The organism is Flavobacterium cauense R2A-7 (assembly GCF_000498475.1).
GTDB lineage: Bacteria > Bacteroidota > Bacteroidia > Flavobacteriales > Flavobacteriaceae > Flavobacterium > Flavobacterium cauense.
Genome location: NZ_AVBI01000016.1, coordinates 115343 through 173013, shown reverse-complemented (window position 1 = coordinate 173013; position 57671 = coordinate 115343). Strand labels below are relative to the sequence as shown.

Sequence of the window (57671 nt, the reverse complement as noted above, 5' to 3'; positions counted from 1 at the left end):
CAACCAGAATGCCTGTAATTGATCCTTCAAGTCCGTTTGCTGCTGCCTACAGTTTTATTGCCATCGGAAGGGATATTATTATCAATTCCGGAGCTTCTGTAACGATGATGCCAAATTCAAACTTACACGTTAAAAGAGATTGGAGAAACAGCGGAAGCTTTATTCCTGGAACCGGAACGGTCACTTTTAACGGGGCAACAAACAATCAGGTACAACTGATTAATTCCGGAATCAAACTGGACGAGACTTTTTACAATGTAACGCTAAACAGCACAAACGGTGCAAAAGGTGTTAGTGTAGCCGATGGTTTTGAACTTACCATTGCCAACAGCCTATTGCTTACCAGCGGTGATTTACGATTAACCGGAGAAGCACAATTGGTCCAAAATGGAAATGTAGCCAATCCTTCCGCAGGAACAGGAAAACTGTTACGGGATCAGCAGGGAACAAAAAGCAGTTACCATTACAATTATTGGTCTTCCCCGGTTAGTGCAGACAATTTGAATTATACGGTAGGCGGAGTTTTAAGAGATGGAACCAACACAGCGGCCAATCCTTTCAACCCGGGCATAATAACTTTTGGTTGGGGGTATGATTTTTCAGACGGCCCGCTTACAAGTCCGATAAAAATAAGCAATCGCTGGCTGTATAAATATACGGCAGTAAGCGCCAGCTACTTTTCATGGCAACTCATCGAAAGCACCGGAAGTGTAAAAGTTGGCGAAGGCTTTACCATGAAAGGAGTTACCGGCTCAGAACCCAGCACAAATTATCAGAACTATGTATTTACCGGAAAACCCAACAATGGCGACATCAATTTAACCATGGCGATGAACCAATTGTATTTAATCGGAAATCCGTATCCTTCTGCGTTGGATGCCAATGCTTTTATTATGGACAATGTACTGGATAACGGCGCTCCATTATCAAATGCATTCAATGGAGCATTATATTTCTGGGATCACTTTGGCGGTCAGACCCATTATCTGAGTGAATATATTGGAGGTTATGCTACCTATACTTTAATTGGCGGTACTGTGGCCATATCAAATGATCCGTTAATAAACAATAACAATGCTACGGGAACAAAAGTACCTCAGCGTTATATTCCTGTCGCACAAGGATTTTTCGTCCGAACAGATGTAGCAGGAGTAACCGGTATTTCAAATCCAATTACCGGCGGAACCATAAAATTCAGAAACAGTCAGCGTGCTTTTAAAACAGAATCTCCGGCGAACTCGGTATTCTTCAAATCAGCCAACAGTACCGCGTCCGAAGACATTGATAATCGACAAAAAATCAGATTGAGCTATGAAACCGCTTCCGGATTACGCCGACAACTTTTAGTGGGTGCCGACACCAATACCTCAAACCAATTTGATATCGGTTATGATGCTCCGATGATTGATGTGAATAAAGACGACATGTATTGGACTATCAGCAACGGCAAATTCGTGATTCAGGGTGTTCCCGATTTCAGTACAATGCAAATCCTTCCACTCGGAATTAAAGTCACCACTCCGGGAATTGGAAAAATTAAAATTGATGCCTTGGAAAACCTTCCGGCTTCGACCGAAATTTATCTGTTTGACAGTACAACCGGAATTTACCACAACATCAAAAATCAGGAGTTCTCGACCGATTTACCGATTGGCGAATATAACGACAGATTCTCGTTACGCTTTACTACAGAAACATTGAGTTCGGAAGAAGTGGCTTTGAATAACGGAATTATGGTTTTCACCGACAGCAATCATATCCTGAACATTAAAAACAATATTACTGATGTTCGCGTAACAGTCGCTCAATTGTACAATATTTTAGGGCAATCCGTTGCGAAATGGAACATAACCGAGGAAGACCAGCGAAACATTAAAATTCCGGTAGAACACATTCGTTCCGGAACGTACATCATAAAACTAAAAACATCCGATGGTTCACTGAGCAAACAAATAATTATCCGATAATACAAAAGTCCTGAGCAATCGGGACTTTTTCATTTAACATCCTTTTCAAAAAGCATTTAAAACAAAAAAAGTACCTTTGCAGCACAACAAATTCAAAGCCATGAAATTTCGTTTTTTAATTCTTCTGACATTATTCACACTCAGTTCTGCTTTTGCGCAATTAAAAACCATCATCGGAGATACCGATTATCCGTTTTGGATTCACATTCCCGAAACCGAAAAAACCGAAAAACAACCCGTGCTGATTTTCCTTCACGGAAAAAGTCTTTCCGGAACCAATATCAATCGTGTAAAGCGTTACGGTGTTTTGCGCGCCATGGAAAAAGGACGAAAAATTCCGGCTATTGTTGTAGCACCGCAACTGGCCTCAGGTTCCTGGAATCCCGATAAGGTTTTACAGCTTTTAGAATACGTCCAAAAAAACTACAATACCGATTTATCAAGAGTTTACGTTTGCGGCATGAGTTTAGGCTCTTACGGAACCTTGCATTTTGCCGGAAAATATGCCGATAAGATTACGGCTGCCGTAGCCATTTGTGGTGGTGGAAATGTAAACGATGCTTCGCGATTGGCAACCCTTCCGCTTTGGATTCAGCATGGGAATAAAGATTATATTGTTCGGATGTCGGAATCAAAAAAAGTCGTGGATGCCATCAAAAAACACAAACCCGATGCGGATGTGACTTTTACGGTAATTCCCGGAGGCAATCACAGCAATGTAGAACGACTGTTTCATGAAAACGCTTTGTACGACTGGTTGTTCAAGCAAGTCAAAACCATAACCAAAACGAATCTTTAATCTTTTGAAACGATGAGCGCTACTTTATTATCTTCCCCGTTACAAGGATTTACCGATTTTCGTTTTCGAAATGCCTTTCATAAATATTTCGGAGGTATTGATACGTTCTACTCACCTTACATCAAACTGAACGGAAAATTATCGATTAAAGGTTCTTACGAACGCGACATTCTTCCGGAAAACAACGACACGTTACAGGTCATCCCGCAAATCATTACCAATGACGCTGAAGAATTTTTGTTTGTTGCCAAATATGTTAAGGAATTAGGCTATAACGAGCTGAACTGGAATTTGGGCTGTCCCTATCCTATGGTTGCCAAATGCGGTATGGGTTCCGGTTTAATCAGTAATACCGAACGAATTCATGATATTTTGGAGCGCGTTCACAATGAAACCGACATTATTGTTTCGATGAAAATGCGCATGGGCTATGAAAATCCAACCGAAATTTTAGATGTGTTTCCGATTTTAGAAAAATATCCGATTAAAAACATCGCCATTCATGCCAGAATAGGGAAACAGTTGTACAAAGGTGGTGTGGATTTGGATTCGTTTCAGAGATGTTTAGAAGTTTCCAAACACAAATTGTATTATAATGGCGATATTACTTCGGTAGCGAAATTCAAAATGCTGCAGGAACGTTTCCCTTCGATTGATCATTTTATGATTGGCCGCGGTTTGATTGCCGATCCGTTTTTACCGAGTATGATTAAAAACGACACGACGGAATATCCTAAAAACCGATTTGAAATTTTCGAGGAATTTCACGATACGATTTACCGTGAGTATGATGCTTATTTACAAGGCCCGACTCCCATCCGAATGAAAATGCTTGGTTTTTGGGAATACTTTTCGGAATCGTTTTCCAACCCGCAAAAGACCTTTAAAAAGATTAAAAAAGCCGGTAATCAAAAACATTACGAAGAGGCGGTGAAAGAAATTTTCAAGTCGGAGCAATAAACATTTACCGACTGTTTTTTCCTCAATCCGTATTCGGTTAGACCAATTTCAGTTTCATCATGATGTCGGTTTGTTCGTCGTCACCTAATCTGAAAATGTGTTTATCAAACGCAACAAAACCGTTTTTTGTGTAAAAACTTATGGCTCTTGGATTTTCTTCCCAGACACCCAACCAAACGTATTCGGCATTTTTTTGTTTTGCAATTTCGATGGCTTTATCATACAGTACTTGTCCGACGTTTTTTCCGTGAAATTCTTTAGACACATAAATGCGTTCAATTTCAAGTGCTTTGCTGTCCTTTAATTCGGTTTGCGATTCCCCAAAATTAATTTTCAGGTAACCGATAACTTGGTTTTCAAGAGTTGCAAAATAAAATTCGGAGTTTTCGTCGTTTAGTTCTGTAGTGAGTTTTGCTGTTGAAAACCCTTCCTCCAGATAATTTTTCATATTCTCTTCGGAATTTGATTCGGAGAATGTTTCCTGAAATGTTTGCCTTCCGATGTTTTGCAACTGGCTAATATCGCTCAGAGTAACTCTTTTAATTTGAATACATTCCATATTTTTTTTACGATGGTATTGAATAATTCTGATTAAATATACAAACTTTACATACACAAACAGCTTTAAATCCAGCGTTTCACAATGTCCTGTTTAATTACAAAACATGATGTGTTAATTGTATTTCCGTTTAAAGTTCCACAAAAAAGGCCATCGTTTCCGACAGCCTTTTTCTATTATTTAAGAAGTTCTTTCAATTCGTCCAAACTTACTTTCTTTTGTTCGCCTGAAGCGAGATCTTTTAGTGCATATTGTTGGTTTGCGATTTCTTCTTCCCCTACGATAACGGTAAAAGGAATTCCGCGTTTGTCGGCATGTTGGAATTGTTTTCCGATTTTGGCATTGTCCGGATACATTTCCACTTTGATGCCGGCTTTACGCAATTGCATGATCGCTTTCATTGCATACAAAGCTTCTTTTTCGCCAAAATTTAAAAACAACGCTTTTGAGGTGGAGGTTACCGTTTCCGGGAACAGGTTCAGTTCTTCCAAAACCAGATAGATTCGATCCAATCCGAAAGAAATTCCAACGCCGCTCATATTTTTCAATCCGAAGATGCCGGTTAAATCGTCGTAACGGCCACCGCCTCCAATGGAACCCATTGCTACGGTTTTTGGTGCAGCAACTTCAAAAATGGCACCGGTGTAATAATTTAATCCTCTTGCTAAAGTCACGTCCAAATCCAATGCTGATTTGTCCAACCCAAGAGCTATAACGTTCTCACATATAAATTGCAATTCCGACACGCCTTTCATTCCTTCCGGTGATGTAACTAATAATGCCGACAGCTTTTCTAACTTTTCCGTAATCGTACCTGTAAAAGCAAACAGCGGTTGCACTTTTGCCAACGCGGCTTCTGAAATCCCCTTCTCTAACATTTCTTTCTTCACCCCGTCTTCACCGATTTTATCCAGCTTGTCTAAAGCCACCGTAAAGTCAATTAGTTTGTCCGATGCGCCGATTACTTCAGCAATTCCGGAAAGTATTTTTCGGTTGTTGATTTTTATCGTAACACCTTCTAATCCTAAAGCCGAAAACACGCTGTCGTACAATTGCACCAATTCGACCTCCTGCCACAATGAGGTTGAACCCACCACATCGGCATCGCACTGATAGAATTCTCTGAAACGCCCTTTTTGAGGTCGGTCCGCACGCCAAACCGGTTGAATCTGGTAACGCTTGAACGGGAACTCAATCTCGTTTTGATGTTGCACCACGTAGCGAGCAAAGGGCACGGTTAAATCGTAACGCAAGGCTTTTTCGGAGATTTTAGCCGTAAACTTATTAAGTTCCACCAATTCTTTAACCGAGATGGTTTCTGCAGAATTGGATTGCAGTACTTCTATCGATTCCGGTAATTCGATTTTATTTTTATTGAAAAAGTAATTTCCGGAATTCAGAATTTTGAAAATCAAACGGTCACCTTCTTCCCCGTATTTGCCCATTAGGGTTTCGGAATTTTCGAAGGTTGGCGTTTCGATGGGCTGATAGCCGAACTTTTCGAAATTCGCTTTGATGATGGAAAAAATATAGTTACGCTTTGCTACTTCGGCAGGCGAAAAATCACGGGTTCCTTTAGGTATGCTTGGTTTAGCCATTTTTTTAGACTTCTTAGATTGTTAGACTTTCTTAGAATTCTTAGATTGTTGGATTTTCTTAGACTTCTTAGATTGTTTCGAATATTAGATTGTTAGACCTTCTTAGACTGTTTAGATTGTTAGATTACAAACAGACCAATGGTTTTTCTTTTAGCCCCGATGGGAGCAACTACCTTGTAGTGCGGACAGCGGGAACTTCGTATCCGGATAAGAAACCGACGTTTCGCTCCTAATACTTTGCAAATATCTTACTTTTTAAAGAATTTCGTAAATCTGTTTGGGGAAACTTGTAACAAATAACCTATTTTAGTGACAAATTACTACTATGGTTGGAATTGGTCTGTTTAAGGAAAATACGAAGATTGCGCTTGGAGCGATTAGAAGTCAGCTCTTGCGTACGATTTTAACGGTGATGATTATTGCCATTGGAATAACCGCTTTGGTGGGAATTCTGACGGTGGTATCGGCGTTGGAAAATACGATTATGAAGGATTTTGCATCGATGGGCGCCAACACGTTTTCCATCAGTCAGTATGATTTTTCGGAGCGTGTGAACCGCAACAATGCCGAGCAGAAAATCAATCCGATTATCAGTTATCCTCAGGCTAAGGCTTTTCAGGAGAAATATACTTTCCCGTTTACTACTACTTCCCTATCGTTCACGGCAACCACAACAGCCGAAGTGAAATACGAAGCCAAAAAAACCGATCCGGAAATTACGGTGGTGGGTGTGGATGAAAATTTCCTTCCCAACAAAGGTTTAGAAGCTACCAAAGGGCGAAACTTTACCGGTTTTGACGTTTCCAATAATAATTATGTTTGTGTTTTAGGTTCCGATTTTGAAAAAGGCCTTTTTAAAGATGTGAATCCGATTGACAAAACGATTTCGATTCGCGGAGCTAAGTTTAAAGTCATTGGCGTATTGAAAGAAAAAGGCTCAACCTTTGGCAACAATCAGGATTTGCGCGTTTTGATTCCGATTCAGATTGCCCGTTCGATATTTTCGGCACCGAATATTAATTATGATATTAATGTGATGATCAGTCGTAAGGAAACTTTAGGACAAGCCTCTGACAATGCAACTATTACCATGCGTAAAATACGAAAATTGAGTCCGGTTCAGGAAAACAATTTTGGTGTGGAACGCAGTGACGATTTGATTCAGCGCTTGCTTTCCAATACGGAAGTGTTGCGCATCAGTGCTTGGGTTATCGGGATTATTACTGTTTTTGGTTCGTCGATTGCGTTGATGAACATCATGTTGGTTTCCGTTACCGAGCGTACGCGCGAAATTGGTGTTCGTAAATCTTTAGGCGCGAAACGTTCCACCATCGCCTGGCAGTTTTTTACCGAAACTTTGGTAATTGGTCAGATGGGTGGTATTGTTGGAATTATTTTGGGGATATTAATAGGTTTCGGAATTGCCAAAGCGATTGAATTCACCTTTGTGATTCCGTGGATGGCTATTATGGCGGCGTTTATTACGACTTTTATTGTTGCGATTGTTTCCGGGTTGTATCCTGCGATTAAGGCTTCTAAGTTGGATCCGATTGAGGCATTACGACACGAGTAAAAGTAGTTGGTAGTTAATAGTGATCAGTTAGCAGATATGATAACTAGATTACTAAGCACTGATTACTGAACACTAAACCTTCCCTTTCATCATCCTGTCATTCCCGTAAATATCTTTGCGTAATTCAACATCCTTAAAATTGTGTTGTTGCAGTAATTGCACCATTTCATTGCCTAAATACTGATTGATTTCGAAATACAACTGCCCGTTTTCCGAAAGGTTTTTGATTGCCAATTCGGTAATTTTTCGGTAAAACAATAAGGCGTCGTTATCTTCCACGAACAAGGCCAAATGCGGTTCGTAGTCCAAAACATTCTTTTTGATTTCTTCTTTTTCCAGATTGCGGACATACGGCGGATTGGATACGATAATATCGAATGTTTCACCTAAATCATTGGTTTCTAAAATACTTTGGTGGATAAAATTGATTGTCACTTCATTTCTTTCGGCATTTCGTTTGGCTACAGCAAGTGCCTTATCGGATACATCCATCGCAAATACTTTAGCATTAGGAAGATTTTTGGCTAATGAAATCGCAATGCAGCCGGTTCCCGTTCCAATGTCCAGAATCTTTAAATCCTTCAATCTTTCGATCTTTAAATTTCCCTTAACAATCCAATCGACCAATTCTTCCGTTTCCTGACGCGGAATCAAAGTGTGTTCGTTCACATAAAACGGTAATCCGTAAAACTCGGTTTCCCCTAAAATGTATTGAATCGGACGTTGTTCCTTTAATTGCGCTACCACGTTTTCCCATTGGTGCATTAATTCAGGACTCAGTTCGAACGTAGGATTCAAAGCCAAATCCACCCGCTTCATATGATGAAAATCTTCTAATATAATATAGAAGAAACTTTCTGTCTCATACTCGTCATATAAAGAAGCCAATTCCTGTGTAAAAATAGTCCGGTAGTCTTTTAGAAGCATAATATCGATTGTCCTTTTTCTTCCGAAATAATTAGTATGGGTATCGGAAATATAATTTCATTCAAAGATAACTCAAAAATTACAGGTTTTAAATCGTATCGGGGAATTCGGGAAATATCCGAAACACAATCCTTGCGCTTGCATACCGTCACTTCATTAAACTAAAACCAAAATTTTCACAGAAATTAATTTTTATGATCCCCGATTTATTTTTTTCAAACATGACAAATATCATGATAAAAGACTTTTTTGTCCTTTAATTTTACACTATAAAATAAGTTAAACAAAAACCCATAATCATGAAAACTAAATTAAAAATTGCTGCTGGAGTATTAGCGGTAACTGCAATTACAGTTGGTTTGTTCGCTTTCGGAAACAAAGATGCAAACGATCCGACCAAAATTAAGGTAGAAGGTGAAATGGTAGCGGAATTAACACCTCCTCCATTTGTACCGAAACCTGTTGGTAACCGTGCAGCAACGAAACTGATTGTAAACATGGAAATCAAGGAACAAGAAGGCGAAATGGCTGACGGTGTAAAATACACGTATTGGACATTTGGCGGATCAGTTCCGGGAAGTTTCATCAGAACACGCATTGGTGATGAAGTACAATTTCACTTGAAAAACCATCCAGACAACAAATTACCACACAACATTGACTTACATGCTGTTACAGGCCCAGGTGGTGGAGCGACATCTTCGTTAGTAGCACCCGGACATGAAAAAGTATTCAATTTCAAATGTTTAAACCCTGGTTTGTATGTTTACCATTGTGCTACAGCTCCTGTAGGGATGCACATTGCGAACGGAATGTATGGTTTGATTCTAGTAGAACCGGAAGGTGGTTTGCCTCCAGTGGATAAAGAGTACTACATCATGCAAGGAGATTTCTACACAAAAGGCGCTTATGGCGAACAAGGATCTCAACCGTTTGACATGGAAAAAGCAGTTAAAGAACAACCGGATTACGTGGTATTCAACGGAAAAGTAGGTTCTCTAACCGGTGATAAAGCGATTACCGCTAAAAAAGGAGAAACAGTACGTATCTATATGGGTAATGGTGGTCCGAACATTGTATCGTCTTTCCACGTAATTGGTGAGATTTTCGACAAAGTTCACATTGAAGGCGGAAGTTTAATCAATAAAGATGTTCAGACAACATTAGTACCTGCCGGTGGTTCTGCTATCGTAGAATTCAAAGTAGATGTTCCGGGTACTTTTATCTTGGTAGACCACTCTATCTTCAGAGCGTTTAACAAAGGAGCATTAGGAATGCTTAAAGTGGAAGGCGAACAAGACAAAACGATTTACTCCGGTACTGTACAAGAAGGTATTTATTTACCGGAAGGTGGAACCATTCAAAAAATGCCTAAAGAAAATGGCGATGGCAAAGCGGCTGCAGCGAAATCATTACCTGAAAAAATTAAAGCAGGTAAAGAGATTTACGGAAGAACTTGTTTCGCTTGTCACCAATCTGAAGGACAAGGAATCCCGAATGCTTTCCCTCCATTAGCGAAATCTGATTTCCTTAATGCCGATCCGAAAAGAGCAATCAATGCAGTACTACACGGTTTAACAGGTGAAATTACGGTTAACGGCAAAAAATACAACAGTGTAATGACCAGCCAAAACCTTACAGACGAAGAAATTTCAAATGTTCTAACCTATGTGTACAACAGCTGGGGTAACAATAAAACAGAAGTTACCGCTGCTATGGTAAAAGCAGGACGAAGCACACCTGCAAAAAAAACCAAAGACATTCACGAATAACCATTAATTATTAAATACTTTTTATCATGAAAAAGATAATTTTAGGAGTTGCCGCACTTGCATTAACTATTGGTCTATATAGTTTTACAACTCCAGTGAAAACGGAAAAAGTAACAAAAGTTGCCATCCAAAACCCAGACAAAGGAAAAGAAGTTTTTGCAAAAACCTGTATCGCATGCCACCAGGCTAACGGACAAGGAGTTCCAAATGCATTTCCTCCTTTGGCAAAATCTGATTACTTAAACAAAGATGCCAACCGCGCTATCAAAACTGTTCTTAACGGATTAAGTGGTCCTATCACTGTTAACGGTAAAAAATTCAACGCCATGATGACGCCACAAGCGTTATCCGACCAACAGGTTGCAGACGTTTTAACTTATGTTTACAGCAGCTGGGGCAATAACGGAACTAAAGTTACACCAGCAATGGTAAAAGCACAAAGAGGTAAAAAATAATTCATTTAAAGTAAGTTGACCATGGTACTCAAGTATAAAATACAACTCATTTTCTACGCTGTTTTATTTATGGCAACGTCTCTTACTGCTCAGGATAAAGGTATGGTTACCATAAAAAGGGGAACATATGTTCCCCTTTATGGAACCACCGATAAAAAACCGGTAACGGTTGCTCCTTTCAAAATGGATGTATATCCTGTAACAAATGACGAGTATTTGGCATTTTTGAAAAAAAATCCACAATACAGCCGTTCAAAAATCAAAGGTCTTTTTGCCGACAAAAGTTATTTATCCCACTGGAAAAACGATTTCGATTTCGGGGCCAACAAAAACAATTCACCCGTAACCAACATTTCCTGGTTTGCTGCCAAAAAATACTGCGAATGTCAGGGAAAACGTTTACCAACCATGGATGAATGGGAATATGTAGCCATGGCCGATGAAAAAAGAATCGATGCCCGAACCAAAGAAGAGTACAACAAATTCATTCTTTCCTGGTACGAAAAATCAAAAACATACAACAATCCGATAGGAAAAACATTTAAAAATTATTGGGGTGTTTATGACATGCACGGCTTGGTATGGGAATGGACTGCTGATTTTAACAGCATCATGCTCTCCGGTGAATCCCGAAAAGATAAGGATTCCGACAAAAACCTGTTCTGCGGAAGCGGATCTGTAAATGCCTCCGATTTAATGAACTATGCTGCTTTTATGCGCTATGCTTTCAGAGGCAGTTTAAAAGCAAGTTATACTACTCGAAATCTTGGTTTCCGATGTGCCAAAGATTTGAAATAACAAACACATCGTACATAAAAAATCACTTTTTCTGTGAAATTCAAATTTAAAACAATGAAAAAGATAGTACTGGGATTGTTAATAATCCTGTTGGGATTGCAAAGCTGTAACTCTCAAAAGAAAAACGAAACTAAAAATCCAACCAATAAAACCATTTCTGATTTATCCATCTACAACCTTCCCTCTCAGTGGACTACGCAAGACAATAAAAACATTGAGATGAAAGATTTAAAAGGTAAAGTTTTGGTAATGGTCATGATTTATACTTCTTGTAAGTCTGCTTGTCCCCGATTAGTTGCCGATATGCGCAATATTGAAGAACGTATCCCTGCTAACTTAAAAGATAAAGTACAACTTGTGCTGGTTAGTATTGATCCTACAGTAGACACTCCAAAACGTTTAAAAGAATTCTCCATAGAAAACAAAATGGATGGCAATCAATGGCTGTTCCTTCGCTCTACAGAAGAAAACACCCGTGAATTCGCTGCCGTATTAGCCGTAAACTACAAAAAAATATCGCCAATGGATTTCTCTCATTCCAACATTATCAGTGTTTTCAATGCTGAAGGAGAATTAGCTTTCCAACAGGAAGGTTTGGGAGTAAGCTATGACGAAACCGTAAACAAAATTACCGAAGAAGCTGAAAAGCTAAACTAATCCAAACTATGAAATCGCCACTAACAACGAGTTTACAGCAAGCAAACATCTAAAAAATAAAGGCGATACCATATAGACCTCTTACAAATAAATTTTACCTATATGAAATCATTACAAAAAGTTGGCTTATCATTATGTTTATTGATAGGCACAGGAGCCTTCGCTCAGGAATTGGATGCAAATTTGCAACTGAGACCCCGTTATGAATACCGAAACGGTTTTAAAGAACTAATGAAAGACGGCTCGTTACCTACTTCATTTGTATCACAACGTTCCCGTTTAAACTTCAACTTTAAACAAGAAAAATTAAAAGCAAAACTGACTTTTCAAAACATTCGCGTTTGGGGAGATGTAGCCACAACAGCCACTTCTGACAAAAACGGAGTAGCGCTTTTCGAAGCTTGGGCTCAATACGACTTCAATGCCAAATGGAGCGCCAGAGTGGGAAGACAAGTACTTTCTTATGACAACCAGAGAATCATGGGGGAAATCGATTGGGCCCAACAAGGTCAAAGTCACGACGCGGCTTTAATTTCCTTTAAACCAACCAACCATCAATTGGATTTAGGATTTGCCGTAAATTCGGATTCTGAAAAATTATACCGCGATGTATACACCAACAGCTACAAGCACATGCAATATGCCTGGTACCACACCAGCTTCAGTAATTTGAACATGAGTTTGCTTTTCTTAAATGTTGGTTTCCAATATAAGGATGTTCCGGCAAATGAATTAAAAGTTGACAACATGCAGACTTTCGGAACGTTTTTATCCTATAAGAAAAACAAATTCGACGGTAATTTAAGTGTGTACGGTCAAACCGGAGATGGTAAATTGGTTACTGAAAACACCAGCATCAGCGCCTTATACGGAGGATTAAACCTGAGCTATGCCATCACCGATAAATTCAAAGCCGGTTTGGGTTACGAATACCTTTCCGGAAAAGACCAGGATGATACCGACAGTAAAATAAAATCATTCAACCCGATTTTCGGAACCAACCACGGTTTCAACGGTTTTATGGATTACTTCTACGTAGGGAATTACAAAAACACGGTGGGTTTACAGGATGCTTTTCTGAAAATGACATATGCGTCTAACAAATGGCAATTCAACTTGATTCCGCATGCTTTCTTAACTGCTGCCGATGTAATTGATCCGACAGATGCAACTAAAAAAATGGACAGCTATTTGGGTACTGAAATCGATTTCACAGCCTCTTATGCACTTCAGAAAGATGTAAACATTACAGGTGGGTATTCCCAAATGTTCGGAAGCGATACTATGGAAGTCTTAAAAGTAGGAAACAAAGGCTACGACAACAACTGGGCTTGGGTAATGATTACCATCAATCCCAGAATATTTACTACCGCAAAATAAATTCAGAGTTAGGTTAATTAGAGAAAAAAGCCTGTGTTACATTGTGTAGCACAGGCTTTTTTTATTTGAAATACTTTGGATATTCTTTCAGATAGTTCTCTATATCTTTCAAAACTTCGGCATCGTTAGTACCGTCGAGTTTGTTTAATTTCATTTTTAACGGCAACAGATAATTGTGCAACTGTTCGTGTGCTTCGCCTTCCATGGTACACTTCTCGAAAATCATTTGGAATTCGTTTTCCAGGGCTTCTTTCAAAACCGCTCCGGTGGCTTCCTGTTTGCGCTCTGAAATAATTTTTTGCAGGTTATGAATTCCTTCCGTTGTTTCCGGATTGGCAATCCATAATTTGCCGTTGTCGAGGGTTACATTTGATGTTTCGGTTGTAGCTTCTGTTGCAGCTACTTCTTCTTTTTCAGTAGTTTTCTTTTCTTTCAGACAGGCGGTTAAACTCAGCAATACCAATCCTGTAAGAACAATTCTTTTTTTCATGATTACACTATTTAGGTTGCATTTCTTATTTCCAAAAAATATCTTTTTCATTTTCAACAAACTCATCTCTTCCGTGAATCTGTACAATTCTTTCTAATTGCTCCGGGGTTGCCACTTTTTGCACTTCCGGAAACAGAACACGTTCTTCAAAACGGATGTGTGCTTCGAGTTCCTCTTCGATTAACCCCAAATTTTTATCAATATTTATCCGCTGATTGAAAAGCCGTCTTAGTCGTCGGTGTTCGGCAAGCGCTTTTTTCACCAACTCATGATTCTCTTTCAAAATAGTAAAAACGTATTCCTCTTCCAATTCAAAATGGGGAAGTAAATATTTGGTATAGAACCAATCGGTATATCTTTTAATGCGCTCCGGACTGACATTACGCGAATATCCGGCTCTGATTTTCCAACACAGTAATAAACCATGATGATGCTCCCGACTTAATTCCTGCAGTTCTTTAGCTCTTTTTAATGGTTTTGTTTCTAGTATCATTATTTCGTTTTTAAATTCCTCCAAACCGTACAAAAGATCCCAGAATGAGCATAATCACTCCGATGGTAGTCACTGAAACGATATGAAAACTCATTTCGGGTAATGCGCCGGCATTATTTTTCAACTTCGGAATCACCCTAAATTGAGCACTTAACGCAAAAAGCACCGTAACAAACAACAAGGCTAATTTTACGGAAACTACTTTTTCTATCGGAGCAGCAAAATGAAACCAACTTTCAATACCCACTCCATATTTATAGGCCATCAGGATTCCGGTAATTACCAATAATACTAAAGCCGGCATTCCCACCGGTTCGTATTTTTTTTCATAGTCCAAAATGATGTGTTGATTTTTTTCCTTTAGTGCTTTCGGCAGATAAGCAAACACCAATAAAAGATGCCCTCCTACCCATATTGCAGCGCAGATTAAATGCACGATTAACAAGAAATGATGGTTCATTTTAAACTGTTTTTCAGATTGGTTGTACTAAAAATAATCATAATAATGCCAACAACCAGCCAAACACTGGATAGAAATAAATTCTGATGGTACATCGGGATTATATTCCAGTTAAAAAACAAATTCCCTCCCTGCGCAAACAACAGGAATTCGGTAAGTATAAAACCCATCAGAAAAATTTTAATGCCGTATTCTGAAAATCGGTTCTTATAGTTTATCACTTTAGTATTCAGTAAAAAACCTAATAAAAAACCAGTGATAACACCCAGCATAATCATATGGATGAATCCGATGACAAAATTTCTGACTTGATGTGATATCAATGCCATATCCGGAAAAATAACCACCAACTGCACCAGTACTTTCAGCCCTAAAGACAACAAAGCAAAGCTGTACACGATTTTTTCGATTTCTTTCAGTTTAGCATAAAACATTCCGAATTGCGGTCGGAGCATCAGCACCAATTTCACAAAAGCGACTAGTTGCACCACTACGCCTACGCCGTTGATCCAAGTAAGAATCGGACTGGAAACGAACCAACTCACCGGCAAAGCGAACGTTAAAACGGTGCTCACAATAAGCCATTTGTAAAAGGAAAAGAAAACCGTATTCTCCACTTTGACTTGCATCTGATGAAATAACAAGGCCAAAACCGCAATAATAAACCAGCCGTTAAACTGAAAATGCAGGAAAAACTGAATGGCAATCTGATAAAAAGCACTCGTTTTCCCCAATAAACCAACCGCAGGACCCAAACACCAAATGCCGCAAGTGGATAAAATCATAAAAAACAATGCGGTTTTAATCAGATAGCGTTCCGGTACTAAATTGGTTTCAAGATTTTTCCATACCAACCGAACAAAATAATAACTGGAAAAAATATGTATCGTTGAAAAAACAATCGAAAAAACCGCATAGCCCTGAAGCGGAAAAGCAATCATCATTCCGATAACAGTGCCTTCCGTAACCCAGAAAAGACGGTTGAATTTCTTTTCGTTTTCTTTATTTTTCGGAATAAAAAAATGATAAATCAACGCAAAAAGCGCCAGATACACCCAGCCCAACATGGCAATATGCGAATGTCCGTGCAAGAGAAACTGGTAATTCACATTTGCGACGGGTGCCACAAACTGCAGGCGCAAGAGTAAACCCATCAGCGCAGCTATTAAAAAATTACCAAAACAAATTACTATCCATTTTTTTAACATAATCAACCTCTAAAATTTACTTGTATTGTTCTTGTGGTGAAATAACTTTTTTCAATTTCACGCGATGATCGGGGCAAATTCCCAATAGTTTCCACATTGTTCACAAAATGCTGAATGTAATAATTGCCGCTGTATTGTTTGTTTTCCAGATAGCGAATCATGGAGCGAAGTTCCGGTTCATCGATTAAATCCGAATGAAACGTCGTACGCACTTCAAACGGAATCGGGTTTTGCAGTAATAAATGTAAGGATTTTTCGAATGCCGAAAACAAATTCGACTGGGTAACACGAGTGTATTTTGATTCGGAAGCTTTAAAATCAAGTGCTACGAAATCAATGAGTTTTTTTGCCATCAGTTGCTCCAAAACATCCGGATTGGAACCGTTAGTGTCGACTTTAACCTCAAAGCCCAATGCTTTAATCTGTTCGACGAAAGGAATCAGGTTTTTGTGCATCGTACATTCGCCTCCGCTGAGGACTACGGCGTCCAATAATTTTTTTCTTTTCGTTAAAAAGAAAAGTACCTCATCAAACGAAATTTTGCCTTTTCCCAATACAATTTCCGGATTATAACAATACAAACACCGCATGTTACAGCCTGTAAACCAAAGAATACAGGCCGATTTATGCGGATAATCCAGCAAGGTGAAAGGCGTTATGCTAAAGATGGCTTTAGCTGCATTTTCTTTCTGTAAAATGGGTACGTTGTTTGTGTTCACCTTTTTTACCGATATTAAAACTTTCTACGGGTCTGTGATAGCCCATTACGCGGGTATAAACCAGACATTTTGTTCTTAAATGCTGATTTTGCTCTAAAATTTCATTACTGTTCTTCATATAGTTCACTTTTGTGGTTTTGTAGTAAGGCGTCGTCACACTTCGGGCAATATTCGTGTTCGCCTGTTAAATATCCGTGAACCGGACAAACACTGAACACTGGCGTGACGGTGATATAAGGCAATTTGAAATTACTCAGTACTTTTTTTACGAACTGTTTACAGGCTTCCGAAGAGCTGATTTTTTCGCTCATGTACAAATGCAAAACGGTTCCTCCGGTATATTGGCATTGTAAATTGTCCTGCATCAGTAAGGCTTCAAATGGATCTTCGGTGTAATTTACCGGGATTTGCGAACTGTTCGTATAATAAATATTGTCGCCTTCGCCTGCCTGTAAAATATCGGAAAAACGTTTTTTGTCTTCTTTCGCAAAACGATAAGTCGTTCCTTCTGCCGGAGTGGCTTCCAGATTGTATAAATTTCCGGTTGCTTCCTGAAATTCTTTCATTCGGTTGCGGATGTGTTCTAAGATTTCCATGCAGAATTCCGCTCCGAAATCGGACGTGATGTCTTCTTTATCGAACGTGAAATTCCGAACCATTTCGTTCATTCCGTTCACACCGATGGTAGAAAAATGATTTCTGAAATGTGGCAGATAGCGTTTCGTATACGGATACAAACCACGTTCGTACATTTCCTGAATGAAGGTTCTTTTTTTCTCTAAAGTCGATTTGGACAGTTCCATCAGCTTGTCCAATTGCTGGTACAACCCTTCTTTATTCCCTTTGAACAGATAGCCCAAACGCGCCATATTGAGGGTTACCACACCGATACTTCCGGTCATTTCCGCACTTCCGAAAAGGCCGTTGCCGCGTTTTAACAATTCCCGTAAATCGAGTTGCAAACGACAGCACATGCTTCGTACCGCATTGGGTTTGTAGGCATTCGGATTTTCAACACGGTTACCGTTTTCATCTAGCAAATACTGACTTCCGATAAAATTCTGAAAATACGAAGAACCGATTTTGGCGGTATTTTCGAAAAGTAAATCGGTGTTTTCACCGTTCCAATCGAAATCTTCCGTAATGTTTACCGTTGGAATCGGGAAGGTAAACGGTTGTCCGTTCGCATCGCCTTCGGTCATTACAGTATAATACGCTTTATTGATGAGATTCATTTCCTTCTGAAAATGTTCGTAACGCATTTCGGTTAAGGATGAAACGCCTCTTTCCTTAGCGCGATTCAAAACACTTTCATCGGTAATATTATCGAATAAATGCTGATCGTTTTTCGTTGGAATCTGTTCTTTCAAATCGGACGGCACTACCCAATCCAATGTGATATTTGTAAAAGGCGATTGTCCCCAACGCGCCGGAACATTTAAATTATAAACAAAACTGCGTACCGCTTTCAGCACATCCTCAAAAGACAAATTATCCTTGAAAACATACGGTGCCAAATAGGTGTCAAACGAACTGAAAGCCTGTGCTCCCGCCCATTCGCTTTGCAGAATTCCGAGGAAATTGGCCATTTGCCCAAGAGCTTCCCGGAAATGCGAAGGCGCTTTGCTTTCCACCCGGCCGCGAACGCCGTTAAAACCGTCGTTCAGCAACACTCTCAAACTCCATCCGGCGCAATATCCGGTAAGGCAATCCAAATCGTGAATGTGAACATCGCCGTTTCGGTGGGCATAGCCTTCTTCTTTGGAATAGACTTTATCCAGCCAGTAATTCGCAATGATTTTTCCGGCGACATTATTCACCAATCCTGCATTGGAATAGGAAGTGTTGGCATTGGCATTAATACGCCAATCGGTCTGACTGATGTATTCTTCAATGGTTTGGGTACTGTCAACATAAGTAGTATCATCGTTTAGTCCTTCGATATGTTCGCGTTGTAATTTGCGCGTGTGTCGGAACAACATAAAAGAGCGCATCACCGAAAAATACTCTTTCTGAAAGAATGTTTTTTCGATCATGTCCTGAATTTCTTCCACGGCCCAAATGTCTTTGATTTCAATAGCCGTCATCACACTTTCGAAAACACTAACATCGAACGGAATGGCGACACTATTAAAACTTTTTGCGATGGCGTCTTTTATTTTAAAATTCTCGAATGGTTTATATTCTCCATTCCTTTTGATAACGAATTTTTCCATAGGTTCGATGTTATTGTGTTTTACTTGTGGTATTAAGTATAATTAAATTGAAAGTGTTTTTTCCAATTGCTGTGCTTTTGGAAAAAGAATATTGTTTTCCAGATGAATGTGCTTGTGCAAATCCTGTTCGAATTCCTCTAACATTGCAAAAGTTACTTTGTATGTGTTGCAAGCATCAGCCGGCGGTGTATAGTTATCAGTTAACTCCACTATTCTTCTGAAACGTTCGCCTTCCGCATCGTGTTCGTGCTTCATCATGGCGATTGGGTTATCTACCGTTCCAAAAGGCGGCATTTCAATTGCTTCATTGTTCATGGTTGCTTTTACCAGTCTTTTGATAAAGGGAAACAATATGAATTCTTCTTTTTTCATGTGTTGTGCCAATTCACCGGCACATCCTTTGAATAAATCGTAAATTTCAAAAAGTTCCGGATGCGCATTCCCGTGTACTTTACACAATTTGTCTAAAAACTGAAGCAACGTTGGTGTTTTTTCTTCCACATAACGGTGATGCGTTTTTTCGATGTAATCAATTAACAGATCGGTTGGCCATGATTTGAAATCGATGCCCCCATCTCCTTTTGCATTTAATACCGAAGATAATTCGTTCTGAAGGATTGAAATATCCATTCCTTTGGCGTCGCAAACTTCCTCTAAAGTGCGGTGTCCTTTACAACAAAAATCGATGCCGTATTTGGAAAAAACAGCGGCTGTTCTGAAATCTTCTGCTACATATTCGCCTATTGTCATTTGTTCAATTGCATTCATAATCAATCGTTTTAGTTTTATTTCTTATACAAAATTACATATTATTTTTAATAAAGGACTATTTTATCTTTTATTATTTTTCAACATTTATTTTGGATAAAATATTTGTTACTACTGTTGTGCAAAACCCGAATTTTTATATTTAATAATAAAGCGAAAAAAAGTACCTGAAAAATGACATTTATCATGTTCTTATTTTAAATCTCAAACGACATTTGCATAATAAAGGATAAAATAGTCCTTTATCTAAATTTATTATTTAACTAACAAATACTAATCATTATGCTTTCAAAATCACAGGCCAGAGCATTCTTTTTAGGCGGAACGGTAGTCACCTTCCTGATATTTATCGGATTGACCATCTATTCGTTCATGCCTGCTAATGATCAGTCAAATTATTCCAAGATTGACAAAAAGGTTATTAGAGGAAAGGAAATTTGGGAATCAAACAACTGTATGGGTTGCCATACACTCTTAGGAGAAGGCGGCTACTATGCACCGGAACTTACAAAAGTAATTGACCGACGCGGAGAAGCTTACGTAAAAGCGGTACTTATGTCCCCTATCCCTTGGGCTCCAAGAGGAAGAAAAATGGTAAAATACAACATGAATGAGGCCGATGCCGAAGCTGTTATTGCCTTTTTAAAATGGAACGGACAAATCGACTTAAACGGATTTGACCGAGTGGTATCACCTTTAGCTAAGGTTAATAATTAAATTTTACAGATATGAAATATAAATCACAAAAAGTAGCCTATTGGTTTTTTGGATTATGTATGTTGCTTTTATCGCTACAGATAATCTATGGTTTTATCATGGGCTTCGCCAGAATTGGCTTTGACGGATTACACGATTTTATTCCGTTTAACACCGCCAGAGCGGTTCATACTAACCTATTGGTAGTTTGGCTTTTAACCGGATTCATGGGGGCTGCCTATTATATTATTCCAGAAGAAGCACAACGCGAATTAGTAAATGTAAAATTAGCGTACGTACAGTTGATATCACTGGCTGTTGTTGGAGTTGTTGCAGTTATCGGCTATCACTTTAACCATTGGGAAGGTCGTAAATTCCTAGAAATTCCGAGAGAATTGGACTTTCTTGTAGTTGTAAACGTACTGTTGTTCCTAGGATTGATTTTGGCAACCTTATTCAAAGGAAAACAAAAAACCACCACTGCCATGGTATTAACAATGGGGCTTTTATTTGCGGCCCTGCTTTATTTACCGGGAATGATCTGGTTTGACAGTCAGGTTATGGATTCATTCTTCCGTTGGTGGGTAGTGCACCTATGGGTAGAAGGCGTTTGGGAATTAATTATGGGAGGTATTCTATCTTTCTTATTAATCAAACTAACCGGTGTTGACCGTGAAGTTATTGAAAAATGGTTGTATGTGATTGTAGGTCTGACATTCCTTTCCGGATTATTAGGAACCGGTCACCACTACTACTTCATCGGCGTAAACAAAATCTGGTTAGTGGTTGGTGGTATTTTCTCTGCTCTTGAACCGTTAGCATTCCTTGCCATGGCGCTATTTGCTGTGAACATGTACCGAAAAGGCGAAAAAAGCCACCCGAACAAAATTGCCTTGTACTGGACTATCGGAGCTTCTATCGTGTCGTTCATCGGAGCCGGATTGTTAGGTTTTGCGCACACTTTACCACAAACGAATTTATACACACACGGAACTTTAGTAACAGCAATGCACGGTCACCTTGCGTTCTGGGGTGCTTATGCGATGATTGTTTTAGCGATTATCAGTTATGCGCTACCAAACTTAACCGGACGTAAACGTTACGATAGTTCACAGGGAAGAATGGCGTTCTGGTTGTCCAACATTGGTATGTTAGGAATGACAGTAGCCTTTGGTGTTGCAGGTGTAGCACAAGTTTATCTTGAACGTAAAATGAAAATGGAGTTTATGGAAGTTCAGAATGAAATCAGCATTCACTTTGTGGTGCTTGTGATTTGTGCGACCATGTTTACCATTGGAATCTCGTTATTCATTTACGACTTCATCAAATACGGAAAACCCTCCGATGAAGCTTTAGATGAAAAGCATGACTTTATGCCGTCCGGAAAAAAAATAAACAACATTCCAACTGCTAAAGCCGCATATTCAGAAGAAACAAACTAGATTACCACTATACTTTTTATTTATTGCTAACGAAACCTGTTCTATTGATTACAGCAAATGTCACTGCCTGTAGGCACAAGAATGGGTTTCGTTTTTTTTAAAACAAAACATCATGGTACAAACTCAAACCATCCCTTATTATCACGCTACCGGAAGAGAAGAAGAAGTCTTCACCCATGCGTTCAAAAATAAAATTCCCTTTTTACTGAAAGGGCCAACGGGAACTGGAAAATCGCGCTTCATCGAATACATGTCGCATCAATTGGACCAAAAAATCATCACCATCAGTTGCCACGAAGAAACCTCGGCTACCGACTTGATAGGACGATTTATCATCAAAGGTGCTGAAACGGTTTGGTTGGATGGACCATTAACCACAGCCGTAAAAGAGGGTGCTATTATTTATCTGGATGAAGTGGCCGAAGCCCGCCCGGACGTCATCGTAGCCATTCACTCGCTTACCGATCACCGACGCGAACTGTTCATCGATAAATTAGGCGAAACCGTAAAAGCACACGACAATTTCATGTTGGTTGCTTCTTTCAATCCGGGCTACCAACGCGGATTCAAAGAACTAAAACCTTCTACCCGTCAGCGTTTTATCGCCGTTTCCTTCGAATATCCTGAACCCCGAGTGGAAATTGAAATCCTGATAAACGAAACGCAAGTCGATGCCGATATCGCCAAAAAACTGGTGAACATCGGAAATAAAATCCGAAACCTGACCGAATTGGGCTTAACAGAAACCGTTTCCACCCGATTATTGGTTGATGCCGCCAAATTAATTCACAGTGGATTACCGAAACGATTGTCCGTACACGTAGCGGTTGTAGAACCGTTAACCGACGACTTACAAACACTGGAAGCACTAAAAGACTTATGTGATTTGATGATTTAGAAGTCTGATTACTGAATACTGAACACTGAATACTGAAAAGATGGGACTAGAATTAGACGAATTCCTCTACGGAAAAATCGTAAAATACTTCAAAAACAATAAAAAAACCGATGCCGAAACCCTCAGCCGAACCGTTTTTTTAGAGGATATCAAACCTCGACTAACCCTTTTGGCCAGCGCATTAACCGGAAAAGCCGTTGAGATTTTCCCCGCAGAACGCGAAGGCGGTTATAAAAATAACAGCTTTTTCCTTCCCATCTCTTTTTCGGCTTTGCAGACTTTTGAAGAGAATCTTTCCTTTTACCTTTTCAGAACCCTTTACCTCAGCGAACAGAAAACGCTGGATTTCAACTGGACCAAGGAAGAACCCTCGTTAGAAGCGTCCCAACAGAAAGCGCTGGAAACCGCTCCGGTAGTTTTGGAAAAAATCTTCAGTGATTATCCGGTTACGAAAAAAATTCACGATACCATTTCAACCTACTTTCAGCAGCAAGCCACCGAAAAAAGACCGGCCGATTTCACCTGGCTGTACGGAAAATGGATGAAAAACGATCCGGAAGTCAAAACCGACAATCAATTACACAATTTTTCGGATAAAGTTAAAAAAGCGGCCGAACAACAACCGAAAACCGTCATCAAAGCCACCGCCGTGGAAGAAGTTATCACATTGGAAATTGACAAAAAACAACAGGAAGATTACGTGATGACGCACAATTTCGAAAAAGTGGAAACGGCGGATGAATTCAGCGGCAACTGGCGGGATTTTGACGGTTCCGATGAACTGGAAGACCATCAGGATGCGTTAGAAGAACTGAGCATGAAATTTACCGTTCGGGTAGACGATATTGCGCATTCAGTCTATCAGGCGGAATTTATCGAAAACACGACTATTTCCGAAAGTGCCGAAACCGATGAAAAAGGCTTCCATTTAAAGTACGACGAATGGGATTACAGCAAACACGCTTACAAAGAGAATTATTGCAAGGTCTATCCGAAAACACAACTAAAAACGGATGCCGATTACTATAAAAACACGATTACCAAAAACGCTTCGACCTTAATGGGCCTGCGAAAAATGCTGACTAACGTAAACAACAAAATGCAGCAGCAACGCCGACAAACCCAGGGAGAAGAATTCGACATCGACGCCATTACCGATTTGTTTGTAGACGTACATTCCAAACGCACGCCTTCGGAAAACATTTATATCTCCAATCGCAAAAAAGAAAAGGATTTATCCATTTTACTATTGTTGGACATCAGTTTATCGAGCGACAGTTATGCGGCCGGAAACCGTGTTTTGGACGTAGAAAAAGAAGTTTCGATTCTCTTCGGGGAAATCATGAACGAATTTAACATCGATTTTTCCATCGACAGTTTTTATTCCAAAACTCGAAACTACGCTTCTTATCTGACGTTGAAAGATTTTGACGAAAACTGGAATACCGCCAAACATAAAATCGGTGCCGTTTCCCCAAGCGGTTACACCCGAATTGGCGCTGCGTTACGTCATGCCGGTGCCCGAATGGACACAAGAAAAACCAAAAACAAATGGATTATCCTGATTTCCGATGGAAAACCCAACGACTTCGACAAATACGAAGGCAAACACGGCATCAATGACGTAAAACAAGCGTTGCGAGAACTCAACGAGCGAAACATTAACTCGTATGCTTTGGCGATTGAAGCACAGGCGAAATACTATTTACCGCAGATGTTCGGTCAAAATCATTATCAGATTCTGACCACACCGGTGGAACTGCTGCAATCGCTGGTGAAATTATACGAAAAAATCAAACATCAAAAATAACACGATCATGAACGATACTCAAAATAACACTGCCATCCCTGAAGGGCACCCGGTTCACACCTATTTTCAGGAAACGGATATTATTCATAAACTACTGGAAGAACTCGCCATCACCAATCCGATGACGGAAGCGCAGAAATTCTTCAATATTTTTAACGAACTGTATACGATTGAAAAACGATTTCAACGCAAAGAAAACCAACTGTTTCCTTATTTGGAAAAACGCGGTTGGAACGGTCCGTCGCAAGGGATGTGGTCGTTTCACGATAACTTAAGGGACCAATTTAGATTAATGCGTAAAGACATCGATGCACGAGATTTTGAGACCATTAAAATCAACACCCCTTATTTAATCAACGGAATTTACCGACTGATGCAAGTGGAAGAAACCGTATTGTTCCCAAATGCCTTAGAAATTTTAACCGATGCGGATTGGATTGAAATGCGCGCCGGCGAAGAAGAAATCGGCTGGATGTTACCTAAAGCGCCGCTTCCGTATCCAAAAGAAGAATATGTGCATCCGAGTCAGGATTTTACCCAACGCGAAATGACTTTTTCACTGGAGAACACCACACATTACGACGAAGGCTACATGACCGTGGAACAGGTAAATTTACTATTGAAAACCATGCCGTTGGATATCACTTATGTGGATGAAAACGACAAGGTAATTTTCTACAACCGTGGTGAAGAACGCGTTTTCCCGAGAAGTGCGGGGATTATCGGGAGGGAAGTTCGCTTTTGCCATCCGCCGAAAAGTGTGGGAACCGTATTGGAAATTCTGGATAAATTTAGAAAAGGCGAACAAAACGAATCGGCCTTTTGGATCAATTATAAAGAACGCCTGATTTACATCCGCTATTTCGCGGTTCGTGATGCCCAAAAAAATTACAAAGGCGTGATTGAAATGTCACAGGACATCACCGATATCAAAAACATTGAAGGCGAAAAACGATTATTAGACTGGAAATAATTAAAATACACGGTCATGAGAAATACTCAAAAACCAAATACTTTTCTTTCCTCATTGCTTACAAAATGCGCTTTAGTGCTGTTAGCAATATTCTTTTTGGAATTTAGTGAACGAAACAATATCGATCCCGAAATAAACAATCCGGAAGAAGCGTTAAACGAATTGATTTATGGCAACAATCGTTTTTTGGACAATGAAATGATTTACACTGATTATCAGGAGCAGATTCAGAAAACCAAAAATGGACAACATCCGCACAGTTTTGTTTTGAGCTGCATCGATTCGAGAGTTCCGCCGGAAATTGTTTTGGATCAGGGAATCGGACACTTATTTGTAGCCCGTGTAGCCGGAAATGTGGAAGACGATAACATTTTGGGCAGTATGGAATATGCGGTGGAAGTAAAACACACCAAACTGATTGTGGTTTTGGGTCACAGTCACTGCGGGGCAGTTCAAGGAGCAATCGACAATGTAAAACTTGAGCACTTAACACAACTTACCGAACAGATCAAACCTGCTTTCAGCAAACACCTCACCTACCCGATTCCGGAACATATCGCGGAAGAAACCTCCAAACTGAATGTAAAAATGACGATGAAACACATTTATGAAAACAGCGCCACCATCAAACATTTGGTAGATGAAGGCAAAGTGAAAATTGTGGGTGCGTATTATGACATTCATACCGGAGAAGTGAACTTCTTTAAAAAATAAATCAAAATGAATGCAACAAAAATCGATTATAAAAATATTTACTACCCGCCAGGAGGCATACTGATTTGGATTATCATTTTCCTTGAATTGTTAACCTTCGGAATGGCTTTGGTAGCTTTTGTTCATGACGGAACAAAAAATTATGAAGTTTTTCATCAATCCAAATTGCAGTTAAATGCTACTTTAGGATTAATCAATACCGCATTTTTACTAACCAGTGGCTATTTTATGGCCAAAGCGGTTCATGAATTTGAAGCTAAGAATATTTCCAAGGCTTCTTTATATCTTAAAATTACCGCTTTGGGCGGAATCCTTTTCATTGTGGTGAAATGCTTCGAATATTCGGCTAAAATCGAACACGGATTAACACCCGAAGTGAACAGTTTTTATATGTATTATTGGCTGTTAACCGCTTTTCATCTGATACATGTTGTGGTAGGCTTGGTCATTATTCTGTGGACCAATTATTCAATGAAAAAAACAAATTCCGATACCGCAGCCGAAGATTTAAAAACCTGTGGTGCTTTCTGGCACATGTGTGATTTGATTTGGCTGTTGTTGTTCCCAGTTGTGTACCTAATCTTTTAAAACATGAAACTCTCAAAAGAATATACCTTCATTGCTTTACTGACGCTGACGCTTATCTCCAGTATAGTTACAATGAAAACCTCGGAAGGCAATACGGCAATCTACTCGTTGCTTTTAATCCTTTGGGCTGTCAAATTTATATTGGTTGCCTTTGACTTTATGGAACTAAAAAAAGCCAATATCTTTTGGAAATTGAGCTTAAGCTTCGTTTTAACGCTTATTTTGACAATAATTTTACTCTTTTTATAATTTTTTTTCGGAAACCTGATAAATATCATATCAATAAAAGACAATTTAGTCTTATATTTGAACTGTTAATTACAACTATATATTTATAAGCCAATTGAAAAGCGTTAAGGGCAAACCTATCAAGGGATTTGGAGTAAAAATTCAAAGAAATAGTTTATTAGTTAAAAAGTGAGCATTTCCAGATTACTTCTTTGATTGAAAAAAATATAGTGTTTAGTCAGGCACTGTACTAACATACCTCAAATCTTTTAAACCAACATTACTGCTGTTGGAAAAATTAGGTGAAATTGGTTGAAAAGCCCTGTTTGTAGTAAGCAGGGCTTTTTTAATTATATTCAAAAAAATAACAAAAACAACAAAAACAACAACAAACATCGTGTTTTATGATTACAATCATAAAAATTTAATATGCGAATTCGTATATTTGTTAAAACCTTAAATATTCTTACTATGAACAAGTCTTCAATTTTAGCCCTCGTTTTCAGCTTCGCTTTTTTCGCTTCCTGTGGTGGTGATAAAACCAAAAAAGAAGAAGATACTTCGAAACCCGTTACGGAAGAATCCAATGATCAGGCAGCCGATCCATCTACCTACGATCCGAAAAGAGGGGAAGGAAAATATACTACTGTTGAATTGGGTGCAACTTTAGATCAGGCCATGGCTACTAAAGGAGAAGAAGTTGCCGGTGTAAAATGTACTTCTTGTCACAAACCAACCGATGAAAAATTAGTTGGTCCGGGATGGAAAGGCGTAACCGAAAGAAGAAAACCGGAATGGATTATGAACTTTATTACCAATCCGGACCCAATGATCAACAAAGATCCGGAAGTACAGGCGCAGTTGGAAATCTGTTTGGTAAGAATGCCGAACCAAGGATTATCTGACGATGAAGCCAGAAACATATTAGAATACATGCGTAAAAACGACGGCGTAAAATAAATCTGAACGGATCATCCTGATCGGGAAAAACAGATTGGGGTAATCTTACTCTAAATACATAAACAATGAAAAATAAATTTCTAAAAGCAGTTTTTGTAATTGCTTTAGGGAGTGCTTTGGTTACTTCCTGCAAACCGAAAAGTTCCGGAGATGCCGTAAGTGGCGATGCGGCACAGAAGGCATACGTTGCGCCCGGTAAATATGACGAATTCTATAATTTCGTATCCGGTGGTTTCAGCGGTCAACTAAGTGTATACGGACTTCCAAGCGGAAGATTATTCAGAGTTATCCCGGTTTTCTCGGTAGATCCGGAAAAAGGTTGGGGATACAGCGAAGAAACGAAACCCATGTTAAACACTTCTCAGGGCTTTGTGCCATGGGATGATTTACACCACACCGAAATGTCACAAACTAACGGTGAAGTTGACGGTCGTTGGGTCTTCGGTAATGCTAACAATACACCGCGTATTGCCCGTATCGATTTAAAAACATTCAAAACGGCAGAAATTATCGAATTACCAAACAGTGCCGGTAATCACTCCTCGCCTTTCATCACCGAAAACACAGAATATGTAGTGGCTGGAACCCGTTTCAGTGTACCGGCAGATTATTCTAACGGAGACGTGGCCATCAACACCTACAAGGAAAATTTTAAAGGACACATCAGTTTTGTTAAAGTTGGAAAAGAAGGTGAAATGGATTTGGCTTTCCAAATCGTAACACCGGGTGTTAATTTTGACCTTTCCCATGCCGGAAAAGGAAAATCACACGGTTGGTTCTTCTTCTCCTGCTACAATACAGAACAAGCCAACACCTTGTTAGAAGTTAATGCTTCCCAAAAAGACAAAGACTTTATCATGGCGGTGAACTGGAAAAAAGCAGAAGAATACATCAAAGCCGGTAAAGGAAAGAAACAATCCGTAAAATATGCGCACAACAAATGGGATGAAAAAACCCATACAGCAAAATCAGAAATCAAAACAGAAGTATTGGTTTTAGATTCAGCCGAATTGAAAGACATTTGCTACATGATTCCTTGTCCGAAATCACCTCACGGTTGTGACGTTGATCCAAGTGGAGAATACATTGTAGGTTCCGGTAAATTAGCGGCTTTAATTCCGGTATTCAGTTTTGATAAATTACAGTCTGCCATTGCAAAAAAACAATTTGACGGTAATTACGGTGGCATTCCGGTAGTAAAATACGAAGCAGCACTTCACGGAGAAGTTCAAAAACCAGGTTTAGGCCCGTTACATACCGAATTTGACGGTAAAGGAAATGCCTATACCACCTTCTTCGTTTCTTCAGAAGTAGTGAAATGGGATATCAAATCGTTAAAAGTATTAGACAGAGTACCAACGTATTATTCTGTTGGACACCTTTGTATCCCTGGAGGCGACAGTAAAAAACCTTTCGGAAAATACCTTATCGCTTACAATAAAATCACAAAAGACAGATATTTACCAACAGGTCCTGAGTTAGCACAAAGTGCGCAGATTTTCGACATCAGCGGTGATAAAATGAAAATGATTCTGGATTTCCCAACCATTGGAGAACCACATTATGCACAAGCCGCTCCAGCCGATTTGATTCGAAACAACGGCCAGTTGAAATTCTATAAAATCGGAGACAACAATCACCCATATGTAACAAAAGGCGAAAAAGAAGCCAAAGTGGTTCGGGAAGGAAACAAAGTACATGTTTACATGACTTCCATTCGTTCTCACTTTGCACCAGACAACATTGAAGGTGTTAAATTGGGTGACGAAGTATACTTCCACGTAACCAACCTTGAACAAGACTGGGATGTGCCTCACGGATTTGCTATCAAAGGTGCCGACAACGGAGAACTTTTAATCATGCCGGGAGAAACCACAACCTTAAAATGGATTCCTAAAAAAGTAGGTATCTTCCCAATGTACTGTACCGATTTCTGTAGTGCACTACACCAGGAAATGCAAGGCTATGTTCGCGTTTCACCAGCCGGAAGTAATGTACCGATATCGTTTAGCGTAGGTACCAATTTGCCTGCCAATAAATAATTTAAACATCAAAAAGGGGCAACAAAATTGCCCCTTTTTTTAACCCTTTCACCATGACAACAGCAAAAATTTCAACAGTTTCAAAGGTGTTGCTCTTGATTGTTGCAGCTTTGTTTATAGGCTCCATATTTGTACCGATGTGGCAAATAGAACTCAATGCTCCCCAATATCCGGAAGGATTGGTCTTAAAATTACATGCCAATAAAATAGGCGGCGATGTGGATATCATTAACGGATTGAACCATTATATCGGCATGGCTACTTTACACACCGAAAATTTCATCGAATTCAAAATACTGCCTTATGTTTTTGCAGGATTCGGATTGATTTCGCTTCTGCTTATTTTCGTGGCAAAACGAAAAGCCATATTGTTTTTTTTCATAACTTACATTGTTTTCATCGCTTTGGCAGGAATCGATTTTTACCGTTGGAATTACGAATACGGGCATAATCTGGATCCGAACGCTGCCATAAGAGTACCCGGAATGGCTTATCAACCCCCTCTTTTAGGATACAAACAATTGCTGAATTTCGGAGCCTATTCCATTCCGGACACCGGAGGTTGGATGTTAACTGGCGCAGGAATTTTACTCTTCGCAATTATTTTCAAAGAGTACCATTTATTTAAAAAACGTTCCTAATTACAGTTCCAATCGATGGATTCCGATAAAGATGCTCGTAACCACACAAGCACTATGTATTTTGAAAAAAAATAAATAACGATGTATGAAAAAAATTGTATTGGCCTTGTTTACGGTATTTTATTTAAGTTCCTGCAGTTCTAATGAACCCAAACCCCTAAAACTAAATTCAGACAGTTGCGACAACTGCAAAATGACCATCTCTAACGGAAAATTAGGAGCCGAACTGATTACTGAAAAAGGACGGCATTACAAATTTGACGATATAGCCTGCATGGTGAAATTCGCTAAATCAGGCACGGCCGTTGCTGCAAAATCCTTTTATGTTAGTGATTATCTTCAGGACAACACTTTAATTCCGGCCGAAAAAGCATTCTATCTAAAAGGCGGAAGCATTACCAGTCCCATGAGAGGAAATACAGCCGCTTTTTCAACAAAACAGGAAGCGGATCAATACAAAACCAAACTAAACGCTACTTCATCATCATGGGATGAAATTTTTAATTCGTTTCAATGAGAATCATATTCTTAGCATATTTCCTTACCCTTTCCGTATTGTGCCAGGCTAAAACTATTTTGGTCGGAAAAAATCATCCGCTAAAAAGTATCAAAGCCGCTATAGCACAATCTTCAGACGGAGATACTATTGTGGTACAAAGCGGCACTTACAAAGAAGGACGTATTTTAATAAACAAACAAATCACCCTTATCGGAAAGCATTTTCCAATATTGGACGGTGAAAACAAATCGGAAGTAATATCCATAAACGCCGACAATGTCGTGGTTAAGGGATTCAAAATTCAAAATTCCGGACACGCCGCTTTGGAAGATCCTTGCGGAATCCGGGTATACGACAAAAGCAATGTTACAGTAGAAAATAACATCCTCGATAACAATTTCTTCGGTATTTACATTCAGAACGGAAAAAACTGTATTATAAAGAACAACACCATCAAAGCGTATGGCAAGGAAGAACAGCTGATTGGCAACGGAATCCATTGCTGGAAAAGCGAAAATCTTCAAATTATTGCCAACAAAATATCCGGTCATCGCGACGGAATTTATTTTGAATTCGTAACCAATTCGGTCATCTGGAGAAACATTTCTTCCAACAATATTCGGTACGGACTGCATTTTATGTTTTCCAATGACGATTCTTACATTACCAATGTGTTTAAAAATAACGGTGCCGGTGTAGCGGTAATGTTCACCAAAAATGTAAAAATGTTCAATAACTATTTTGAAGAAAATTGGGGAGATTCAGCCTACGGTTTATTGCTGAAAGAAATCGCCGACAGCTATATTTTCAACAATCGTTTTTCAAAAAACACTTCGGGAATTTACATGGAAGGCACTTCGCGTATTAAAGTGGAAAAAAATGTTTTTGAATCCAACGGCTGGGGCATGAAAATTCAGGCCAGCTGCATGGAAAATGAAATTGTGAACAACAATTACCTTAAAAATACTTTTGACATCAGTACGAACGGAAGTCTGGTTTTAAATACCTTCAACAGCAATTACTGGGACAAATACGAAGGTTATGATTTGGACAAAAACGGTATCGGCGACGTGCCGTATCATCCGCTGAGTTTATTTGCGGTACTAACCGAAACCAATCCTTCCGCCATGCTATTGTACCGGAGTTTCATGATTACGCTTTTGGACAAATCCGAAAAAGTATTACCCAGTATCACACCGGATAATTTTATAGATAATTCGCCCTTAATGAAGTCATTACCCCTATGATACACATCACAGATTTAAATAAAAAGTTCGGCAAGCTCGAAGTGCTCAAAAATGTAAACCTCAACTGTAACAAAGGCGAGTGTATTGCATTGATTGGCCCAAACGGCTGCGGAAAAACAACGCTGATAAAGTCGATATTAGGGATGGTTCTTCCCGATAAAGGACAGATTACCTTCAACGAAAAATCGATTAAAAACGAATATTTGTATCGGGAGAAGATTGGTTATATGCCGCAAATTGGACGTTATCCCGACAATATGACCATCGGACAGGTTATCGACATGATCAAACGCATCCGAAATACCAATCAGGAATTGGACCAAGATTTACTGAAAGCATTTGAACTGGAAAAAATGTTCGACAAACAAATGCGCACCTTATCAGGAGGAACCACCCAAAAAGTCAGTGCCACACTAGCATTTTTATTCAATCCCGACGTTTTGATTTTGGATGAACCTACGGCCGGTTTAGATCCTCTGGCTTCCGAAATTCTGAAAGAAAAAATCATAAAAGAGAAAGAAAAAGGAAAGCTTATTTTAATTACCTCTCACCTACTGAGTGAGTTGGACGATTTAATTACCGAACTTATTTTTATGCAGGAAGGCAATATGCTTTTCCATAAAAAAATAGCCGAATTGAAAACAGAAACCAACGAAAACAAGATATCAAAAGCGATTGCTAAAATTTTAAAGCGTACGAAAAATGAACCGAATCATTAAAATCATTTTACTCGACATCCTTAAAAACAAAATCGTTTTGGGCTACACCCTTATTTTGGCCATTTTGTCCTGGAGTTCCTTTGCTTTGGAAGACAATTCAGCAAAAGGATTGCTTACAATTTTAAACGTTATTTTGTTCACGGTGCCATTGGTTTCGATACTTTTTGCGACCATCTATCTGTACAACAGCTCGGAATTTATTGAACTTTTATTAAGTCAGCCTGTAAAACGCCAGAAAATATGGCTCAGTTTGTTCATTGGTCTGGCTTCCTCGATGGTTTTTTCCTTTTTAATTGGAGCTGGCATTCCTTTGTTAATCAACTCACCGGACAGCATTGGTTTCATGATGATAATCGTAGGCTGTTTGGTTTCGGTGATTTTTGTGGCTCTGGCTTTTTTGAGTTCGATTCTCACCAGAGACAAAGCCAAAGGGATTGGAATTGCTATTATGATTTGGCTCTATTTCGCCTTACTGTTTGACGGCATGGTGCTGTTCCTGTTGTTTCAGTTTGCCGATTATCCAATTGAAACAGCCATGGTAGGAATCACCGCTTTGAGTCCGATTGATTTGGCTCGGATTCAAATATTACTGCACCTGGATGTTTCTGCGATGATGGGCTATACCGGAGCCATTTTTAAAGACTTTTTCGGAACCGCTTTAGGATTAACCGTTTCGTTTTTATTATTGTGTTTATGGGCCATAATTCCGTTTTTCATTTCACTGCGAAAATTCAACCGGAAAGATTTGTAATGTTTTTAAAGTGCGTTTTGATTTCTAAATTTTCTAATCCGTTACCGTTTTTAAGATGAAAAGAGACCTCAAGAATAGAAAAGACATAGAAATATTGGTAAATGCTTTTTATGAAAAAGTCAAAACCGATACCATAATTGGCTACTTGTTTAACGACATAGCACACGTAAATTGGAACAAACACTTACCCAAAATGTACGATTTTTGGGAAAATATTCTTTTTTACAACGGAAATTACAATGGGAATCCGATGACGGTTCACAAAGAACTGCATCAAAAAAGCGCTATGACACAACAGCATTTTCAGCATTGGATCTTGCTCTTTAAAACTACGGTAGACGAATTATTTTCCGGCAACAAAGCAGAAGAAATTAAGGAACGGGCTTTTAATATTGCCAATGCTTTAATGGCCAAAACGCTATACGGAAACTAAAATCTTTAACACTTAAAATAAAAAAAGCGCTAACTTAAAAGTTAACGCTTTTTTTTGAACATAATTAGAAAAGGAAACTTGAATTAATAATTTCTTATCTTATTTTGGTAAAAGTACATCACCTATTACATGAATTATTCCGTTTGACGTTTCTATGGAAGCGACAATTTCTGAACCGTTCACATAGGTTTTACCGTCTTTCTTAGTGATTTTTACTTTTTTCGGATTCACCATTTCAAATTCCTGACCATCCTGCATGTAGTCGGTTTTTAAAACACCCACATAAGTATGGTATTCCAAAATGGATTTCAAATCTTCTTTCTTCTCGGGTTTCAATAAACCTTCAACTGTTCCGGCAGGCAGTTTGTCAAAAGCGGCATTCGTCGGAGCGAAAACAGTAAAAGGTCCTGCGTTACTTAAAGCGTCAACCAATCCGGCGGCTTTAACGGCAGTTACCAAAGTGGTATGGTCTTTACTTCCAATGGCAGTTTGGACGATATTGGGACTCGAGGTTTCATCGACAACTCCGGATTGTCCTACAGCTTCGGTTGCTGTGGCGTCTTCAGTTGCTTCAGGTGTAGCTTCGGATTTTTTACATCCAAAAACCGCTAATGTTCCGGCTAATAAAAGTATTTTAACTGATTTCTTCATACTGATTGTTTTTTTATCATTCGAATTAATACCTGCAAGTTATAACCTATTCTGCAATTATTTTATGAGCATAATCATAAGACAATCAATTTTTTAACTTTTTTTAAACGTATTGTAAACTAAAATCCCACTGCCTGTCACCAATACCATTGCAGCTCCAAAAAGAAGCTCATTTACATGCGGAATCATGGTATAACTGAAAGACGCAATTCCCTGAACCGCCAGTATAATTTCATTGAGTAATACGCCTACGGAAAACAGAATCAGTCCGAAAACCGTCTGCTCCAATCTTGGAAAAAAAGCGGAGGCATGAATATAAAACAGTAAAAACAGTGTGATAATCGCCAGTAAAACCAAGTGCAGATAAGCGATTACAATTGGTCGAAAACCAAAAGCAAGCTTACTTACAAAAGGAATCGTCGAACCCATCTGAAGCAGTAGTTTTATACTTAATGCGAATCCGACGAAAAGCAAAACATAGCGTAAGGCAAAGCCGAGTTTCCGCATCGCTTCCGATTTCTGCTTCAGAATTCCGTACAGCAACCGGAACCATGCAACACCCTGAATTACAGCTGCAATTACTACAATCACGTAAAGCCACATTGGCAATTCCAGCCACAAAATGGATAAAAAATAAGCAGGAATACAGCATGTAAAAAACAATTTAAACGATGTGGCAAAAAAAGAATCTTCGGTTTTTTTCAGTTGGAAAAAGTCGAAAAACAACCCCATACAGGCAAAGAAAAACCAGCCGTTATATTGGAAATGCAGAAAATAATAAATAGAAACCAGATACTCGTTCTGATGGATGTTTTTGGTCATCATCATATACGCCAAAGCAAAAGAGCCCAACGATGAAATTACGTTAAAAAAAAGAGCGCCTTTAAACCAGTTTTTAAAAAGTAATTTATTGTCAACCCGTTGCAAGTCCTTAAAAAAAGTAAAGGCAAAATAAAACGAAACCAAAATTGTCAATACCGAAAACAGCATACAAATCGGTCCGTGGCCCTGGAGAATAAAAAACACCAGCATCCCATAGGAGCAAATCAGGTTGAGAACAAAAAATTTTTTATACTTCCCGAAATTAAAATTGATGATTTTATGCTGAAGTGTATAGACCATCAGCACCATTAACGTATGACTGATCCAGCCGGTAAACGCAAAATTGGAATGGGAAAGCTGCAGGTTTTTCTGATTGAAATACGGAAATTCGAATCCAATCTTATAACGCATCAGTAACCCTAACAAGGCCACGATAAGCAGATTCACCAGGGAAAATTTAAGCCAAAACTTACTATCGTTCTTCATTAGTAATAAATCTTGTGGTTAACCATTTCAATTTTATTGGACTCTTTCATTCGGGAAAAAACCCTGATAACCGTTTCGACCCGCAATCCCGTGAAATTTGCGATTTCCTGTCGGGTATATGGTACCAGATATTTTTCTTCTTTTCCGCAATTTTTCTGGGCATTCAAAAAAGCCATTATCCTGAATTCCGGTTTTTGATTGATGATATCATTGGCCATTTTGGTTTTGGCATAAAGCCGATTGGCGAGTAAATTGAGAAAATATTTCTGTATAAAAGGATATTCATCCAAAATACTCAAAAAACTTTCTTTGGAGAGTTTCACTATTTTACAATCCCGAAAAGCCACAGCAGTAGCCGGATAGTCTTTGTCGATTAACAACGGGGGTTCGCCAAAACTTTGTCCGCACCAAAAATACGCATGGGTAAATTCCTTTCCCTTATCATTGGCATTGAACATTCTGACGCATCCTTCCAGAATCTGATAATAAAATCCAGCGGGTGTATCTTCATGGAAGATAACTTCATTTTTTTTATATTCCTTAGTGACGGCGCCCCATGAATACAACAAATCTAAATCTATCTGCATATTAAATGATTGATTGTAATGTGAGTAATTCCTTTTCTTTTGCAACTTTTTAAGAACACGCAAAATAATTCCTGTAAATTTAATAAAAATATGACATAAATCATTTAAAAGATCAAATTGTCTTTATAAATTTGTCCTATGAATAAGTATATACTCATATTTACCTTTGTCATACTTCTGAAACCCATTTTCCCGGTTATCAGTTTTATGGTTAATTATGACTATATCGCCAAAGAACTTTGTGAAAACAAAACCAAACCGGAACTGCACTGTAACGGTAAATGTTACCTGAAAAAAGAATTGGCGAAAGCCTCTGAAAACACGAATCCGACTTCACAAGACAAAAAGCAGGTACATCTGGAACAAGAAATTCTATTCTTAGAAATTGTTGCCGATTTTGATTTCCAAAACATACGTTTTCATGATAAAAAATGCATAACAACGCATTATTCAAACCGATACACCCATTTGAATAGTCACGCTGTTTTTCACCCTCCTATTCTTTCTTAATTTTTCCGTTTTTTATGCCTATTATTTCGAAAAACAACTTTTCGGACAGGCTCTTATTACATTAATTTAAAAGAATAAAAATGAAAACTTTAAGAATAGTATCTTTAGCACTACTTGCTATCTTCGCTTCATGTTCCTCCGACAATGACGAAACCGTTACCATAAACGAATTGGACGGTTTAACCAAAATTCAGGAAATAACAAACGACACCCATGTGATCGAATTGTATTCGGCTTCCGGTGTTTTACAACAAGGACACAACGCGATTTCCCTGAGAATCAAAAACAAAACAACGAATGAATACGAAAAAAACGCTACCGTTTCCTGGGCACCGTTAATGCACATGATGTCCATGCAGCATGCCTGTCCGTATTCTGCAGTAACAAAAACTTCCGGTAAAGAAACGTTATACAACGGTTACATTGTTTTCCAGATGGCACAAAACGACACTGAATATTGGTCGTTAAAAATCAATTATTCCATCAACGGAACAGCATATTCCGTAGATGAAACCATTAGCGTACCGGCATCGGCAAAACGAAGAGTAACTTCTTTCACAGGAACCGATGGCACCAAATATGTGTTGGCTTTAATCGAACCGACAAGTCCGAAAGTTGCCGTTAACGATATTAAAATGGGCGTTTTCAAAATGGAAAACATGATGAATTTCCCGATAGTCAACAACTATACCGTTAAAATCGACCCTAGAATGCCAAGTATGGGCAATCACGGTTCACCTAACAACGTGAATTTAACGCAATCGACTGACCTTTTGTACAACGGTAAACTTTCACTAACCATGACCGGTTATTGGAAAATCAATCTGCAATTGTTAAACAGTGTCAACGAAGTACTGAAAGGCGAAGAAATCACAGACACCACTACGGCCAGCAGTATTTATTTTGAAGTGGAATTTTAAGCTTCCTACCTTCCTTTAAAACTAAAAAGGTTGAAAGACAATTATCGCTTTTCAATTCCTTTCAACCTTTTTATCCTTACTAAAAGAGCAGTCACAATCAATAATTGTGTTGATTGCTTCTTGCTTATTCCTAAAAAACACATCATGAAAAAACTTATTTTTCATATCATCCTAATGCTGACTTCCGTTATTTTGACAGCTCAGGAAAAAGACAGTCTGAAAACCACCTCTTTAAATGAAGTGATTGTCATCGGTAAAAAAACGGAATTGCATCAAAAACAAGCCAAACCACTGACTTCGATTGACGATTATTTACAGCAGTCCAATAAAATCACCATGATTAAACGGGGCGGTTATGCATGGGAACCTGTTATCAACAATATGGCTACCGAAAGAACATTGGTAACCATTGAAGGTATGCGTATTTTTGGAGCCTGTACCGATAAAATGGACCCGATTACCTCTTATGTGGAAATTTCAAATCTTTCGGAAGCCAATGTAACTTCCGGACAACAGGGAACTTGCCACGGCGCGACCATTGGTGGCGCGATCGATTTAAAACGCAACCGAAGCAATTTTAGCGAAACCGGCTGGAATGGTGCATTGCATTCGGGATACGAAACCAATGGTAATTACAAAATCATCGGAACTGCAATAAATTATTCCAAGACAAAGTTTTATCTGGATACTGATTTTATGTACCGTGACGCCGACAATTACAAAGCCGGCAACAACGAAGAAGTAGCGTTTTCCCAATTCCGAAAATTCAACATTTCAGGAACTTCGGGTTTTCAATGGGACAAAAACAAGTTGGTTGAAGCTTCCATAATTTATGATAAAGCTACCGATGTTGGCTACCCTGCCCTTCCGATGGATGTTTCCCTGGCAGAAGCCTTAATCACTTCCTTAAAAGTGGAATACAAACCCGTCTCAAAACACTTTAAAAACTGGGAAACCAAACTGTATTACAACGCCATTACCCACAAAATGGACGACACCAAACGCCCTTTTGTCCCGATTCACATGGACATGCCGGGATGGAGCGACACCTTTGGCGGGTATTCAAAAATCATTGGAACGTATAAAAAACACCATTTTCAGGCCAATCTGAACTCGTTTTACAACCGCTCCAAAGCGGAAATGACCATGTACCCGAGTGACCCGAATGAAAATCTGATGTTCATGTACACCTGGCCTGATGTGAGAACGTTTTATACCGGACTGTTTCTGGAAGACCGTTATGAATTCAATTGCCACACGGCGCTGCATGTTAACGCAAGTATCGGAAATCACAATAACGAAGTGGCCAGTGAATTCGGCTTGCAAAGCATACAAATTTTTTATCCAAACGTGGCAAAATCTACCAACCGCATTTTAAAAAGTACCGCTGCCTCGTTGGCGTATACCAAAAATAATTTCGATTATGTTTTCGGATTGGGGTATGGCGAACGCGCGCCCTCGGTTTCAGAAGGCTACGGTTTTTATCTTTTCAACAGTTTTGACCGCTATGATTACATCGGAAATCCGCATTTAAAAAATGAAAAGTCTTTTGAGATGAACGCCTCGTTCGGCTATAAAAACAAAAAGTTCAGTTCTAAAATTGCGGGTTCTTATTTTCACATTTCCGATTATATCGTTGGAAAAGTAAATCCCGATGCTTTACCGATGACCATTGGCGCCAGCGGAATTAAAGAATATACCGCTTTATCGTATGCAGAAATTTTCAATTTGGATGTCACAGCAGAATATCAGTTACTGAATTCTTTGAAATGGAAAAACCAATTGGTTTACAGTTTAGGAAATGACAACAACAAAGAAAATTTACCCTTTATAAGTCCGTTCCGCTATACCTCAACGCTAGCCTACAAATACAATTCGTTCACTGCTGAATTTTCCGTTCAGGGCAACGCACAACAAAATCAGTTTGCACCGAAATATGGCGAAGACAACACACCGGGCTATGCAATTTTAAATTGTAATGCAGGATATATATTCCGATTGGAAAAAACAAAACTTAATGCAAGAATGGGCATGGAAAATATTTTAGACACCAAATATTCCACCTTTGCGGATTGGAACAACATCCCGAGACGCGGAAGAAATGTATTTCTGAATGTTACTTTTAGTCTGTAAAAATTCAGAATCAAACGGTTTAACTTATTTCCGATACAACGCGATTCGGGTTTTACGGATTTGGCGTTCCGATTTATTGCGTAGGTACTGATGATGCAACAGCCATCCGGCAACAGCTCCGATGACACTTCCGATGACAATATCAAAAAAACGGGTGGCGATTAATTCGTTCGGATCAATATTGAGTGAATTTCCAACATCTGCCAGAAAAATGGTAAGGGGTGTGATGAAAATAATTGCCAGTGCATATTGTCTTACGATCAGCGTTTCCACAATAAACTGAAATACTACGATGCTAAAACAGATCCAGAACAAGTTCAATTCCCACTGAAGCAAAAACCATGTTAGCAATAGTCCGACAAAAGTACCCAAAATGCGCTGAAACGTTCTTCGCCAAACCTGTTGCAAGGTAACACCTTGAATTACAGCGGCGCACGAAATCGGCAACCAGTAAGGATTGTCCAATTTCAGTAATAACCCAATCAGTAACGAAAGCGACATAAAAAACCCAATTACAACAGCTTCAAAAATGGTCACATAATTGCGTTGTACCACTACCACAAATTCCGATTTAAAAACCGTCCCTTTGGTTATCAGAATACTGTAACCGAAAGCAATTACCGATGCCAACATAGTTCCCATCGCGATTAAACCGACTTTTACGGGAATTCCCTCAAGATCAAAAGGCATACAACTCGCAATGGAAGCAATCATGATAAAGAAAAAATTTCCGGGCGGTTTTAACTGAAAAAAACGGGACACCCAATGCACAAAAGCGGCAAAAAGTCCCAATATTACTGAAGATAAATACGGGTTAAAACTAAACAAAACCCCAATAGCAAACGCAAACACAAATCCGAAAGAACAGGCCAGCATGGTTACCATACGACGGGCTAACGAACCGGTGGGCAAATACAAAAAAACCAATCCGCCTATACATGCTGTTATACCATAAGTCGGTTTATCAAGATAATAGCCTATAAACAATGGTGTTCCAACGCATAAAGATGCTAAAAAAGGAACATGCCATGTCCGCTCACTTTTTTTGTATCGGAAAAGCGCTAATAGCTCAAATTGCAGTTGTTTCAGGGTTATCATGACACTTCAAAATTACGCTTTTTAAACCACAACACTCTGATTAATTTTCAAAAATCCGCCACAATTCTTGCTGCGTTGTAACGACTGTTCCACAATCAACAAGGCAACCTGAATCATGTTTCGCAATTCGCAAAGTGAGGTCGCTATTTTGTATTGACTGTATTTCCCTTCCACTTCTTTTTGCAATGCTGTCAATCGGATTTTTGCCGAAAGCAAATCGACATCGTTACGGACAATACCCGCATTTTCCCGCATGAGCAGTTGAAGTTCCTCTTCAGTTTCTTTCAAATAACCGGAAGGTATTTCTCCTTTTTGTATCGGATTCCATTCTGAAAAATCCTGATTGACCGTTAATGAAATCAGCGACGTACCTGAAATATATTTAAAAATCCGATCCGAAAACACCAATGCTTCCAACAAGGAATTTGAAGCCAGTCGGTTAGCCCCATGCAAACCGGTTCGGGAACATTCACCGCAGGCAAAAAGATGCTCGACAGAAGTTTTTCCGTTTTTATCCACTACAATGCCGCCACACAAATAATGCTGTGCCGGAATCACCGGAATCCAGTCTTGCGTAATGTCAAGCCCAAGATCATTGCAATGGCGGTAAATCATTGGAAAATGATGCTTAAATTCACCGATATCCAAATGCGTACAATCCAGATAGACACATTTATGCGGACGTTCTTTTAATTCTTTATAAATACTTTGCGAAACAATATCCCTTGAAGCCAATTCGCCTCGGGTATCGTAATCGAACATAAATCGTTGTCCGTCGGCATTGCGCAAAAAAGCGCCAAATCCGCGAACTGCTTCGGAAATCAGGAATGTATCGGCAGACGTTTCATCATACAAAGCCGTCGGATGGAACTGAATAAACTCCATGTCCTTAATTTTAGCGTTGGCACGGTATGCCATGGCGATTCCGTCTCCGGTTGCAATTTCCGGATTCGTGGTATGACCGTACACCTGCCCTATTCCTCCGGTCGCCAAAATTGTATAACCGGCTTTACAGATTTCAATCGTTCCATCACCTTCATTCATCACATAAACGCCATAGCACCGGTTATTTTGAATAATCAGATCGAGTGCAAAATGGTATTCTAAAATGGTAATATTTCGGGTACGGCTGACTTGTTTTAAAATCGTACGTTCAATTTCAAATCCGGTTTGGTCTTTGTGATGCACCACCCTGTTTTCCGAATGACCGCCTTCTTTTCCCAAATCGAAATCGCCTTCGGGATTCTTATCAAATTTTGCCCCCCATGCCACCAGTTCTTTAAAGCGTTTTGGCCCTTCGGTTACCACCATTTCCACAATCTCGGTATCGCAAATGCCGTCGCCGGCAATCAAAGTATCTTCAATGTGTTTTTCGTAGGAATCTTCAATCTCGTCAATTACCACGGCCATGCCACCCTGAGCATATTTGGTGTTGGACTCCGCTTCCTCCGATTTCGTGATAATCGTAACTTTTCGCTCCGGAAAATGATTGGCGATTTTTAAGGCAAAGGTTAACCCCGCCACGCCCGAACCAATGATAAGATAATCTGTTCTCATAACTATTTTGATAACTCCAACATTCTTTCAATCGGCAGTAATGCTTTTTCGCGGATGGTTTCCGGCACGATGATTTCCGGACTTTCGTTTAGCAGACAATCGTAGACTTTCTGCAACGTATTCATTTTCATGTAGGCACATTCGCTGCACGCACAGGTATTGTCTTCGTTTGACGGTGCCGGAATCAAAGTTTTTTCAGGAACTTCCTGCTGCATTTTGTATAATATTCCGGCTTCGGTAGCGATTATGAATTTTGCTTTACTGCTTTTCTTTACGTAGTCAATCATGCCCGCAGTCGAGCCGATGTAATTTGCGGTTTTCAGAATATGGGTTTCCGATTCGGGATGCGCGATGATTTCGGCGTCGGGATGTTTCTTGTGCAGTGCGATTAATTTGTCCAGCGAGAACGCTTCATGCACCACACAAGAGCCGTCCCACAACAACAGCTTTCGTCCGGTTTGCTCCATAATGTATTTCCCTAAATTTTTATCGGGAGCGAATAGAATCGGCACATCTTCCGGAATGGATTCCACAATTTTCACTGCATTGGAAGACGTACAAACGATGTCGCTCATCGCCTTAATTTCTGCGGAACAGTTCACATACGTCACCACCATGTGATCGGCGTGTTTTAAAGCGAAGGCACCGAACAAATCCGGCGGACAGGATTCGGCCAATGAACAGCCGGCTTTCAGATCGGGAAGAATCACTTTTTTATTCGGGTTCAGAATTTTAGCCGTTTCGGCCATAAAATGCACGCCGGCAAACAAAATAATATCGGCATCTACTTTGGCTGCTTCCTGAGATAAACCAAGGCTGTCACCCACATAATCCGCTATTTCCTGAATATCGGCTTCCTGATAATAATGGGCCAGGATGACCGCATTTTTCTGTTTTTTTAATTCGAGTATTTTTTCTTTAAGATTTTTCATGGGTGTTCATTTTCATTAATTCCTTTCAGGTTGTAGGTTGTTAATAGTGTTTTTAGTACGGGCAGTGTTATTAAAAATAATCCGATAAAAATTCCGGTTCCGAAAAGTAAAAATGCAATGTAAATCCAATGCGACTGCGACTGCATTTCGGAAAATGGAATGCCTTTGGTAAAATACATCCAATGACTTCGCTTTACACCGGCCACAAGCAAACTCAGCCAGAAAAGCAGAAGCGATACGTTAAAAATTTTGAAGCCTTTTTTGATGGATGAAAGGTTAAAATCAGGTTTGATCTGATTTACGATAAACAATACCGAAGCCAGTAAAATGGTTGTATTGATTCCGATGGTTGTTCCCATCGAATGCGCCACCGTAATATGCGTGCCGTGCGTGAAAAAATTGATGACCGGTATGGAAAATAATAACGCTAAAATCAGGTTCAGAAATACCCAGACATCCGCCATCACGAGAAATTTATACGGCAACAGGTTTTTGATTTTGGTTTCCTCCGGAAGCGATTTTTTCCATTCGTAAAGCATGTGGAATAAGATAATCCATTCGGTCATGCTGATGCCGTACGCAACATAACGAACCCACGGCGCTGTCGGAACAATATAAATATGATGCGCCCATCCGAACATTAAATTCGTCAATCCGAGAAAGTAAAAAAAGAAGGATTTGCGTTGTCTGCCGATGCTGTCATCCCCTTTGATTTTTGCCATCAGATAAATTGCCGTACCGTACACCAACATATTCCAGGAGCCTACAAACGAACCTCCGGCTTTCCACTGAATCGCCAACGATTTGATGAAATTGTTTTTGATATCGGGATGTAGCCACAAATAGGCTTCACTTAAATGATAGGTCATAAAAACAATTCCGGTACCCCACATCCAGTAATACACCGGCCAGTTTCTTATGTTGCCCACCATTGTTTTGTAATAATTAATACCGAACAACAGCCATCCGAAAAGTATCGGTAAAATCAGGTACGGCGGAAACTCGAGGTATTCTTTTCCTCCGAAATTTCCCGTGTAATAGCTATAATAGATGGTCAGACCAATACCTAAAAAAAGGAAATAATGGAGTTGCGACAATCGGTTCGAATACAAACGCAGGGTTCCCGAATTCGACAAATAATAATAAATCCCGCCGACAGCGCAAAGAATAATCCAGGCGATAACGCTCGTTACATGGAAAGGACGCAAACTGTTGAAAGGAAGCAGTTCTTTTATAAATTCGGGAATCACGTATTGCAGTCCGGACAAAATTCCGAAAATCATGCCCAGCAATAATGCCAGTAAAGCGGTGGCTATGTAAACTAAGGATATTTTATTTCTCATTTTTATACTCAATATCAACCCACCCATCCGGTTTGATGGTGGCATTATAATTCGGATAATACCCTGACGCATCCACTTCTTTCAGAAACGTTACGATCGCTTCTTGCTCCGCCTCGGAAAAATGAAACTTGGGCATTGTTTTGATACCACTGTTCAAAAAAGCTTTGATGTAGTCCGGACCTTTGTTTTCATCTGAAAAAACATTTGTTAAATCGGGCCCCAAGTAACCTCCCAAACCATACAACTGATGACAGGAAAAACAATTATTTTGTTGCCAAAGTGTTTGTCCGTGGAGTGCTTTTTCACTGAGTGGTGTTTCGTATCGGCTGTCCTCACCGGTATAAATCGTAAAATTGTACAACCCGAAAACACTCACCAAAGCAAGCATGCAGCCCATATAAATTTTCGTTCTCTTTTGCATTATTAGAGTTAAAAACAATAGAAGACAAAAATATCCTTAATAAAAACAAAGAAGTATGATTTTTATCAGTTTCTACTAAAAATAGAAGCGCAATATTTGCGAATTAAATTCAACGCAATGCAAAAAACATTAAAAACCAATAGCTTACACACCTTTCACATTCCGGTGATGGGATTGGCGTATACAATTGACAGTCCGATTCGCGTGGCACAATACGGCATTTCGTCTGTGATTTCCATTATGGATGATGAACTGATTGAGAAAATGAACGCCTTTTACAGCAAAAAGTTTGATTTGCCATATCAGGAAATTTCACAAAAAATAAGCGATTACCGGGCCAAACGTATTACGTCTTATCTGAATACGGTTGATAAAATCGTAACCGAAAAATTTGAAAATTTCAAAACCGAACTTTCGGAAAGCAAAGCCGCTTTGGAAAATTACATCACCATGCTGCCCAACAAATCGGAAATTAAAAAAGGACTGGAAAATTTCATTCAGGAAGGTTGTATCATTAAGGAAAACATCAAAAATTATCTGGAAAAAAACCTGTTTCCCGGTGAAATCGACATCAACATCATGACGAAAGTCGACAAGGACAACTTTGACAAAAAAGAACAGCTTCCGGTGGAATTTAACGATGCGCATGCCGCTTTGCGAGGCTTTGCCAACAGCACTTTAAATTCATCGGTGGTTTTGTCTGCCGGAATGAACCCGAGACTGTACAGCTATTTTGAAACGTTTCCCGATTTCTTTCCAAACGAAAATTCGGAGCTGAAGAAGAAAATCATATTGAAAGTAAGCGATTTCCGTTCGGCAATGATTCAGGGCAATTTCCTTGCTAAAAAAGGCCTATGGGTTTCCGAATACCGCATAGAATCAGGACTAAATTGTGGCGGACACGCCTTTGCCACCGACGGTTATTTATTGGGCCCAATTCTGGAAGAATTCAAACAGAAAAAAGAAAATCTGATTGCTTCGGCGCATGAATTATTGTGCAAAGCGTTACAACAGAAAAACCTTCCGGTACCTGAAACGCCTTTGGAACTAAAAATCACGGTACAAGGTGGTGTAGGAACAGCTGAAGAACACGAATTCTTATTGGATTTTTACAAAACCGATTCAGTGGGTTGGGGTTCTCCATTCCTTTTGGTTCCCGAAGCAACTTCCTCGGATAACGATACCCGTGAATTGTTGGCCAAAGCCAAAGAAGAAGATTTGTATCTGAGTCATATTTCGCCGTTGGGCATTCCGTTCAATACCGTAAAAGGCACTACCAATGAACTACTGAGAGAAAAACGCATTCACGAAAACAAAGCCGGAAGTTCATGTCCGAAAAAATACTTGGCGTTGAGCAAGCAATACGATGAAAAAGGCATTTGTACCGCGTCCCGAAAATATCAGGACATAAAACTGGAGGAACTCGAAACCGAAAAAGAGAACCTGTCCGAAAGAGAATATGCTAAAAAACAAAATGCCATCACGGAGAAATCCTGTCTTTGCATTGGATTGGCGAATGCTTCTTTGTTGGAGAACAATATCAAAATCAAAGGCGAAGCACAAGGCGTTGTGGTTTGTCCAGGGCCGAATATTGCTTATTTTAACCGACAATATTCGTTACCCGAAATGGTACAGCACATTTACGGGTACAAATCGGTGTTGAACAACGTGAGGCGCCCTAATATGTTTGTGAAGGAACTGTCGTTGTATCTGAATTACTTTAAAAAAGAAGTACAGGAAGCTTTCGAATCCGAAAATGTCGCACAACAAAAGAAGCTGAACAATTTCAAAGAAAACTTGCTTTCGGGCATTGAGTATTACAGAACTCTTTTTGCGAGCGGAAACTATTTCCAAAAAGAAAAAGAAGCGATACAGCACGAACTGAACCAATACAAAACCGAACTCGAAACCCTTGAAATCGGAGTGTTGACATAATAAAAAAAGGCTTGAAAATTCAGGCCTTTTTTGTTTTAATATCTCAGGAAAGTGCTGCCGGATTTTATTCCCAACGCGAGTTCTTCCAAAGTGGTATCTTCCAACATTATGGTCAGTTCCCCACGGATGGATTTGAACTTATCGTGTACCGGACAAGGATGGTCTTCGGAACAATCGCTCAAGCCCAAACCGCAGCCTCTGAAAATGGAATCGCCGTCAATGGCTTCCACGATTTCCACCAACCGGATGTCTTTCAAGCGGTTTTTATCAATACTGAAGCCGCCGCCTACTCCCTTAGCGGAACTCACAATATTGCGGTGTACGAGTTTCTGGAGAATTTTAGCCGTAAAAGCCACGGGAGAATCAATTTCTTCCGCGATTTCTTTTTGTCCGACTCTGTTATTTTTTAAGGATTCGGCCGCTATAAAAATAGTGGCTCTGATTCCGTATTCGCATGCTTTTGAAAACATAAACAATTAGTTTGATAATTGATGGAATAATCACCCTGCAAAGTACGAATTTTGAAATTCACTCAAAACCGATTTACAAAGTAATCCGGATATTTATTCAAAAAAGATAAAAATATCGTGTTTCAAAAAGAAATCAAAGAAAAAAATGCCTTATTCCAGATGTTTCAGCATCCAGACCGGGCACGACGAATGTCCGGTACAGCCCATTGGCGCATCAAGATATTCAAATCCAGATTTCACATACAATTTCTGAGCGGCTTCCATATACGGCATAGTTTCGAGATAACATTGTTTAAATCCGAATGCCTTTGCTTTTTCGAGACAGGTTTCCATCATCTTTGCACCAATTCCCAAGCCTCGGGTTTCGGGTAAAAAATACATTTTCTGCAATTCACACACTTCCGGAGCACCGTTAGCCAAAGGGGCAATTCCGGCGCAACCGATTATTTTGCCGTTTTGTTCCACTACAAAATAGGCCGAATTCGGTTCGGAATACGTTTCAAACATGCAATCCAACTGCGGATCGGCGTAAGCGGTTCCGACTTTCGGCACGTTAAATTCTTCCAAAACACTTCGGATTACTTTAGCAACCGATTCATTATCTGCTTTTTGGATTTCTCTGATAATCACTTCACTCATTATTGCGAAATAGCTTATTTTTGCAGGGTGAAGATACACGAAATTTATATAAAACGCTGCATCGAACTGGCTAAAAATGGCTTGGGAACGACGTATCCGAATCCGTTAGTGGGCAGTGTGATTGTACATGACGGTAAAATCATCGGAGAAGGCTGGCACCGAAAAGCCGGCGAACCGCATGCAGAAGTGAACGCCGTAAATTCCGTGAAAGACAAGTCGCTTTTATCCAAAGCAACCATTTATGTTAGTTTGGAACCGTGCAGTCATTTTGGAAAAACACCACCGTGTTGCGATTTGATTATTGCCCACAAAATTCCGAATGTCGTTATTGGCACGATTGACCCGTTTGCAAAAGTAGCCGGGAACGGTATCAAAAAACTCATTGAAGCCGGAAGAAATGTCACTGTGGGTGTTTTGGAGGACGAATGCAACGAACTCAACAAACGATTTTTCACCTTTCATCAGAAAAAGAGACCCTATATCATTTTAAAATGGGCTGAAACTGCGGATGGTTTTATTGCACCAATCACTAGAGAGGAGCAAAAACCGGTTTGGATTACCAATCCGTATTCCCGACAATTAGTCCACAAATGGCGTAGCGAAGAACAGGCGATTCTGGTGGGCACCCAAACGGTTTTGGACGATAACCCGAAATTGGACGTACGCGATTGGTCAGGAGAAAACCCAATTCGGATTGTATTGGACCGCACCGGAAAAATTTCGGAAGAATATTCCGTAAAAGACCATAAAACCAAAACAATCATCGTAACAGCGCATCAAAATTTCAAGAATTCTGATAATCTTTTTTACGAAAATTGTACCTTTGATGCTTCTTTACCTTTCAATGTTGCCGAGACGCTTTTCAAGTATGAAATTCAATCGGTACTCATAGAAGGCGGAAGACAAACTTTACAAACCTTTATCGACGCGAATCTTTGGGATGAAGCCTTGATTTTTAAAGGAAATGTAAGTTTTACAAATGGAATATCGGCACCAAATCTCACAGGAAAACTAACCGAAAAGCAAACTGTTTTGGATGACGAACTTTTAATTTTCAGAAATGTATGATCGATACAATTATTTTTGATTTCGGAAACGTTTTTATCAATTTGAGTCAGGAGGCTCCTTTTGATCATATGCGAAAAATAGGTTTGGTATGCTGGAACGAAGATTTGGACAGCTTGAACAAACGTTATGAGAAAGGAAAAATTGACGAGTTGCAGTTTTTCACCGGATTTCAACGTTATATCCCCAACAAAGAACTCGATGAAATTCGCGAGGCCTGGAACAGCATTTTGTTGGATTTCCCATTGTATCGCCTTGAATTTTTACAACGTTTATCCCAAAAATACCGATTATTCCTACTAAGCAATACCGACAGAACGCACATTGAAAAATTCGAACATAAAGTAGGAATGACTTTCGCACGCGAATTCTATCAGTGTTTCGAGAAAGTGTATTTATCGTATGAGATTGGTTTGCGCAAACCCGATCCGGATGTTTTCAATTACATCATCAACCGTCACGATCTGAATCCGAAGAAAACCCTTTTTGTGGACGACAACAAACACAACACCGAAGTGGCGGCCAATTTAGGCATGCACGTTTGGAACCTAGAAGTAGGTAAAGAAGACGTGGTGGATTTGTTTGAAAAAACCTGGTAACACTTTCATTGGAAACCGATTCATACAAAACGCTAGCTTCTCCTTCCGAAGAAGTGCTCTACAAAGAAAAAAACAGCAAGTTTTTTGGCTACGCCTTTCCTGTGCATTCAGAAGAAGAGGTAAAATCCATCATTGACGATTTAAAAAAACAGCATTTTTCAGCCCGACACTGGTGTTATGCTTATCAATTAGGCACTACCAAAATACAATACCGCGCCAACGACGACGGTGAACCCAATAATTCGGCAGGAATGCCCATTTACGGACAAATTCAGTCGTTTGAAGTCACCAATATATTAGTAGTGGTCGTTCGTTATTTTGGCGGTGTAAAACTGGGCGTAGGCGGATTGATTTCAGCTTACAAAACCGCAGCTCAAATGGCGTTGGAAGTTTCCGAGATTGTTGAAAAAACCATCGACATCCATTACCTGATTCGTTTCGATTACAAAAACATGAATAAAGTGATGCGGGTCATCAAAGAAAAAAACCTCGACATCGTTTCCCAAAAAATGGAAATGAGTTGCGAAATTGAAATCGCCACCCGAAAAAAAAATGCCGAAATGGTATTCGACATTTTCTCTAATTTATTTGAAGTGGAGATTCTGGAAAAAGAATAAAATTATTTTGTGATATTTTTAGTTTTCCACAAAATCCACCAACCGTTCCGAAACGTATTTTGGAGGTAAAGTCGGGCGTCCGGTTTTCATGTCCACAAACACCAGAATTGAGTTCCCAATTGTTAATAACTCCCCTTGTTCATTATAGATTTCGTAGTCAAATTCTATCTTAACAGAGGTCTGACTTTTAAAGATGGTTTTCACGGTAAGCAAATCGTCGTAACGCGCCGGTTTTTTATAATTCATGGACAGCGAAACTACCGGAAGCATAATTCCGTTTTCTTCCATCCATTTATACGAAACCCCAAGGTTTCTGAGCCATTCCACGCGTCCCATCTCAAAATACTGCGCATAATTTCCGTGATAAACAACCCCCATTTGGTCGGTTTCCGCATATCGGACACGCACCTGAAACTGATAAATTTTCATCTTAAATTTACGTTAATTTATTCTAAATTTTATTTAAAAAAGGCTTACAATTTTTTTTTTACAAAACCAATATGTAAAAGATTTTTTTTTGAAAAATTTTGTCCACATATTTGTCTTCCCAATCAAAAAAAAGATAACCTACGTTAACTTTTTGTCCAACACGTAATTACAAAAACATGCCTGAATATATGAGTACAACTGCGCAATCAGTATGGGAAAACTGCCTGTCTTTTATAAAAGATAATATTCAAGACCAAGCATACAAAACTTGGTTTGAACCTATCAAGGCTGTTGAACTTACAGATAACGCATTATATATTCAAGTTCCCAGCAAATTCTTCTACGAATGGCTCGAGGAACACTATGTTAAGTTATTAAAAGTAGCGCTTACCAAAGAGTTAGGACCGAGCGCAAAGTTACTTTATAAAATTAAAATGGAGAACAAACTTGGCAACAAACTTCCGTTTACGGAGCAGCTGCCAAGTAACAATCGTTCTGCGGTAAAAACTCAGGAAATCGACGTTCCGATTCAGAACAAAAATCCGGAGTTAAAAAACCCATTTGTGATTCCGGGCATCCGAAACGTAAAAATCGAATCGCAATTGAATTCGAATTACAGTTTCGACAATTTCCTTGAAGGCGACTCCAACCGATTGGCGCGTTCTGCCGGTATGGCCGTTGCTAACAAACCGGGCGGAACTTCTTTCAATCCCTTCCTTATATTTGGAGGTGTTGGTTTAGGAAAAACGCATTTGGCACATGCCATTGGTGTGGAAATCAAAGAAAAATATCCTGAAAAAACCGTTTTGTATATTTCGGCAGAAGTATTCACACAACAATATATAGACTCGGTTAAGAAAAATACAAGAAATGATTTTATTCATTTCTACCAATTAATAGATGTTTTAATTATTGATGATGTGCAGTTCCTTTCCGGAAAAGCAGGAACACAGGACGTATTCTTCCACATCTTTAATTATCTGCACCAAAACGGAAAACAGGTTATCCTGACTTCCGACAAAGCACCTGTAGACATGCAGGACATCGAACAACGTTTGTTATCACGATTCAAATGGGGACTTTCCGCGGAAATTCACCAACCGGATTACGAAACACGTGTTTCCATCCTGAAAAACATCCTGTATCGTGACGGTGTTGAAATGCCGGATGATATTGTAGAATATGTGGCCAAAAACATCAAATCCAACGTTCGTGAATTGGAAGGTGCCATTATTTCCTTAATTGCCCAATCGTCTTTCAACCACCGTGAGGTTACGATTGAATTGGCAAAACAGGTGGTGGAGAAATTCGTTAAGAATGTAAAACGCGAAGTTTCCATCGATTATATCCAAAAAATCGTTTCCGATTATTTCCAATTGGACGTGGAAACCTTACAGTCAAAAACCAGAAAACGCGATGTGGTTCAGGCAAGACAATTAGCGATGTTTTTTGCTAAAAAGTTCACTAAAGCTTCTTTGGCTAACATCGGTTCGCAAATTGGTTCCCGCGATCACGCTACCGTTTTACACGCTTGCAAAACCGTGGACAATTTGGTTTCTACCGACAAGCAGTTTAAGAAATACGTAGACGACATCCACAAAAAGTTATCGTTATAAGCTATGCCGGTTAAAATTTTAATGGTCTGCCTGGGAAACATTTGCCGTTCTCCTTTAGCAGAAGGCATTTTACAATCCAAGCTCCCACCAGAACAGTTTCTGATTGATTCTGCCGGAACCGGTGGCTGGCATACAGGAGAACAACCCGACAAACGCTCGATTCAAACTGCCAAACAAAGAGGGCTTGACATTACCCATCAACGCGGAAGACAAATTCAAATCAGTGATTTCGATACTTTTGACTATATTTATGTAATGGACAATTCCAATTACAAAAATGTGATGGCATTGGCACCAACTGAAGAAGCCAAATCAAAAGTACAAATGATTCTGAACGAGCTCTTTCCGAATGAAAACGTTGATGTTCCCGATCCTTATTACGGAGGACAAAACGGTTTTGAACAGGTATTCGACATGTTGGATGATGCCTGCGAAATTATTGCCGAAAAACTTAAAGCCAAACACTGATGAAACCAACTGCTCTTCTTGGAAAACTGTATTTGATTCCGACCACTTTAGGGGAAATGAACCCTGAAGACGTGTTGCCGCACACCATTAAGAGAACAATCAATTTCATCGACCATTATATTGTTGAAAACGAAAAAACAGCGCGTCGTTTTATCAAAAGTGTACATCCGGAGAAGAAACAACCCGATTTAAAACTTTTCGCCTTAAACAAACACACGGACGTTTCCAAACACAATGAGTTCATAAAACCATTACTGGAAGGAAAGAATATGGGACTAATGAGTGAGGCCGGCTGTCCCGGTGTTGCTGATCCCGGTGCCGTGATTGTAAAATTGGCACACGATAAAGGCATTCAGGTAGTGCCATTGGTTGGCCCCTCTTCTATTCTATTGGCCATGATGGCATCCGGTATGAACGGACAGAGTTTTGCGTTCAACGGTTATTTGCCAATTGACAAATCCGATAAGAAAACCGCGTTAAAGAATCTGGAAAAATTATCGTTTGATAAAAACCAATCGCAGTTGTTTATCGAAACCCCTTACCGAAACAATAAATTTTTAGAGGATTTACTTCAGATTTTACAGCCGAACACTTTATTGTGCGTGGCTTGCGACATCACTCTTCCTACGGAATTTATCAAAACGCAATCAGTAAACCAATGGAAAAAAAATAAGGCCGATTTACACAATCGACCTTGTATTTTCATTATACATAAACCTTTTTAGTAAAGTTTTACTTTGGCATCCGGGTTGGCCACAATATTGGAAGTATCGTACCCTCCGAATTTCTTAATGTAACTTCGCAAGGAAGTTCCAAATCCGTCCGTAAAACTATTTTGCCCGTTTGATCTCAAATAACTTTTCACCGATCCGGCGCCACCCAAATGGGCTGCAGCCAAAAGTCCAGATTCTGTTATTTTAACACCATTAATTACGCGACCTTCATAGCGATTAATTTCTTTTCTGAGCTCCCATTTGTTTTTGGCGAGCAGTGCTTTAAAAGCTTTTTCCTGTAAAGCAGGATTTTTTAAAAAATCAGCGGTGTTTTGAACACCTAAAGTACGTAAAGTGCTTTTTCCGAATTGGTATTTTCCCATATAACCAAAAGGGTTCACTAAACTGTAAAGTCCTAAAGACTCTTTAATCGCAATGGCCTGCTTAAAACCTACATACGATTTTCCGGTATACGGAAAATTGTAATACACTTTTTCAGTTTCTTCTTTGGTTGGCACCAGGTAGTTAATTACTTCGTCATTCGCTACGTGAAAACCTTCTAATTTCTCTGGTTCAAAGGCTTTAAAACCCGAACTGATCAATGTAATCAGAAGTACCAATCCTAAAAAATACGTCCATTTTTTTATCATACATTTTATTTCTTCAAGCGCTGTCACCGACATGAAATTACCGTCGACAAAGGTACGCCTAAAAATATAAAACTGAAAATCAATAAGTTAAAGTTTGTTAAAAATAGATAAAATGCCCTTTTAGACCGCCGAACTGACTGACTTCTAGAGTAGGCGCCGGAACCTTGATTGTATTAAAAACAGAGAAAATCGTTTTTAAAATGTGAGAATTTGTGTTAATTTTTGTAAGATCAACATCTAAACTGAGGTAAAATTGACGGGTTCGATGATTTAAAGCTGCCAATTCAGGGGAAACCGTTTCGCTGTTACCGGACACCATTCCGTCAGCGCCATAACCCAAAGCTAAATTTACCCATTTCGGGATCTTACTTCCTTTGGCAAACGAATACAAATTTAAGGAAAGCCAATAGGTTTGCCCGTTATAATCCTTCAACAATTGTTCGTTCCAACTGCCTCCTAACGTATTCGGACGCAAGGCAGCATATTTAGTCGTATGAAAAGAAAACTTTGGGGTAATTCGTTGTTCGCTCCAAAGCAACTCCTGTGAGACATATAAACCCGTCCCGACAGCATTTGCGGTAACATCACCCCAAGACGCTCCCCATTCGCTGGAAAAACCATCAAAAACCTCTACGACCGACATAAAGACAAAACCAACAGTCGCCCCATAAACCAATTGCTGTTTTTTAGTAGCGCCACTCCAAGCCAGACTTTCCGCGCCAAACCGTCCTAAATGGTAGGTCGAAAACAAATGTCCCGCTTTATCCATTTGCAGCCAATCATCATTATCATTGATAAAATGGAAAGAGGATTTCGGATAATCTTTATACCAAAGTTGATTCAGTCCAATCAATGTTCCGCCCAAAAAAACCGATTCGGAAATATACACCGTATTTTTTCGGGGAACGTTTACTGTATCGGAAGGCGTTAAAAAGGATTCAATTCCCGATTGCGAATGTAAACTCAGTGAAAAAAAAACAAAAAGAATCGCAAGCACTTTTCTTGTAAAAAACACTTGCGATCTCTCTTGATATATTTTAAAAAAAGGAGTCAAAAATTAACGTTGATATCCTTGTTGTGCTACCCATTCGGCATACTTTTTAGCAATCACCTGATGTTCTTCATAGGTTTTTGCAAACTCATGATATCCGAAACGCTCAACGCTGGCACAAAAATACACATAGTCGTGTTTTTCGGCATTCAAAACCGCATCAATAGCCGAAATATCAGGCATTGCAATGGGTCCAGGGGGTAAACCGGTATGAATGTAGGTATTATAAGGAGAACTGATTTTCAAATCGTTATACATAACTCTTTTTATCACCTGATCGAAATTTCCCGACTTTTCCTTAATCGCATAAATCACCGTTGGGTCAGCCTGCAATGGCATTTCCTGTTTCAAACGATTTAGGTAAACGCCAGCAACACGAGGCCTTTCGTCTGCTTTTGCCGTTTCTTCATGAACGATTGCCGCTAAAGTCGAAACCTGAACCGGCGTTAAATCCAACGCTTTTGCTTTTGCCAGACGTTCTTCATTCCAGAATCTTCGGTATTCTTTTGCTAATTTGTCGCGTACTTTCATTGGTGTCACGTTCCAGTAAAATTCATACGTATTCGGAATAAACATGGCCAAAACCGTTTCCTTATTGAATCCGTTTTCTGCCATAAAAACAGAGTCGGTGAAGACTTTGGTCAGCGATAAACTGTCCGGTTCAATCTGAGAAGACAAACGTTGCACTAATTTGCTCAACGATTCCTGATTATTAAACGCCAATTTCACAGGAACATTATGACGTAAAGACGATACCAGATCAAAACTACTCATTCCTTTTTTCATCAGGAATTTACCCGGATTCACATTTGAACTGTAGCCTCGGTTATTGGCCACAAAATCAAATTTACTCATGTCTTTCACAAAAGGCGACATGATTTTCTGAACATCCTGATAAGTGGAATTGGTTGGAATATAAACGTAAAATTCGCTCTCGTTAAATTTTGTGTTATCCGAAAACACTTTTTCATACATAAAATAGCCAAAAATTGTTGCGCCAAATAAAACAACAACAGAAGCTATCGAAATTATTTTTTTGAATTTCATTTTAATTTTTTGGGTTAATTAGCTGATACAATCCTTCATCTGTATAGTGATTCTGAAAACGGTTCCAGTCTTTTTTCACACCGATACATTGAAAGCCAAAAGTAGTAAAAAGGTTGATACTTGCTGTATTTTCCACGCCAATATTTGCATACAACTGATGCAATTGCAGTTGTGTAAAACAATACTCGATGAGCAAGCCAAGTGATTCTTTTCCAATACCGGAGCTTCTGTTTTCAAGATTTTGAATAACGATTCCGATACCGGCACGCTGATTTCTCGGGTCGAAATCGAACAAATCAATCAAACCGACCGCTTCAAAAGTGTCGTTTTTACAAATCGCCAGACGAAGTTGTTTTGCTTCATAAATATCCTGATGGGCATTCTCGAGGTACTGATGAATTAAAAAACGACTGTAAGGTGTTTGTGTGTTGCTCACTTCCCAAATGGCTTCGTCGTTTTCTATCGCATAGAC

General features: G+C 39.4%; 60 protein-coding genes and 1 pseudogene (2 of these 61 running past the window's edge). 35 read left to right on the top strand and 26 right to left on the bottom strand.

All coding sequences use genetic code 11. The features are described 5' to 3' along the window. From FCR2A7T_RS08775 to FCR2A7T_RS08765, 3 genes are all read left to right on the top strand, one after another. On the top strand, positions 1-1967 hold the 3' portion of the coding sequence (locus tag FCR2A7T_RS08775; RefSeq protein ID WP_035117982.1) for a T9SS type A sorting domain-containing protein. The gene continues 4888 nt to the left of window position 1, outside the view; 1967 of the gene's 6855 nt are visible here — the last part of the coding sequence; its start codon lies off the left edge, out of view; it ends in the stop codon at positions 1965-1967. 100 nt (positions 1968-2067) lie between these two features. Then, on the top strand, positions 2068-2766 hold the full coding sequence (locus FCR2A7T_RS08770) for a carboxylesterase family protein (RefSeq protein WP_035118053.1): 699 nt from the start codon (positions 2068-2070) through the stop codon (positions 2764-2766). Positions 2767-2778: 12 nt separating this feature from the next. Further along, complete coding sequence (locus tag FCR2A7T_RS08765) at positions 2779-3726, top strand: tRNA dihydrouridine synthase (RefSeq protein WP_023570922.1); 948 nt, start codon at positions 2779-2781, stop codon at positions 3724-3726. 37 nt (positions 3727-3763) lie between these two features. Here the strand turns inward: FCR2A7T_RS08765 and FCR2A7T_RS08760 are convergent, their stop codons facing one another. Together FCR2A7T_RS08760 and hisS are read right to left on the bottom strand one after the other, a co-directional pair. Further along, positions 3764-4285 carry a GNAT family N-acetyltransferase gene (locus FCR2A7T_RS08760; RefSeq protein WP_023570921.1) on the bottom strand — a complete coding sequence of 174 codons (522 nt, stop codon included), beginning with the start codon at positions 4283-4285 and terminating at the stop codon, positions 3764-3766. A 176-nt stretch (positions 4286-4461) separates the two neighbouring features. Continuing rightward, positions 4462-5883 carry a histidine--tRNA ligase gene (gene hisS, locus FCR2A7T_RS08755; protein WP_023570920.1) on the bottom strand — a complete coding sequence of 474 codons (1422 nt, stop codon included), beginning with the start codon at positions 5881-5883 and terminating at the stop codon, positions 4462-4464. A gap of 325 nt (positions 5884-6208) precedes the next feature. Between hisS and FCR2A7T_RS08750 the strand changes: the two genes are divergently transcribed. After that, positions 6209-7456, top strand: coding sequence for an ABC transporter permease (locus tag FCR2A7T_RS08750; RefSeq protein WP_023570919.1), 1248 nt, complete (start codon positions 6209-6211; stop codon positions 7454-7456). Positions 7457-7528: 72 nt separating this feature from the next. On the opposite strand, the gene prmC is transcribed toward FCR2A7T_RS08750, so the two are convergent. After that, positions 7529-8383: a peptide chain release factor N(5)-glutamine methyltransferase gene (gene prmC / locus FCR2A7T_RS08745; RefSeq protein ID WP_035117980.1), complete on the bottom strand. Its 855-nt coding sequence runs from the start codon at positions 8381-8383 to the stop codon at positions 7529-7531. 299 nt (positions 8384-8682) lie between these two features. Here prmC and nirK point away from each other — a divergent pair, with 299 nt between their 5' ends. The 5 genes and pseudogenes from nirK to FCR2A7T_RS08720 all read left to right on the top strand — a co-directional run bounded on the left by nirK (position 8683) and on the right by FCR2A7T_RS08720 (position 13445). Further along, on the top strand, positions 8683-10155 hold the full coding sequence (gene nirK / locus FCR2A7T_RS08740; protein ID WP_023570916.1) for a copper-containing nitrite reductase: 1473 nt from the start codon (positions 8683-8685) through the stop codon (positions 10153-10155). 143 nt (positions 10156-10298) lie between these two features. After that, a pseudogene (locus FCR2A7T_RS08735) lies at positions 10299-10610 on the top strand (c-type cytochrome); the annotation flags it as partial. 69 nt (positions 10611-10679) lie between these two features. Next, the gene (locus tag FCR2A7T_RS08730; protein WP_117614396.1) at positions 10680-11408 is read left to right on the top strand and encodes a formylglycine-generating enzyme family protein; all 729 of its coding nucleotides are present in this window, start codon (positions 10680-10682) and stop codon (positions 11406-11408) included. Between the two features lie 54 nt (positions 11409-11462). After that, positions 11463-12065: an SCO family protein gene (locus tag FCR2A7T_RS08725; RefSeq protein WP_035117978.1), complete on the top strand. Its 603-nt coding sequence runs from the start codon at positions 11463-11465 to the stop codon at positions 12063-12065. A gap of 102 nt (positions 12066-12167) precedes the next feature. After that, positions 12168-13445, top strand: coding sequence for an alginate export family protein (locus FCR2A7T_RS08720; protein WP_023570912.1), 1278 nt, complete (start codon positions 12168-12170; stop codon positions 13443-13445). 61 nt (positions 13446-13506) lie between these two features. Here FCR2A7T_RS08720 and FCR2A7T_RS08715 read toward each other — a convergent pair whose 3' ends face one another. Genes FCR2A7T_RS08715 through ric form a run of 8 tightly spaced genes read right to left on the bottom strand, consistent with a single transcriptional unit; the run spans position 13507 to position 19799 of the window. Further along, positions 13507-13935, bottom strand: coding sequence for a hypothetical protein (locus FCR2A7T_RS08715; protein WP_023570911.1), 429 nt, complete (start codon positions 13933-13935; stop codon positions 13507-13509). 25 nt (positions 13936-13960) lie between these two features. Beyond that, positions 13961-14428: a hemerythrin domain-containing protein gene (locus FCR2A7T_RS08710; RefSeq protein ID WP_023570910.1), complete on the bottom strand. Its 468-nt coding sequence runs from the start codon at positions 14426-14428 to the stop codon at positions 13961-13963. Positions 14429-14438: 10 nt separating this feature from the next. After that, positions 14439-14888 (bottom strand): CopD family protein, encoded by a 450-nt coding sequence (locus FCR2A7T_RS08705; protein WP_023570909.1) that lies wholly within the window; start codon positions 14886-14888, stop codon positions 14439-14441. Next, the gene (locus tag FCR2A7T_RS08700) at positions 14885-16042 is read right to left on the bottom strand and encodes a hypothetical protein (RefSeq protein ID WP_240471474.1); all 1158 of its coding nucleotides are present in this window, start codon (positions 16040-16042) and stop codon (positions 14885-14887) included. The genes FCR2A7T_RS08705 and FCR2A7T_RS08700 overlap by 4 nt, the downstream gene beginning before the upstream one ends. 56 nt (positions 16043-16098) lie before the next feature. Further along, on the bottom strand, positions 16099-16815 hold the full coding sequence (locus FCR2A7T_RS08695; RefSeq protein WP_023570908.1) for an anaerobic ribonucleoside-triphosphate reductase activating protein: 717 nt from the start codon (positions 16813-16815) through the stop codon (positions 16099-16101). Beyond that, the gene (gene nrdD / locus FCR2A7T_RS15345; RefSeq protein ID WP_074460077.1) at positions 16769-16933 is read right to left on the bottom strand and encodes an anaerobic ribonucleoside-triphosphate reductase; all 165 of its coding nucleotides are present in this window, start codon (positions 16931-16933) and stop codon (positions 16769-16771) included. Before nrdD ends, FCR2A7T_RS08695 begins: the two co-directional genes overlap by 47 nt. Next, complete coding sequence (locus FCR2A7T_RS08690) at positions 16920-19031, bottom strand: ribonucleoside triphosphate reductase (protein WP_023570907.1); 2112 nt, start codon at positions 19029-19031, stop codon at positions 16920-16922. The genes nrdD and FCR2A7T_RS08690 overlap by 14 nt, the downstream gene beginning before the upstream one ends. Before the next feature lie 42 nt (positions 19032-19073). Next, positions 19074-19799 (bottom strand): iron-sulfur cluster repair di-iron protein, encoded by a 726-nt coding sequence (gene ric / locus FCR2A7T_RS08685; RefSeq protein WP_023570906.1) that lies wholly within the window; start codon positions 19797-19799, stop codon positions 19074-19076. Positions 19800-20081: 282 nt separating this feature from the next. Between ric and FCR2A7T_RS08680 the strand changes: the two genes are divergently transcribed. The 16 genes from FCR2A7T_RS08680 to FCR2A7T_RS08605 all read left to right on the top strand — a co-directional run bounded on the left by FCR2A7T_RS08680 (position 20082) and on the right by FCR2A7T_RS08605 (position 34440). Next, complete coding sequence (locus FCR2A7T_RS08680; RefSeq protein WP_023570905.1) at positions 20082-20516, top strand: c-type cytochrome; 435 nt, start codon at positions 20082-20084, stop codon at positions 20514-20516. An 11-nt stretch (positions 20517-20527) separates the two neighbouring features. Beyond that, positions 20528-21937: a cbb3-type cytochrome c oxidase subunit I gene (locus tag FCR2A7T_RS08675; RefSeq protein ID WP_023570904.1), complete on the top strand. Its 1410-nt coding sequence runs from the start codon at positions 20528-20530 to the stop codon at positions 21935-21937. 112 nt (positions 21938-22049) lie between these two features. Then, positions 22050-22835, top strand: coding sequence for a CbbQ/NirQ/NorQ/GpvN family protein (locus FCR2A7T_RS08670; protein ID WP_023570903.1), 786 nt, complete (start codon positions 22050-22052; stop codon positions 22833-22835). A 40-nt stretch (positions 22836-22875) separates the two neighbouring features. Continuing rightward, positions 22876-24645, top strand: a complete 1770-nt coding sequence (locus FCR2A7T_RS08665) for a nitric oxide reductase activation protein NorD (protein WP_023570902.1) — start codon at positions 22876-22878, stop codon at positions 24643-24645. A gap of 7 nt (positions 24646-24652) precedes the next feature. Then, positions 24653-25618 carry a DUF438 domain-containing protein gene (locus tag FCR2A7T_RS08660; RefSeq protein ID WP_023570901.1) on the top strand — a complete coding sequence of 322 codons (966 nt, stop codon included), beginning with the start codon at positions 24653-24655 and terminating at the stop codon, positions 25616-25618. Positions 25619-25633: 15 nt separating this feature from the next. Continuing rightward, entirely contained in the window at positions 25634-26332 is a 699-nt protein-coding gene (locus FCR2A7T_RS08655; protein ID WP_023570900.1) for a carbonic anhydrase, read from the top strand. A gap of 6 nt (positions 26333-26338) precedes the next feature. Further along, positions 26339-26920, top strand: a complete 582-nt coding sequence (locus FCR2A7T_RS08650; RefSeq protein ID WP_023570899.1) for a cytochrome c oxidase subunit 3 — start codon at positions 26339-26341, stop codon at positions 26918-26920. Positions 26921-26923: 3 nt separating this feature from the next. Then, positions 26924-27169: a cytochrome C oxidase subunit IV family protein gene (locus FCR2A7T_RS15365; RefSeq protein WP_023570898.1), complete on the top strand. Its 246-nt coding sequence runs from the start codon at positions 26924-26926 to the stop codon at positions 27167-27169. A 450-nt stretch (positions 27170-27619) separates the two neighbouring features. Beyond that, positions 27620-28108: a c-type cytochrome gene (locus FCR2A7T_RS08640; protein ID WP_023570896.1), complete on the top strand. Its 489-nt coding sequence runs from the start codon at positions 27620-27622 to the stop codon at positions 28106-28108. Between the two features lie 65 nt (positions 28109-28173). After that, on the top strand, positions 28174-30150 hold the full coding sequence (gene nosZ, locus FCR2A7T_RS08635; RefSeq protein WP_023570895.1) for a Sec-dependent nitrous-oxide reductase: 1977 nt from the start codon (positions 28174-28176) through the stop codon (positions 30148-30150). A gap of 53 nt (positions 30151-30203) precedes the next feature. Further along, positions 30204-30791: a hypothetical protein gene (locus FCR2A7T_RS08630; RefSeq protein WP_035117971.1), complete on the top strand. Its 588-nt coding sequence runs from the start codon at positions 30204-30206 to the stop codon at positions 30789-30791. 85 nt (positions 30792-30876) lie between these two features. Beyond that, on the top strand, positions 30877-31308 hold the full coding sequence (locus FCR2A7T_RS08625) for a nitrous oxide reductase accessory protein NosL (RefSeq protein WP_023570892.1): 432 nt from the start codon (positions 30877-30879) through the stop codon (positions 31306-31308). Then, positions 31305-32537: a nitrous oxide reductase family maturation protein NosD gene (locus FCR2A7T_RS08620; protein ID WP_035117969.1), complete on the top strand. Its 1233-nt coding sequence runs from the start codon at positions 31305-31307 to the stop codon at positions 32535-32537. The genes FCR2A7T_RS08625 and FCR2A7T_RS08620 overlap by 4 nt, the downstream gene beginning before the upstream one ends. Next, on the top strand, positions 32534-33256 hold the full coding sequence (locus tag FCR2A7T_RS08615; RefSeq protein WP_035117967.1) for an ABC transporter ATP-binding protein: 723 nt from the start codon (positions 32534-32536) through the stop codon (positions 33254-33256). The genes FCR2A7T_RS08620 and FCR2A7T_RS08615 overlap by 4 nt, the downstream gene beginning before the upstream one ends. Beyond that, positions 33240-34007, top strand: a complete 768-nt coding sequence (locus tag FCR2A7T_RS08610; protein WP_035117964.1) for an ABC transporter permease subunit — start codon at positions 33240-33242, stop codon at positions 34005-34007. Before FCR2A7T_RS08615 ends, FCR2A7T_RS08610 begins: the two co-directional genes overlap by 17 nt. 55 nt (positions 34008-34062) lie before the next feature. After that, positions 34063-34440 carry a group III truncated hemoglobin gene (locus tag FCR2A7T_RS08605; RefSeq protein WP_035117962.1) on the top strand — a complete coding sequence of 126 codons (378 nt, stop codon included), beginning with the start codon at positions 34063-34065 and terminating at the stop codon, positions 34438-34440. A gap of 99 nt (positions 34441-34539) precedes the next feature. Here FCR2A7T_RS08605 and FCR2A7T_RS08600 read toward each other — a convergent pair whose 3' ends face one another. From FCR2A7T_RS08600 to FCR2A7T_RS08590, 3 genes are all read right to left on the bottom strand, one after another. Further along, positions 34540-35091, bottom strand: a complete 552-nt coding sequence (locus FCR2A7T_RS08600) for a fasciclin domain-containing protein (RefSeq protein WP_023570887.1) — start codon at positions 35089-35091, stop codon at positions 34540-34542. 93 nt (positions 35092-35184) lie between these two features. After that, on the bottom strand, positions 35185-36399 hold the full coding sequence (locus FCR2A7T_RS08595) for a hypothetical protein (RefSeq protein WP_035117960.1): 1215 nt from the start codon (positions 36397-36399) through the stop codon (positions 35185-35187). Then, positions 36399-36986, bottom strand: a complete 588-nt coding sequence (locus FCR2A7T_RS08590; protein ID WP_023570886.1) for a Crp/Fnr family transcriptional regulator — start codon at positions 36984-36986, stop codon at positions 36399-36401. The genes FCR2A7T_RS08595 and FCR2A7T_RS08590 overlap by 1 nt, the downstream gene beginning before the upstream one ends. A gap of 138 nt (positions 36987-37124) precedes the next feature. Between FCR2A7T_RS08590 and FCR2A7T_RS08585 the strand changes: the two genes are divergently transcribed. From FCR2A7T_RS08585 to FCR2A7T_RS08575, 3 genes are all read left to right on the top strand, one after another. Continuing rightward, the gene (locus tag FCR2A7T_RS08585) at positions 37125-37496 is read left to right on the top strand and encodes a hypothetical protein (protein ID WP_240471472.1); all 372 of its coding nucleotides are present in this window, start codon (positions 37125-37127) and stop codon (positions 37494-37496) included. 80 nt (positions 37497-37576) lie between these two features. Continuing rightward, positions 37577-38416, top strand: a complete 840-nt coding sequence (locus FCR2A7T_RS08580; protein WP_023570884.1) for a hypothetical protein — start codon at positions 37577-37579, stop codon at positions 38414-38416. Positions 38417-38560: 144 nt separating this feature from the next. Then, entirely contained in the window at positions 38561-40549 is a 1989-nt protein-coding gene (locus FCR2A7T_RS08575; protein ID WP_035117958.1) for a TonB-dependent receptor, read from the top strand. Between the two features lie 24 nt (positions 40550-40573). Here FCR2A7T_RS08575 and FCR2A7T_RS08570 read toward each other — a convergent pair whose 3' ends face one another. Genes FCR2A7T_RS08570 through FCR2A7T_RS08550 form a run of 5 tightly spaced genes read right to left on the bottom strand, consistent with a single transcriptional unit; the run spans position 40574 to position 45900 of the window. Further along, entirely contained in the window at positions 40574-41647 is a 1074-nt protein-coding gene (locus tag FCR2A7T_RS08570; RefSeq protein WP_023570882.1) for an FUSC family protein, read from the bottom strand. Between the two features lie 21 nt (positions 41648-41668). Next, positions 41669-43204 (bottom strand): L-aspartate oxidase, encoded by a 1536-nt coding sequence (gene nadB / locus FCR2A7T_RS08565; protein WP_023570881.1) that lies wholly within the window; start codon positions 43202-43204, stop codon positions 41669-41671. A 2-nt stretch (positions 43205-43206) separates the two neighbouring features. Beyond that, positions 43207-44136 (bottom strand): quinolinate synthase NadA, encoded by a 930-nt coding sequence (gene nadA / locus FCR2A7T_RS08560; protein ID WP_035117956.1) that lies wholly within the window; start codon positions 44134-44136, stop codon positions 43207-43209. Then, the gene (locus FCR2A7T_RS08555) at positions 44133-45479 is read right to left on the bottom strand and encodes a cbb3-type cytochrome c oxidase subunit I (protein WP_051369539.1); all 1347 of its coding nucleotides are present in this window, start codon (positions 45477-45479) and stop codon (positions 44133-44135) included. The genes nadA and FCR2A7T_RS08555 overlap by 4 nt, the downstream gene beginning before the upstream one ends. Continuing rightward, a complete protein-coding gene (locus tag FCR2A7T_RS08550) occupies positions 45469-45900 on the bottom strand; it encodes a c-type cytochrome (RefSeq protein WP_199758429.1) in 432 nt (143 codons plus the stop codon). The genes FCR2A7T_RS08555 and FCR2A7T_RS08550 overlap by 11 nt, the downstream gene beginning before the upstream one ends. A gap of 117 nt (positions 45901-46017) precedes the next feature. Here FCR2A7T_RS08550 and FCR2A7T_RS08545 point away from each other — a divergent pair, with 117 nt between their 5' ends. Beyond that, entirely contained in the window at positions 46018-47835 is a 1818-nt protein-coding gene (locus FCR2A7T_RS08545) for a hypothetical protein (protein ID WP_023570878.1), read from the top strand. Positions 47836-47870: 35 nt separating this feature from the next. On the opposite strand, the gene FCR2A7T_RS08540 is transcribed toward FCR2A7T_RS08545, so the two are convergent. Together FCR2A7T_RS08540 and FCR2A7T_RS08535 are read right to left on the bottom strand one after the other, a co-directional pair. Then, positions 47871-48305, bottom strand: coding sequence for an RrF2 family transcriptional regulator (locus tag FCR2A7T_RS08540; protein ID WP_023570877.1), 435 nt, complete (start codon positions 48303-48305; stop codon positions 47871-47873). Positions 48306-48455: 150 nt separating this feature from the next. Next, on the bottom strand, positions 48456-48944 hold the full coding sequence (locus FCR2A7T_RS08535) for a GNAT family N-acetyltransferase (protein ID WP_023570876.1): 489 nt from the start codon (positions 48942-48944) through the stop codon (positions 48456-48458). Between the two features lie 27 nt (positions 48945-48971). Between FCR2A7T_RS08535 and ribD the strand changes: the two genes are divergently transcribed. The 3 genes from ribD to FCR2A7T_RS08520 are packed head-to-tail and all read left to right on the top strand — an operon-like array spanning position 48972 to position 51225. Beyond that, positions 48972-50012, top strand: coding sequence for a bifunctional diaminohydroxyphosphoribosylaminopyrimidine deaminase/5-amino-6-(5-phosphoribosylamino)uracil reductase RibD (gene ribD, locus FCR2A7T_RS08530; protein ID WP_035117953.1), 1041 nt, complete (start codon positions 48972-48974; stop codon positions 50010-50012). Continuing rightward, positions 50009-50608, top strand: a complete 600-nt coding sequence (locus FCR2A7T_RS08525; protein WP_035117951.1) for an HAD family hydrolase — start codon at positions 50009-50011, stop codon at positions 50606-50608. The genes ribD and FCR2A7T_RS08525 overlap by 4 nt, the downstream gene beginning before the upstream one ends. 8 nt (positions 50609-50616) lie before the next feature. Continuing rightward, the gene (locus tag FCR2A7T_RS08520) at positions 50617-51225 is read left to right on the top strand and encodes an IMPACT family protein (protein WP_023570873.1); all 609 of its coding nucleotides are present in this window, start codon (positions 50617-50619) and stop codon (positions 51223-51225) included. Positions 51226-51243: 18 nt separating this feature from the next. Here the strand turns inward: FCR2A7T_RS08520 and FCR2A7T_RS08515 are convergent, their stop codons facing one another. Then, positions 51244-51654: an acyl-CoA thioesterase gene (locus FCR2A7T_RS08515; protein ID WP_023570872.1), complete on the bottom strand. Its 411-nt coding sequence runs from the start codon at positions 51652-51654 to the stop codon at positions 51244-51246. 188 nt (positions 51655-51842) lie between these two features. On the opposite strand from FCR2A7T_RS08515, the gene dnaA reads away from it, so the two are divergent. From dnaA to FCR2A7T_RS08500, 3 genes are read left to right on the top strand one after another with little or no spacing between them, the layout of a single operon-like run. Then, positions 51843-53270 carry a chromosomal replication initiator protein DnaA gene (gene dnaA, locus FCR2A7T_RS08510; RefSeq protein ID WP_035118042.1) on the top strand — a complete coding sequence of 476 codons (1428 nt, stop codon included), beginning with the start codon at positions 51843-51845 and terminating at the stop codon, positions 53268-53270. 3 nt (positions 53271-53273) lie between these two features. Continuing rightward, the gene (locus FCR2A7T_RS08505; protein WP_035117947.1) at positions 53274-53738 is read left to right on the top strand and encodes a low molecular weight protein-tyrosine-phosphatase; all 465 of its coding nucleotides are present in this window, start codon (positions 53274-53276) and stop codon (positions 53736-53738) included. Then, positions 53738-54463, top strand: a complete 726-nt coding sequence (locus tag FCR2A7T_RS08500; protein WP_035117945.1) for an SAM-dependent methyltransferase — start codon at positions 53738-53740, stop codon at positions 54461-54463. Before FCR2A7T_RS08505 ends, FCR2A7T_RS08500 begins: the two co-directional genes overlap by 1 nt. Here FCR2A7T_RS08500 and FCR2A7T_RS08495 read toward each other — a convergent pair. From FCR2A7T_RS08495 to FCR2A7T_RS08480, 4 genes are all read right to left on the bottom strand, one after another. Continuing rightward, positions 54460-55101: a lysM domain protein gene (locus FCR2A7T_RS08495; RefSeq protein ID WP_023570868.1), complete on the bottom strand. Its 642-nt coding sequence runs from the start codon at positions 55099-55101 to the stop codon at positions 54460-54462. The genes FCR2A7T_RS08500 and FCR2A7T_RS08495 overlap by 4 nt on opposite strands. A 97-nt stretch (positions 55102-55198) precedes the next feature. Continuing rightward, a complete protein-coding gene (locus FCR2A7T_RS08490; protein WP_035118041.1) occupies positions 55199-56098 on the bottom strand; it encodes a DUF2279 domain-containing protein in 900 nt (299 codons plus the stop codon). A gap of 60 nt (positions 56099-56158) precedes the next feature. After that, positions 56159-57199: an endolytic transglycosylase MltG gene (gene mltG / locus FCR2A7T_RS08485; RefSeq protein ID WP_023570866.1), complete on the bottom strand. Its 1041-nt coding sequence runs from the start codon at positions 57197-57199 to the stop codon at positions 56159-56161. A 1-nt stretch (position 57200) separates the two neighbouring features. Further along, a protein-coding gene (locus tag FCR2A7T_RS08480) for a GNAT family N-acetyltransferase (protein ID WP_023570865.1) crosses the window boundary here: on the bottom strand, positions 57201-57671 show its 3' portion. The gene runs 63 nt beyond the window's last position; only the last 471 of its 534 coding nucleotides appear in the window; its start codon lies beyond the right edge, outside the window; it ends in the stop codon at positions 57201-57203.

Coding starts and splice junctions, on each gene's coding strand:
- FCR2A7T_RS08770 (WP_035118053.1), top strand. CDS start 2,068: ATGAAATTTCGTTTTTTAATTCTTCTGACATTATTCACACTCAGTTCT.
- FCR2A7T_RS08765 (WP_023570922.1), top strand. CDS start 2,779: ATGAGCGCTACTTTATTATCTTCCCCGTTACAAGGATTTACCGATTTT.
- FCR2A7T_RS08760 (WP_023570921.1), bottom strand. CDS start 4,285: ATGGAATGTATTCAAATTAAAAGAGTTACTCTGAGCGATATTAGCCAG.
- hisS (WP_023570920.1), bottom strand. CDS start 5,883: ATGGCTAAACCAAGCATACCTAAAGGAACCCGTGATTTTTCGCCTGCC.
- FCR2A7T_RS08750 (WP_023570919.1), top strand. CDS start 6,209: ATGGTTGGAATTGGTCTGTTTAAGGAAAATACGAAGATTGCGCTTGGA.
- prmC (WP_035117980.1), bottom strand. CDS start 8,383: ATGCTTCTAAAAGACTACCGGACTATTTTTACACAGGAATTGGCTTCT.
- nirK (WP_023570916.1), top strand. CDS start 8,683: ATGAAAACTAAATTAAAAATTGCTGCTGGAGTATTAGCGGTAACTGCA.
- FCR2A7T_RS08730 (WP_117614396.1), top strand. CDS start 10,680: ATGGCAACGTCTCTTACTGCTCAGGATAAAGGTATGGTTACCATAAAA.
- FCR2A7T_RS08725 (WP_035117978.1), top strand. CDS start 11,463: ATGAAAAAGATAGTACTGGGATTGTTAATAATCCTGTTGGGATTGCAA.
- FCR2A7T_RS08720 (WP_023570912.1), top strand. CDS start 12,168: ATGAAATCATTACAAAAAGTTGGCTTATCATTATGTTTATTGATAGGC.
- FCR2A7T_RS08715 (WP_023570911.1), bottom strand. CDS start 13,935: ATGAAAAAAAGAATTGTTCTTACAGGATTGGTATTGCTGAGTTTAACC.
- FCR2A7T_RS08710 (WP_023570910.1), bottom strand. CDS start 14,428: ATGATACTAGAAACAAAACCATTAAAAAGAGCTAAAGAACTGCAGGAA.
- FCR2A7T_RS08705 (WP_023570909.1), bottom strand. CDS start 14,888: ATGAACCATCATTTCTTGTTAATCGTGCATTTAATCTGCGCTGCAATA.
- FCR2A7T_RS08700 (WP_240471474.1), bottom strand. CDS start 16,042: ATGGGTTTACTCTTGCGCCTGCAGTTTGTGGCACCCGTCGCAAATGTG.
- nrdD (WP_074460077.1), bottom strand. CDS start 16,933: ATGAAGAACAGTAATGAAATTTTAGAGCAAAATCAGCATTTAAGAACA.
- FCR2A7T_RS08690 (WP_023570907.1), bottom strand. CDS start 19,031: ATGGAAAAATTCGTTATCAAAAGGAATGGAGAATATAAACCATTCGAG.
- ric (WP_023570906.1), bottom strand. CDS start 19,799: ATGAATGCAATTGAACAAATGACAATAGGCGAATATGTAGCAGAAGAT.
- FCR2A7T_RS08680 (WP_023570905.1), top strand. CDS start 20,082: ATGCTTTCAAAATCACAGGCCAGAGCATTCTTTTTAGGCGGAACGGTA.
- FCR2A7T_RS08675 (WP_023570904.1), top strand. CDS start 20,528: ATGAAATATAAATCACAAAAAGTAGCCTATTGGTTTTTTGGATTATGT.
- FCR2A7T_RS08670 (WP_023570903.1), top strand. CDS start 22,050: ATGGTACAAACTCAAACCATCCCTTATTATCACGCTACCGGAAGAGAA.
- FCR2A7T_RS08665 (WP_023570902.1), top strand. CDS start 22,876: ATGGGACTAGAATTAGACGAATTCCTCTACGGAAAAATCGTAAAATAC.
- FCR2A7T_RS08660 (WP_023570901.1), top strand. CDS start 24,653: ATGAACGATACTCAAAATAACACTGCCATCCCTGAAGGGCACCCGGTT.
- FCR2A7T_RS08655 (WP_023570900.1), top strand. CDS start 25,634: ATGAGAAATACTCAAAAACCAAATACTTTTCTTTCCTCATTGCTTACA.
- FCR2A7T_RS08650 (WP_023570899.1), top strand. CDS start 26,339: ATGAATGCAACAAAAATCGATTATAAAAATATTTACTACCCGCCAGGA.
- FCR2A7T_RS15365 (WP_023570898.1), top strand. CDS start 26,924: ATGAAACTCTCAAAAGAATATACCTTCATTGCTTTACTGACGCTGACG.
- FCR2A7T_RS08640 (WP_023570896.1), top strand. CDS start 27,620: ATGAACAAGTCTTCAATTTTAGCCCTCGTTTTCAGCTTCGCTTTTTTC.
- nosZ (WP_023570895.1), top strand. CDS start 28,174: ATGAAAAATAAATTTCTAAAAGCAGTTTTTGTAATTGCTTTAGGGAGT.
- FCR2A7T_RS08630 (WP_035117971.1), top strand. CDS start 30,204: ATGACAACAGCAAAAATTTCAACAGTTTCAAAGGTGTTGCTCTTGATT.
- FCR2A7T_RS08625 (WP_023570892.1), top strand. CDS start 30,877: ATGAAAAAAATTGTATTGGCCTTGTTTACGGTATTTTATTTAAGTTCC.
- FCR2A7T_RS08620 (WP_035117969.1), top strand. CDS start 31,305: ATGAGAATCATATTCTTAGCATATTTCCTTACCCTTTCCGTATTGTGC.
- FCR2A7T_RS08615 (WP_035117967.1), top strand. CDS start 32,534: ATGATACACATCACAGATTTAAATAAAAAGTTCGGCAAGCTCGAAGTG.
- FCR2A7T_RS08610 (WP_035117964.1), top strand. CDS start 33,240: ATGAACCGAATCATTAAAATCATTTTACTCGACATCCTTAAAAACAAA.
- FCR2A7T_RS08605 (WP_035117962.1), top strand. CDS start 34,063: ATGAAAAGAGACCTCAAGAATAGAAAAGACATAGAAATATTGGTAAAT.
- FCR2A7T_RS08600 (WP_023570887.1), bottom strand. CDS start 35,091: ATGAAGAAATCAGTTAAAATACTTTTATTAGCCGGAACATTAGCGGTT.
- FCR2A7T_RS08595 (WP_035117960.1), bottom strand. CDS start 36,399: ATGAAGAACGATAGTAAGTTTTGGCTTAAATTTTCCCTGGTGAATCTG.
- FCR2A7T_RS08590 (WP_023570886.1), bottom strand. CDS start 36,986: ATGCAGATAGATTTAGATTTGTTGTATTCATGGGGCGCCGTCACTAAG.
- FCR2A7T_RS08585 (WP_240471472.1), top strand. CDS start 37,125: ATGAATAAGTATATACTCATATTTACCTTTGTCATACTTCTGAAACCC.
- FCR2A7T_RS08580 (WP_023570884.1), top strand. CDS start 37,577: ATGAAAACTTTAAGAATAGTATCTTTAGCACTACTTGCTATCTTCGCT.
- FCR2A7T_RS08575 (WP_035117958.1), top strand. CDS start 38,561: ATGAAAAAACTTATTTTTCATATCATCCTAATGCTGACTTCCGTTATT.
- FCR2A7T_RS08570 (WP_023570882.1), bottom strand. CDS start 41,647: ATGATAACCCTGAAACAACTGCAATTTGAGCTATTAGCGCTTTTCCGA.
- nadB (WP_023570881.1), bottom strand. CDS start 43,204: ATGAGAACAGATTATCTTATCATTGGTTCGGGCGTGGCGGGGTTAACC.
- nadA (WP_035117956.1), bottom strand. CDS start 44,136: ATGAAAAATCTTAAAGAAAAAATACTCGAATTAAAAAAACAGAAAAAT.
- FCR2A7T_RS08555 (WP_051369539.1), bottom strand. CDS start 45,479: ATGAGAAATAAAATATCCTTAGTTTACATAGCCACCGCTTTACTGGCA.
- FCR2A7T_RS08550 (WP_199758429.1), bottom strand. CDS start 45,900: ATGCAAAAGAGAACGAAAATTTATATGGGCTGCATGCTTGCTTTGGTG.
- FCR2A7T_RS08545 (WP_023570878.1), top strand. CDS start 46,018: ATGCAAAAAACATTAAAAACCAATAGCTTACACACCTTTCACATTCCG.
- FCR2A7T_RS08540 (WP_023570877.1), bottom strand. CDS start 48,305: ATGTTTTCAAAAGCATGCGAATACGGAATCAGAGCCACTATTTTTATA.
- FCR2A7T_RS08535 (WP_023570876.1), bottom strand. CDS start 48,944: ATGAGTGAAGTGATTATCAGAGAAATCCAAAAAGCAGATAATGAATCG.
- FCR2A7T_RS08525 (WP_035117951.1), top strand. CDS start 50,009: ATGATCGATACAATTATTTTTGATTTCGGAAACGTTTTTATCAATTTG.
- FCR2A7T_RS08515 (WP_023570872.1), bottom strand. CDS start 51,654: ATGAAAATTTATCAGTTTCAGGTGCGTGTCCGATATGCGGAAACCGAC.
- dnaA (WP_035118042.1), top strand. CDS start 51,843: ATGAGTACAACTGCGCAATCAGTATGGGAAAACTGCCTGTCTTTTATA.
- FCR2A7T_RS08505 (WP_035117947.1), top strand. CDS start 53,274: ATGCCGGTTAAAATTTTAATGGTCTGCCTGGGAAACATTTGCCGTTCT.
- FCR2A7T_RS08500 (WP_035117945.1), top strand. CDS start 53,738: ATGAAACCAACTGCTCTTCTTGGAAAACTGTATTTGATTCCGACCACT.
- FCR2A7T_RS08495 (WP_023570868.1), bottom strand. CDS start 55,101: ATGATAAAAAAATGGACGTATTTTTTAGGATTGGTACTTCTGATTACA.
- mltG (WP_023570866.1), bottom strand. CDS start 57,199: ATGAAATTCAAAAAAATAATTTCGATAGCTTCTGTTGTTGTTTTATTT.